We start from the raw sequence: 56098 nt of genomic DNA, 5'->3' as shown, positions 1-56098 counted from the left end.
CCTAGGCGAGGACAAGGCGGGCTTTAAGGCTACGCGGGGGCGGCTTGCCCATGTGGTTGAATTTGTCGCCGAAACCGATCCGAACATCACCGTGCCGCAGGCCGACCAGCGTTTCGTTGATCGATTTCGCAATTGGCTGGCCGAGCGGCCGGTGGTCAGTCCGACCGGGGCCAAGCAACGGCCGCGCTCGTTGGGGCATATCGAGGGATGCGTCCGGCAATTGGCGGCGGCGATCAACGCCACGCGCGGGCAGACCGCGCAGTTTCGTGCCGAGCAGCCGCGCGATGTCAGTCGGTCGCCGTCTTATCGCGCCGATGTGCCGACCATCGCGGCGATGTTCCGCTTTTGTATCGATCCGCCCCCGCCAGAGGGACGCGACTGGAGCGACAAGGAGCGCGCCATGGTCGTCGCCACGCGGGTCGAACTGTTGCGGTTTCTGCGCGCAGCTGTTGCCACTTGGGCGCGGCCCGATGCAATTTTCGACATCAAGCCGAATCAGTGGTTTCCGTCTGCGCGTGTGCTGGATCTCAATCCGGTTGGGCGTCGCCAGACGCGCAAGCATCGCCCGAAGATCCCTGTCGCCAGGCAGTTCATGCCTTGGCTCGACGAGATCGTGCCATCAAAGGTCAATCCGGGGCGCACGACATATCTGGCCAATGCCACGGTGCGCCATGGCTGGGACACGATGCGCGCCTATCTTGGCCTACCCGAGGAAGGCGAGGCCGGGCAAAAGCTGATCCGGCGGAGCATGGCAACGATTGTACGCAAGCGGATCGGTGAGGCCAACTGGGCGCAGGGCAAGATGATGCTCGGGCACGTCAAATTCGACGTCAGCGACATCTATGCGATCCCCGATCCGGCCAACCTTGGCCTTGCCCTGGCGGCGACAGAATCAGTCATCGATGAGATCGAAAAACTGTGTCCCGGTGCATTCTACCGCGAAAATACCGCGAGCGATGCAGCAGAATCCCCATCAAATGGAGGCTTAAGTGTTTGAATTTATTGATGGAGCGGGTGAAGGGAATCGAACCCTCGTCGTAAGCTTGGGAAGCTTCTGCTCTACCATTGAGCTACACCCGCAAAATCAAGCACATAGCTGATCTGCGATCCGCCGTTTTACAGGCCGTTTTACAAACCTGCCCTGCGGAGGCGGTTGCCCATTGCCACGGCGAATGCCTTGCCGTCAACATACCGCTTTCGTATTTCGCTTACCTGCGCCTCGCTCCAGCCCATCAAAGTTGCAATGTCGCGGTCGGAAAGCGGCTGTTCGGTGGGCGTGGTCATCACTTTGGTAGCGAAGGTTCCGCGCAAGTCGTGCAGGCGCTTCGCGATCCGTTGCTCCTTGCCGGTTTGCGGATCGCGCTCGACATACCAGATGCCCTGACCGCAGTTGGCCTTGGCGCGGGCATCGTGGAAGCTGCTTGCAAGGCCGTCGCCAGTCCAGCTTTTGCCATGCGAGTTGACGAGAACCGTTTCGACCCCATCCCTGCGCGGGCGGCTGCGCAGCACCTCCAGCAGTCCATCAAGCTGGGCGAGGGTGGGGATGGTTACGATGAACCGCTTGCCCCGAGAACGCTTCGACGCGACCCGGTGAATGGCGCTCTCACCAACCTCGTCCCATCGCAATGCAACAAGGTCCGCACGGCGCAGCCCCGTCAAGCTGGCCAGAGCCAATGCGTCACGTAGCGGCTGATCTGCGACGGCATTGATCGCGGCAAGGTCTTCATCGGTCCAAATTACGGCAGCGCGGTCGGTGCGCTGATAGGCGTTGGCGATTTTTGTTCCGAGGCCATGCGCGACAAGACCCTCGTCGAACGCCCAATCGAACACCTTCGACAGAACCATCGCTGCGATGTCCGCGCCTCGGGCATTGGTCTCGGCAAGGCCACGGTGCCACTTGACGATCTTGGGCCGGGCAAGCGGATCGGCAAGCACTGGCATCGGCACATCGGCCCATTTTGCCTCGATACGGTCAAGTGCTACGCCCCATGTCTTGCGCGTATTGGGTGCAAGCGAAGCCCAATAGGTTGACCGGCGAAACCCGGCGATGCCAGCCGCGACCGTGTTGCCCGGTGTGTCCGGTGCGGTCTGTTCGGCCCTTGCCTTTGCCACGGCCTCGATGTCGGCGGTCGATAAACGAGGCCGGTTCGGCTGGGTGTAGACGTTTACCAGTGGGCCGCCACGATAGGCATAGACGTACCACCTGATTGGTTTGCCGGGCCGCACCGCTTTGACCGGGTGAATACCCTTGATCACAACTTGTCTTTCCACTGGTCGAACAGACTGGCTGGCTGCTCTGCTCCGGCAGTGAAGATGCGGATCGTGCCATCTCGCGCCACCTCAATGCTGCTGGTCACGAAACCAGCCTTCGCCGCCGCCGAGATGGCTCGCGCAAGGTCCGCCTTCTTGAACGGCGCACGCCTCTGCCTGCGAGGCAAGTGTGGCGTTTGCGCGGGTTCCGAAGCTACTCGCCTAATACGCGCAGGAGGATTGATGCGTTTCGTTGATGTTGCATCCGCCCGATGCTCGGAAGTATTATTATCATCCATGACCGTTTCTCAAACTAGAGGCGATCTTGAACAATAAGCACGAATTTCGTCTTGACAACAACTATCGATTGCAACCCGTTGCAAGCCTATCTGGTTACATTTGTAGGTATCAGTTCCATTCGATCACCGAAAACTGCTGACACTGCGCGTAGCCCACCAGTTATTTACGAGATGCGGATTGGCAGTTGCTTGATCCCGGATTGAATGCGTTTATCTGCAAGCCGGTGTGCGCCGCCACAGGGCGCGCTGGAGTGCGCGGGGCTTTGACAGACGGGGACACCAAGAGCGGGAGCATCTTGCTCTCTCGGTTGAAGATCAGAGAGAACCGAGGTTCTTGGGGTCGTGGTCCACTGGCCATCTACAGATGCTGTGACCGGGCGAAGACTGACAACCAATGCCGCGTTTCGTTGGCAGCAAGCTGACTGATCTTTCGTCAACTCCGTCAGGCTGGTTCGATGCCAGCACCTTATTGATGACGCAATCGAAATTGGCCTCGGCGGCAGTCAAGAGCAAAGTCGTGGACATACCTCTAGCGAAACAGTCGAAACACAGAAAAGACTGTCTCAAAAACCGTCGCGCGCACCGCAGTCCGCGCGGCAAGCTCGCCAAGTCCCATCCGATTGCTGCGGGTCTGGATATGGGGCGGAAGCCCAAGGCGGAGTATCATGCCTCCGGGGTTGGCGTTATACTCCTTGAGCATCGCAGATCGCTTTTTATCCACAGCCAGAATAAAGTCTAACCGCTGTTTTGACGGCATTAGTGATGCCTTGGCGACAACCTCTTTCTGGAACTTTTTCCTCACAGCGGCACCCGCCCGCTTTCCTTGCTGTAAGTGCGCCGTGAGGTATGTTCGCATGAATTGCTCGACCATAAGGGTGATTTGGTCGGTCGGGGGTGTGATTGCCGCCATAGCAATAGCTGCTTTGTCGGCGGCGGCGGCTCGGCGCAGTACTTCCGGGTCCATGAGATCATCCTTTTTGTGCCACGCTTACTAGGCGCGGTAATGCCGACCATTGGCCTGACAGCCCGGCAGTGGTCGAACTTATGCAGCCAGCCTGTATGACGCGACCTGACCCCACCGGATGGCCTGTTCGCCCTCTGCCGTCTGGATCGACACAAATTCGTTCTCAAAGCTGACAAGCCGATTGGTGGCGGCGACCGTGACGCGCCCGCCCTTCACGTCATGCTTGGACAAGCCCTGCTCCCGAAGGAACTTGGCCCGCCGAAAAAAGTCCACTTCGCCCATTTTCACTTCGGCTTGGCCTTCTACCTCACCGATCCACGAGTGAGGTTCCGGCAAGTGAATGTTCGTTATGGCGCAGGTGTCCACGTAGGTCGCCCCGGCGATGACCTCGGCGCGCCTCTTCTCCGCCTGCTTGAGCAGCGCCCGCGCCTTCTTGGTGCGACTGTTGGCCGTCATGGCTCCAAGGATGCCCAACGCAACCGCGCCGCCAAGCGCCCACTCGGCATCGCCGATAAACCCAACACCGACACCGCTGCCGCTATACCCCAGAACTGCGCGGGCATTGGCCGTCAGTGCCTGATACTCGCGAACTGGTGCCTCGGGATACAACAGGATAGCGGTTGCCGCGATCTCCTGTCCGTTGACGCCGATGATGCAACGGGTTGCAGCCCTTCCAAATGTCATGGTCTTGCAGTCCTCGTGATTTGCGAACCGATCAGCCGGTGACGCGACGGTCAGCGCCGTTGCCACGTCAGAACTTCCGGCAATCATCGACACATAGCCTCTGTTTATTGACAAAACGTAGACGATTGACGACGAATTGCAGACGATCTCCTGTTCCAGCCAAGAGGCCATAAGCCGATGCTGTGGTCATGGACGACGAAGACATCCGGCATCGCTTCGCCAAGAATGTTCGCCGCCTCCGGCGTGCCAATGACATCTCGCAAGACGCTTTCGCTGATATGGTCGGCGTGCATCGAACCTATGTATCGGACATCGAACGGGTGAAACGAAACCCGTCGATCACCGTGGTCGATCAGTTCGCCAAGGCGCTGGGTGTTACGCCGGGAAGCCTACTGGATTAGTGGCAGGGCCTTATTGGGAGGGTGCGGCGGCGGGCACCGGGCCAACTCGGTCTCAATCGCCCACGTTGCCTATGCCATTTCAGTCCGCCGATTTGTTGTCAACGGGCTGACGGGTCCAGTGCAAGAACTGTCCATCTTATCAATGAGAACCTGCACTCGGGGATGACCCTACAACGTCAATGCAGCGTGTTGGCAACGCTTTGCAGGTTAGGCCCGTTTCAGGCCCAGCCGTTTAGGAGATCGTAACCAAGCCCCGCCAGTATAGAACGATGGCATCGGCCCCACCAAGACATGTCCCCGGAACGCCGATAGCGTCGGTTGGTGCAGCCGCGTATCACAATTTTGCGCGCCGCTTTCCGGCCTTCGTCGTCCATCTCCGGGAGTTGAAGGCTCAACGCAAGCACGCATTGGACGCATTAGAAAACCTCGGTTTCCGCGCCCAGCGCAGCAAGCTGCGGCAACTGTTGCACGAACGCGAGTTTGCCGTGTTCGATGCCTATCGCGGGGTACTCAAGGCCGGGCGTATCGGCAACGCGACCCCACAGTCCATAGAGGAACTGGCAGCGTCGCTCGACCCATCTTCGCCGACCCATGAAAGGGTTGAGCAGCGCGAAATAACAACCAACGCGCGCCAACGCGAAGTGCAGGCATTCGGACCTCGCAAGCGCGCCCTCCAGTTATTCGTCGCGGACCTGATCCGCGCAATCCATCCTCCCCGTGCGAACCAGTATTTGTTCCACGGTGGGATACCGGCAGCCATCGCGGCTGTCGAAGCGGCCTACCAACGTGGGATGACACATGCCGTGGAACTGGACGTGAAAGCGTTCTACGACAGCATCCCGTTCGCGTTCTTGGCCGATGTCCTGCGCCCGCTACCGAAAGCGGTAGTGCGTCACGTGGTTTTCGACGAGACGATCAGGGTTCGACCCCTGTCGGCATCAACGACTATCATACGGCGTGCAATGGTGCCTGCTCCCCTCAATGAAACCCAAGGCATTCCATTAGGTGCCGCTACGTCTCCCATCGCCGGTGAAGTGATAGTAGGCCAACTGCTGGCCGCCCACGAGATCGATTACGGTCCCGACATCATCACGTATGCCGACAACCTGCTCGTCCTCGGGCGATCAGAATGGGAGGCGTCTGCGCGAGCAGAACACCTTACGGATGTAGCCGCAAGGCCAGCCTATGGATCATTGAGGTTGAGGCTGAAAGAACGGGGTCACCTGCTGCCCAATGGCACGTCATCTGGCGGCGGTTTCTCGTCGGGTGTTATATTCGCCGGTCAGTTCGGTTCCGTAGACGCGCGTGGTGTTTTCTCGTGGGAACCCGCTCCAGATCGGCGCTTGCAACACCAAATCGCTGACGGCGAAGTTTGCCCGACAGCAGAGCAAATCGACAAGGCGCTTCGCCGTGTTTCTGCCTTTCACCGCGCCTATCCGAAATGGCGAGAGCGGGAGCAGCGCGAGGCCCGCGACCGCGCAATGCTGACCAGCGCGCGCTACTTGCGCCTAGCGACACCGGAAAACCTTAGCGTGGCGACGCGCGACATCGCGCTGGCCTGCCTTCTCAATAGACAGTCATCCGACATTCCAGAACTGGTTCCCGATTATGGCCCTATGTACGATGGAAAGCGCCAACGCCTGTTGACCGAGGCAGGCCATCTACTTGACCGCATTTTTGCGCAGGACACCGCTGCCGAGCAAGCGGCCTAGCGCGATTGGAGTTACCGGGATAGCCTTGGGAGCGCCAGCATGTTGTCGGGTAACACGACTGCGATGGCGTCCGGCAGAGACATTATGGGTGATCTCTCGATGTCAGCAACACGCCAGCCCCACCTGTGGCGTAGGTGGCCCGCGATGTCGATGCTGTGCCGGGGCGTGAGCGCGAACCACTCTTCTCCCGTGATCGCTGACGCATCAACGATCTTGCGCCACGCATCCCACTGCCAGAAGCGAAGATGAATGGCGCGATGACAAGCACGACACAGGGCCGGATCGCTGGGCACGTCATAATAATTTTCTCCGTGCTGCGCGATTGGTCCGGGGCTGGCGCATATTTCGCATCGCTCCGGTAACGTCAGGCAACCAGCAGCAATAAGCCAATGCCCGAGTTGCCCGGCCCGCCTGCGCTCCGTGCCAGTGAAACCGTGATAATCCTTGAGCAACGGATAATTCCACACTTGGTAGCGCGTCGGCGCATTGGGTCGGGGTGCTGAAAGAACGCGCCGGGGAAGTGCCTCGATGTATGCGTCGATGTCGAACGGCGCAGCGCGATCAGTCATGCGCGTCGCCGAGCCGTTGATTGATCTCGTCCACTATGCCACCCATCGCCGCGATTGCCATCCGAAGGTGGCAGGCAAGCGCACGTTGCATCTCGGGCGGGTTGTCGCGGCGCTGGCCCTCTGCGGCGATAGATGCAAGGTCTTCGGCGCGTCCCGTGCAGTCGGCGAACAGGTGGCGTAGTGACCTCATGACACCGTGCCCTCGGCAACGATGCGGTGCACTGACGCACGGCTGATCCCCAACCGTTCCGCGATGGCGGTCGCGCCGACGCCGGAAGCGCGCAACTCACGGACCTGCGGCGCAAGACGCCTTGCGGTCGGTGCTCTGCCCCGGTATTTTCCATCGGCCTTTGCTTTGGCGATCCCGATAGCTTGGCGAGTTTTCATCGTCGCCAACTCCCATTCAGCCACAGCCGCGAACATCACGAGTAACATCCGGCCTGTGGGAGATTTAGTGTCAACTTCGGTCCCGCCAAAGTCGAGGATGCGCAGGCCGACGCCCTTCGCCTCCAGCTTTGCAACAATGGCCAGCAGGTCGGCAGTGGACCGGGCAAGGCGGTCGATCTTGCAGACCACAAGCGTGTCGCCCTCGCGCACGTAGTCGAGCGCCGCCTCCAGTTGGTCCCGCTGTGCCACGCTGGAAACCATCTCGCCAAAGACTTTGGCGCAACCCGTTGCAACCAGTTGCACGTGCTGGTTTTCGTATCCGGCGATTTGTTCGCTAGTCGATGACCGCCGATAGCCAACTTGTGTAAGCATCTGATAAACCTCGCTTTTCTCACATAGGCAATGCCAGAAAATGGAGGCTAAGTCACCGAAATAGTGAGATTTTTTGTCAAGCGAAGAGCAAGGAAATGTGCCGCGTGACTATCTTGGACAGCGCCCGTCTCGCCTATCAGGCCGTAATGGACCGGCGGCCTGACGCCGTGAACGGGTGCTGGGGTAACAGCGACACTGCAATCCGGGCGGACTGTCGCACATGGCTCTATGGCCCTGCGCGCCAGTGTCGCACTGCGCGTCGGACCATTTCAGTGAGGCACCGTTTGCGCGGTTTTCGCCCGTCTCAATAGAGACGCGCTAGGGCAAGGCCGTGTGAGAGATTGATTGACCGAACTCCACTGGCGCGGCGAAACGATATGCGACAAGTACGTGGGCGAATACTGCTGGCGGAGGGATCAAGATAGTGGCGAAAATCCGGGACGTATATGGAAACACGCCGGTTTCGGGCTACACCCGCAACTTCTTCTCGGACAATGCAAAGGGCGCAAGGGAAGCATACCTAGCCAGCCCGTTCTTCACGACGTTTGAACCGATCAGTACGCTGACTGACAAGGGCTGCGCGGTGCGGCTTCTGGTCCGGCTCTGTTCGATCACACCACCGAAAATCGTTCGGCAAGCATTGGCTGATCCGAACGTCACATTGCGCTATTACACCAGCCGCGACTTTCACGCGAAGCTCTACATTATCGACGACATCGCGATGGTTGGTTCAGCCAACCTCACAGAAGCGGGCCTGACGACCAATCGCGAAGTGTCGGTGGTCTTGCGCAAAGATCGCGATCCGGGGTTCGATGATCTGCCCGGCATGTTCAACATGTTCTGGGAATATGCCAATACGATGACGTCGGAGATTTGTGGTCAGTACGAGCAAGCATACAAGTTGATCGGCAATCCCAAAGAGGATGCTGCGTTTCAGGCACAACTTGAGCAGTTTGTCCCTGCCGCAACGCCTCCCAGCGCGATGGTGGGAAGCGACCGCGTTTCAAAGCGCCGTTCGTTTATTCAGGGCCTTCGCCGTAAGTATGACGAACAGTTGGTCCCGGCATTTCATGAGGTTGCCGAGGTGTTCGAGGAACTCGGTCAGCGTCGTCCTGAGTTCGGAGATGCTGATCGTGAGATCGAGCTTGGCCGGTTCCTTGGGTGGTTGCGCATCGCCCGCGCGCCGGGCGACGATTGGAAAGCAACTCCGCTCTTGGACAAGGCGCAGCGCAAGCCGCGCATTGTCGGCTATCTCAACGATTGGAACACCACCGACAACACTGCGGCTGGTGACATGTTTCAGGCAGAGCATGAGGTGGCCACCATTCGCCAGTTGCGCACAGCGTTTGCGTCACCTGACACAATTGGCAAGCTCACTTACGATGAGTTGTTCGACAGCCTGATCGGCGTCCATGCGTTCTATGACCGGCTGCGTTTCGTAAGCGGCGGGCTTGAGGGCCTTCGCGTCGATTTTGCTCAACGCAACACGCTCGCCGCGATCAAGGACACGCTGACATACCTGTTGCACGGGCCGGGCACCTCGCTCGAACGCGCATACGACTGTATCTATGACGAAAAGCGGCGGCTGGGCGGATTTGGCGAGGCTTGCGCGATGGAGCTTCTTGGCTGGCTGGATCAAAACCGCCCGCCGATCAACGGTCGAACAATCAAGGCCCTGCGGTTCTTGGGGTTCGACGTAAAGGATTGATCGCTCACAGCGGTGGCGTCGCATTGTCAAACGAACCAACCCATGTGAAACGCTATTCCTGCTTGCTGTCCAACTTCGACATTTCCGCAACCCATTCCTCTGGAAGTTTCGATCCCCAAGCAAGAAGGATCGGCGCGAACGCGAATAGCGATGGGTTGTCAACGGCGACTGTCGGGCCGAGATGCGCCCTCGTCTTGTTTCTTCTGATCTCGGCACTCAAGTGCCTTACAGGTCCATCCCGCTGGACCAGATCAGCGGTCAGAAGTTCTCGCCGGTTGGGTGCATCGACGGCGCGACGGTATGGCTCGCGAGGGTCGTATTTCGCAGTCCACACTTCGTTTAATTGGATGATCGCATCGCCGCCCATTTTTTGGACATCGGCAGCGAGCTTCCTCATCATGAGGTATTTATCCTGCTGATTATCTGGACGAAAACCCCGTATGTCGATCAAGTTCCGGTCGCGGAATATGAACACCATGCTGTCGTGATACTGATCTCGCTTGAAAATGGAACGCGCCGTCTTGAACAGCGATGCCAGTGTAGCCTCGTATGGCTCTCCAGCCTTGCCGAAAATGTCTTGCGCGTTCTTGAACCCGTATTTCTTGGCTGCCGTCTCGGCCTTCTTCCGTGTGACCGTTATCGCCTTTTCCTCAAAGCGCAGAACACGACCATCTTCGATGCTGACATGGATAGAACGCGACGTGCCGTGGTCGATCATACAAGGCGGTCGATTGGTTGGCTGGGGCTGGATTACCTCTCCAGTTCGATGGTCGATGGTTTCGGGAGCGGCCAGACCAAGGTGGCGATGGGCATCGACTACCAGTTCAGTCAATCGGGAATACGCAACGGCGGCAGCCTCCAATAGTTCGAGGTCTGGAAGTGTATTCTCAACCCACCGCCGTTCCACCTTCAAGATGCCATGCGTCGCTAAATGCTTTCCGACCTGCCCTGTCGGAAGACCTTCGATCAGCGACTTAAGCCCATCAAACAGATTGGCTGGAACCTCGACCCGAGGCCCTTCTTCGAGGTAGGACGCAATGACCTCGGCGCGAACGAAGCTGTGAAGCTCAAGGTCACCCTGCTTCTCAATGCGGTTCCGCGCCTCGACCATCCACCGCATCAAAGGGTCCGCCTTTAGGCGTTCTTGCCAACCACCATACCATTGGTCAAAGTCCGGAATATCGCTCTTCATGCTTTGCAACATGAAGGTCACTGTCCGCAGAGTTTGGATCACGCTCTGTATGGAACGTCGAAACTCCTCCGGATCGAAATAGCCTTCGTCAGCCGCGTGCCATTGGCGATGGGCATCCTCAAGCCGCCGATCCACCTTTTCGAGCGGGCACTTAGCATCTTGTTCAGCCATGCCGCCCCTCATCTCCACCTACCAAGCTATCGGCGAATTGCCCTTCATGCAGGTCGTGTGCGACCCGTTCAACGGCGCAGGTCATTCAAGATCGTATCCCTTGCAGCCCTCATAGCGCCCAACACGTGCTCGGCGGCATCGATTGCCGCTTTCGGCGGATCACGGTCAGGTCCGTCTTCAAAGAACTTTTCGGATGCTGCCTCCGAACGGGCGCGTTCAATGCTTTCCCGAACGGTAGCACTGATGGCAACGGAGTGACGCTCAAGGTAGTCTTCGAGCATCGCTTCGACGGTTCCAAGGCGTAGTGCGACATCCTCACGCGCATCGTGCCACTCCATCTCGGGACGAGAATACTGCGGCCACAGCTTCCGCCAAACAGCCATGAAGCTATCTGCTGCCTCCAGTTCACGGGCGAACAGCAACTCCTGTCTTTTCAACGTCAGCTTGTGAGTTTCGGTTTCTCTTGAAAGCGCGGCTTTGTGTGTTTCCAGTGCCTCATCCAGCTTCCCTTTGTTCGCTTGCAGCCAACTCTTCGACGCATGGTCGGAAACGAAATGCGCCACCGCTCCAGCAACTACTGCTACGCCCCCGAGCGCCCCGACTGCCTTCAAGCCAACCGCTACCGTTTCATTCCAATCAATCACAGGCCATCATTCCTTTCGAGGCCGTGAGAAACTCCGCCGACAGCCCCGACTGATGCTTATCTAGCCAAGCCTTCGCTGCCTCCCAACCCGGTGCCAGCGTGGCAACGTAATCCCAAAAATCGCGTCCATGCGACCGATACCGAAGGTGGGCAAGCTCATGCGCCACCACGTAGTCCAGCACCTTCCTCGGCGCGAAGATCAGATGCCAGTTGATAAGCACATTGCCTTCCGGCCCGCATGATCCCCAACCATTTGCAAAAGCGGCAACGCGGATGGACCGGGGCACAAGGCCATGCCGCTTGCCGTAATCGGCGGCGATCTCGTTCACGTCGCGCCGGGCGCGTTGTTTCAGCCAATGCTTCAACTCGCTGGCGACAAGCTGGTCGGGATCGTCGCCGGTCCAATGTGGCAGATCGACGATGAAGCCATTTCGGTAGGTGATGTTCGCCCGCTCGGCATCGGAGCGCCGGACGGTGAGCGGCATGTTTCGGCCCCGGTAGGGTATCTTTGATCCGGTCATGAACCGGGGCACGGCATGGCGACTGGCGGCGATGCGCTCCATGTCGCGCATGGTGTTGAACAGCCACTGCCGCTTGCGGTCCAGAAAGCCCGCGATGTCGCCGTCGCTGTCACTGGTGAGCGCCATCACCTCGACATGGCCGGGCGTGACGGTGATGCGCCGTTCGGCTGCCGTTGCGCTGCGGCGAAGTTCATAGGCGATCTCGGCCCGGCCAATCTGGATCGTGGGCATCAGGCCCCGGCCCCATAGGCATGGATGGCAAACTCTTCGACCTTTTCGCGTATGGCCTTGGTTTCGCCGATGTCGTGTTCCGTCAAGATGCGGCGGACCTGTTGGCGCAAGGACCGCAGGTAGGCTTCCATGTGGGCAAAGGCGGGCTGGGTCGCGGCGGCACCGGAATAGACCGCGCCAATGGCAATGGCGGCGGCCTGCAAGGTCTCGTGGTCGGTGTCCGGGGCGATGGTCTCCATGATCCGCAAGATCGAGAAGGCGTTTTCGTCCATGCCAAGGTCGGCGTGTGCACCCTGTTCGGCCTGAATGTCGCCGGTCAGGCCCTCGAAGTCTGCCAAGCCATCGGCGGCGGCGACCTGCCCTTGCTCGAAGCGGCGGATGATCTCCAGCACTCGTTCGGAGAACCGGCCATACTGCGCCGGGTTCTTGTCAACCAGTTCGCGGGTGACGCGGCGAAGCTCGGCGGACTTGCGAACGAACGCCTCCTGTAGCTCGGCCTCGGATTTGTCGTCAGTGGCAAAATCGTCGGCGAAGTTCGGGTCGGTGATGTTGCGCAGCCGGATGGTCGTGGACAGGCCGGTGACGTGGACGTGCTCTTCCAGCATGTCCCTGATCTTGCCGCTGTAGCTGCGGTGGTCGAGGCTTTCGTCCTTGGCTATCGCCTGTGTGGCGAGGCGCAGGAACGCCGCCGCCCATTTTACTTCGGCGGTAAAAGCCAGAATGGCCGAATCGGGTGACAGATCGGCATAGACCTTGATAAAAATCCGGGTCAGGCGCTGGAGGTCGAACCATTCGTCCTCGCGGCCCTCGGCAGCGATGCCAGCGGCGGCATAGGCAGCGGCCTTCTCGTCCATGCCCTCCAGCCTCATGGCGCGCTTCTGCGCCCGGTAGCGGGCATGGGCTTCCTTGAGGTCGTTGCGCAACACGGCGATGTCGCGCAGCGCGTTCGCGACATCGTCGGCGCGGTAGGACTTGAGCGCCTCGTCCAGATGGTTGGTGACGCCGATGTAATCGACGATCCGGCCATTGGGTTTGGCGATCTCGCCGCCATCGGGCAGCTTGATCGAACAGGTGCGGTTGGTCCGGGCAATGGCTTGGAGCAGGTTGTGCTCCTTCAATGGCTTGTCGAGATACATGACGTGCTCGATTGGCGCGTCGAACCCGGTCAGCAGCTTGTCGCATACGATCAGGAAGCTGGGTTCCTGCCCATACGCCTTGAACCGCTTCTTGGCGTCCTTCTCGCCCTCGGCGTCGAGATACTCGGCTTCCAGCGCGGTGCGCAGCGCCTGCACCTCGGCGTTCTCGCTGGGCTTGTTGTCCTCTTGGCTTTTCGAGAACACGCAGGCGATCATCGCGTCGGCCTGTTCCTGCGCCGCCTCGGCATCCATGCCGCCCTTGACCAGATCGGCGGCGATCACGCCGGACAGGGCGGCGCGGTAGAGCACGATGGCCTCGCGATCCACCACCACGATCTGCGCCTTGAAGCCGTCCGGCTGACACACCGCCTTGAAGTGTTCCCAGATGTCATAGGCGATCAACCGGATGCGCTCGGGATGCTTGGCGATGGTGGCCAGCGTCAGGCCCTTGCGTTTCAGGTCCTCGCGCTTGTCGTCGGGCAGATCGACAAACCAGCGGTCGAACAGGATGTCGATCTCGGCCTCGTTGATCGACCAGTCGGCCTTGCGGCCTTCATAGAGGATCGGCACGGTCGCCCCGTCGCGCACGGCGTCGTCGATCCCATACTTGTCGAGGTAGCCCTCGCCCGCGACGCTGAACCGGGCGTAGGTGTCCTTGTCCGTGGATTTGATCGGGGTGCCGGTGAAGCCATAGAAATGGGCATCGGGCAGCGTCGCTTGCAGGAACGCGCCCAAGTCCTTTTCCTGTGTGCGGTGGCACTCGTCCACCAGCACGATCCAGCCCGCCGAGTTGGGGATCGGCACCTTCGATCCGGCGAACTTGAAGATCGTGGACAGCAGTATCTGGCCATTGCCGCCCCGGTTCACCGCATCGCGCAGCGCCGCCACTGATCCGCATTGCGCCGGGTTGGGCAGGCCGCAGGCGACGAACGTCTTGCTGATTTGATCGTCGAGGTCGATCCGGTCGGTCAGCACAAGGATGTTGGGGTTGGCCAGCGTCGGCGCGTCGAGCGTCAGGTGCGTTTTCAGCTTGAGCGCGAGGAATACCATGGTCAGGCTCTTGCCCGAACCCTGCGTGTGCCAGATCAGGCCCTTGCGGTGCTCGCCCGCTGCAACCCGTTGCACCGCCTTGTTGACGGCGCGAAACTGCTGATAGCGGCAGACCTTCTTGATCTTGCGGCCCGTTTCCGGGTCGATCTCGAACACGATGAAATGCGCCAGCAGGTCCAGCAAGCGCGACGGCTCGCACAGGCACCATAGGTCTTTGGCCAAAGGGTTAGGAAAGTCGGCGCGGTCGCGTGGCCATGCGTCGGGCCACGGAGCGTAGAACTGCGAGGGCGAGCCGGTCGCGCCGTATTCGGTGCGCATCCCATCGGTCAGGATGTTGTAGGCGTTGGGGTAGAACAGGCGCGGAATGTCGCGCTCGTATTGCTTGATCTGCTCAAACGCCTCGTCGCCGGTCGCGGTGCCCTTGAGCGGCGACTTGGCCTCGATCACCACCAGCGGGATGCCGTTCACGAACAGCACGATGTCGGGGATGCGCGGGCGCTGTGCGGCGACGCGCAACTGGCGCACGACGTGGAATGTGTTGTTGCCGGGCGTCTTGAAGTCGATCAGGGCAATGGGCCGGTCGCGGTTTTCGCCGGACAGTCGGCGCGAGTAGCCACCGCGCAACTTGCGCTGCCATTCCTCGTTGTCGGACAGGGTGGCAAGGTCGTTATAGACCGCCTCGGCATCGCCCGCGCCAATGCCGTTGAGCGCCTGCAACGCCGCGATCAACACCGGCTTGAGGATGACGCGGTTTTCTTCCACCCGCATCGCCAGCGCCGCCTCGGGCGCAAGCGGCAGGTAGCCCAGCGCCGCCAGCACTTCCATCGCGGGCTTCTCGGCGAGGCGATACTCGCTCATGCGGGCACCCTGACTTGGCCGGAGAGCAGGTCGGCGGCGACCATGGCCTTGCTCTGGCGAAGTTGCCCCAACGCATCGGATTGCGCTTCTATAGCCAAGTCGAGATCGCGCATGGACTGCGCAAATCCCTCTTGCTCCGATTTTGACGGGACGGGGATCATGATCTGCCCGATTGTCCGTTGGTTCACCGACGGCACAGCGCCGGGCTGGACGTAATCTGCCATGTCGATGGTGCAGAAAGCATAGTAGAGAAACCAAGGGTCAATGCTGGTGGCAACCGCACCCATGACGTTGTTATCGACCAGCATCTCGACAGCAGCAATGCGGCGCTTGTTGGTCAGCAGCGTTGCGCCGACCTTCGGAAAGAAGGTCGTGCCGACAGGAAATGTCTTTGCCTTCAAGGCCCGAAGATCGGCATCATCGACATAGTTCTCGGCATAACGCATCAGCACCTCGTTGCCGGGCCGGTTCATGTCCGAGACCTTAGCAAATGGATAGCGGCCCGATGACTTGCCCTGATGCTTGATCGGGAACCCGTTGCCGCCGCTCAACCGACAGACATCTTCGATCCGCTTGTATTCGCCCGGAAGGGCCATGAAAGCATCGAGCCGATGACTGCGCACCTCGCGCAGTTGAACGATGACGTCCTGCGTTGCCGTAATCGCCTCGTCCACCGACCGCAGCACCTCGGCGATGCGCCACTGCTCTTCGAGCGGTGGCAGCGGTATCTCGGTGGTGCCCACGAGCGACGAGTTGAGGTTCCGCTGTGTTCCCGGCTGGCTTTGGGCCTCGAAGTGAAGGGTCAATCCTTGGAGGACGAAATAGAGGTAGGTCGGATCAAGCCGCGATCTGTCTATTTGCTTGAAGGCGACGAAGCCGTCATGGATGCAGGCATGGATGCCAGAAAACAGCGGGCGTCCGATTGTCGCGCAGATGCTCATAATGAGATCGCCGGGAATGATCTCAACGGATGCGGCACGACCAGCGTCGGAGAGGTATTGGGTGGTCTGGAGAAGCACCCGGTCTGACGCTGTGACATCGCTGATGCGAACCCATCCGTGCCCTTCGTCCGAAAACCACTTGGGGTCTTGGATGGGCCGGGGCGAAGCGCCGCGCTTTACTCTTGCGAGAGAGCCGAGCGCGACGAGTGGCCAATCATGTGGCGCATCACTCGACATAGCCGAGCCTCCGCAGGTGGCCAAACATGACTGCCTCTGCGTCATTGCGCAGGGCGATCAGGTCTTGCAGCTTGGCCACTTCCGCAGCGACATCGACCGCCTCGGCGTCCGCGCCGGTCTGCACATAGCGACTGATGTTGAGATTGTGCCCGTTCGCGGCGATCTCGGCCACCTGCACCACGCGGGCCAGCTTGTCGATGTCGGCAAAGCCATGCACCGCATCGGCCAGCGCGTGGACGTGCTCGTCAGTCAGGAAGTTCTGCGCTTTGCCGGGCTGATAGGTGGCATCGCCATTGACGATCAGCACCATGCCCCGCCGGTCGGCGGGCTTCTTCTTGCGGCAGATCAGCAGGGCGGCAGGGATGCCCGCTCCGTAGAACAGATTGGGCGCAAGGCCGACGACCGCCTCGATCACGTCTGCGGCCAGCATGGCCTCCCTGATGCGCCCCTCGGCCCCGCCACGGAACAACACGCCGTGCGGCACCACCACCGCCAGCATCCCGTCATCCTTGAGGCTGGCGAGCATGTGCTGGACAAAGGCAAGGTCGCCATAGCCCTTGGGCGGGCAACCAAAATCATCGCGCCCGAACGGGTCGCCGTTCTGCCATACCTCGTAGCCCCACACCTTCTCCGAGAACGGCGGATTGGCGAGCACCCGGTCATAGGCCCCGATGCCCTCGACAAACTCGCGCGCCTTGGGATCATACCGCTTTGGTGAAAGGATGGTGTCGCCTTTGGCGATGAAGGCGTCGTCCACGTCGTGCAGGAACAGGTTGATCTCGGCGATGCCCCACGTCGCGAAGTTCTTCTCCTGCCCATAGAGCGACAGGCTGCGGGCATCCTCGCCGCGATCTTTGAGATATTGCACCGCCTCCAGCAACATGCCCGCCGATCCGCATGTTGGATCGTAAACCGACATGCCGGGGCGCGGGTCGATGATCTCGACCATCAGCCGGACGATGGACCGGGGCGTGTAAAACTCCCCGCCCTTCTTGCCCGCGCCTTCCGCGAACATCTTGATCAGGTAGAGGTAGGCGTCGCCCAGCATGTCGGCTGGCGCATCGGCATTGCGCAGCCGGTGCTTCTCGAAATGGGCGAGCAGCTTTTCCAGCAAGGCGTCGGAGAAGCGATCCTGATTGGCAAAGTCCACCGAGTTGAACACGCCGCGCAACCGCAAGTTGGCATCTTCGATAGCCGCCAGCGCGTTGTTCAGCCGCTGACCGATCTGCGTGGACTGCTGGCGCATCGCATCCCAGCGGTGCTCGGTCGGAATGTGGAACCTGTGTTCGTCCGGGTCAGCGGCTTCCTCCCGGTCGCCCGTTTCGGCCAAGAGCTTTTCGTACTCTTCCTCCCACACGTCGCAGAGGCGTTTGTAGAACAGCAGGCCGAAGATGTACTGCTTGTAGTCGCCAGCATCGACCGTGCCGCGCAGGATGTCCGCCGCGCCCCACAGGTGGCGCTCAAGTTCTTGTTGCGTCAGCTTTGCCATTGATACCCCGAATGCACCGCCCGCGCCCGCGCACGAGGCGAGTTGTCCGGGCCGGGCCGATGCCTGTCTATGCCGGACGGCGGCGGGGATCAACTTTTGTTGGCCCGGTGCAACGGGTTGCAGGGCTATCGCGGGACTGTCTTTCCAGCCCGGATTAGAAGCACACCCGTTTTACGGCCCGGTCGCAACCCTTTGTTTTTACAGGAGTGGATTTTGGCCCGTTTTACAGCAAGAATGGCGAAAGACGGCCAAACAACGGGGCTTGGGAAGCTTCTGCTCTACCATTGAGCTACACCCGCCCGGGGAAGGGGCCGCAGAGTCTGGCGGGCCGGCTTCGTAAGGCAGGCGCGCCCGATGCCATGGGCGCGGCGGCGCGTCAAGTGGTGGATTAATGGGCACCTTCGGCTGCGGCCGATGCGGCGCTTTGGCCGGTGGGGCGCGCGCCGGGCTTGACCAGCAGGAGCAGCGGTATCGCCGCGATGCAGCCCAGGCTCATCACCAGGAAATCGTCGAGATAGGCGATCATTGCCGCCTGTTGGTTGACCATGGCATCGACGACCCCGAGCACCGCGCCGCTGATCGGGGCAAAGGCGGAATTCATGTCGCCGGCAAATGGCAACAGCGCGGACGTGACATGGGTGCCGATTTCGGCGTGGTTGAGCTGCACATTGCGCGACAGCAGGACCGAGGCTGCGGCGATCCCCACCGATGATCCCAGATTGCGCAACAGATTGCTCAATCCCGAAGCATCGGTGCGAAACTGCGGGGATAGTGTTGCAAACGAGATCAGGTTTACCGGCATGAACGAAAAGCTGAGGCCGACGCCCTGGATCAGCCCGCTGATCACGATCGGCAGGCGCGGCATGTCGATCGACCAATGCGCCATCAGCCAGAGCGACAGCGACATCAGGCCAAGCCCGAGCGCGAGCAGCGCGCGCGGATCGACCCGCGTCATCCATCGACCAAACAGCGTGATCGAGATCAGCATGCCGACCCCGCGCGGCGCCAGCAGCATGCCCGACTGGAACGGGCTGTAGCCATAGATCTGCTGCAACAGGCCGGGCAACAGCGCCATGACCGACATCATCACCAGCCCGATCAGGCCGATAAACACCAGCCCGATGGAGAAATTGCGATCGGCGAACATCGCTGTCGGAAACAGCGGCGCTTTTGCCGTCGACAGGTGAACCACCGCCATCCACAGGCACGATGCGGCGACGATCGCCTCGATCACGATCTCGCCCGAGGCGAACCAGTCGCGGTCTTCGCCGCGATCGAGCACGAGCTGCATCGCCGATACCGCCGCCGCGACGAGCAACCAGCCGAACAGATCGATCCGTCGTTCGCGGCGCGGCGTATCGGGCAGATAGAGCAGCAGCAGCGCAAGACACCCGATCCCCACCGGCAGGTTGACGTAGAACACCCAGCGCCAATTGAAATTGTCGGTCAGATAGCCCCCGATGATCGGCCCCGAAATCGGCCCCAGCATGACCCCCTGGGTATAGATCGACATCATCCTGGGCCGTTCCGCCATCGTGCTGGTGTCGAGGATCACGGTCTGCGCCAGGGGGGCAAGGAATGCGCCGGCAAGCCCCTGAAGCACGCGAAACGCCACCATCTGGTCAAGACTTTGCGCCGCGCCGCACAGCATCGAGGCGATCGTGAACAGCGTGACCGAGCCGAGCATCAGCCGCCGGATGCCGACGCGATCGACCAGCCATCCGGCCAGCGGCAGCACCACGGCCGACGCCAGCACATAGCTGGTCAGTACCCAGGTGATCGTATCGCGCGTCGCGCTGAGCGAGGCCGACATGTGCGGCAAGGCGACATTGGCGATGGTCGTGTCGAGCGTTTGCATGATCATCGCCGCCATGACCCCGGTCAACAGCAGGGGGCGGTTCCTGACGCGCATCGGCGGGGTATCTGCGGGGCTCATCGAGCCGCTCAGTCCTTGCCGGTATAGACGGTTACCGACGAGCTCAACCCTGCGATCAACGGGCGGTCGGTGTGCGCGTCGATGGCGATCCGCACCGGCACGCGCTGCACCACCTTGACCCAGTTGCCGGTCGCGTTCTGGGCGGGCAGGACAGAAAACTCCGCGCCTGTGCCCGCGCCGATCGAATCGACATGGCCTTTGAGCACGAGGCCCGGATAAGCGTCGATCGTGACCTCCGCGCGCTGGCCGGGGCGGATATGGCCAAGGTCGGTTTCCTTGAAATTGGCCTCGACCCGCGTGCCCGCATCCTTGACCACAGAGGCCATCGGAACGCCGGGAAACACCATCTGCCCGATTTGCAGCCGGGTGACCTGGGTGGCGATACCGTCGGCCGGCGCGCGGACCACGGTGCGCGCGAGATCGAGCGCGGCCCTTGCCCGCGACGCGCGTGCGGCGGCAACGCCGGGGTTCTGGCCGGGCACCTGGCGTCCGGTGGCGAGCTGGGCCTGCGCACGCTCTGCCGCCGCCTGGAGCGAGGCGAGCTTGTCGTGCGCTGCGGCCACGGCATGCTGTGCCTCGTCCATGGCGGCGCGGGTGTTGAAACCGCGCTCCATCAACTGTTTGCCGCGGTTGTAATTGGCCTCGGCCAGCGCAAGATCGTCGCGTGCGCTGGCGATGTCGACGGTGTTGGCGCGCACGTCGGCCTCGAGCGCGGTGATTCGGGCCTGTGCCGTCGCGATCTGCGCATCGGCCTGTTCGACCGAGGCTTCGAAATTGGCCGGGTTGATCGTGAACAGCACGTCGCCTTTGTGGACATGCTGATTTTCGCGGACCTGGACCGAGGTGACCTGCCCGGAGATTTCCGCCGCGACCGAGACGATGTCCTGTTTGACATAGGCATTGTCGGTATCGATCTCGCCGGGCCGTCCGAACCAGTACCACAGCGCGCCGCCGATCAGCACGACCGGCCCGGCGATCATCAGGATCGCCCGCCAGCGTCGTGTCTGCGTGCGTCTGACGTGCTCGCCCGCCGCAGCGGTGGCCTGATCGGCGCGGAAGGGGTCGGCTTCAGCCATTGGGCATGCTCTCTTTGGGCCCGGGCGTCCTGGCAGGCGGCGCTTCTTCGGGCATGTTTTCGGACAAATTGGCGCGCACGCGGTCGAGCAGCGACAGCAGCATGGCATGTTCGGCTTCGCTGAATCCGACCAGCGCTTCGGCAAAGACCTGATCGGCAAAGCCGGACAGGCGATCCATCTGGCGATCGGCCTCGGCGGTCAGGAACAGCCGCCAGGTGCGTCGGTCGTCGGGATCGTCGCGACGCACGACAAGGCCCGCCTTTTCCAGCCGATCGACCATGCGCCCGGCGGTGATCGCCTCCACTTCGAGCCAGGCGGCGATTGCGCACTGGTTGATTCCGGGGGTGCGGCGGATCGCGGCAAGCATGCGCCATTGCGGGCCCGTCACGCCCAACTGGCGCGCGGCGACGTTGAACCGCTTGCGGAACAGGCGACCGACATCTGTCGCCAGAAAGGCCACGTTGCTCGACATGACGTGGCGATAATAGCGATGCTTACTATCGTCAAGCTGTGCATCGGCAACCTGAACCAAAGAACAGGTTCGCAATGGCCTTGACCATGGCGCCCGTGAGCGGGCACACCCATGGCCACCACCCATAACGGAGAGGGTTTCATGTTCAGTCATGTGATGATCGGGGCGAACGACATCGACGCCGCGAAGACGTTCTACGATGCCACTTTTGCCGCGTTTGGCGGAAAAGCGGGCGTGATCGATCCCAAAGGTCGGCTGGTTTATCAGCACAACGGCGGGATTTTCATCGTGACCAAGCCGATCAACGGCGAACCGGCATGCGGGGCCAACGGCGGCACGATCGGCTTTGCGATGACTCCCGAACAGGCCGATGCCTGGTGGGAAGCGGGCAAGACCCATGGCGGCACGGCCTGCGAAGACCCGCCGGGGCCGCGCGAAGGCAGCCCGTACTATCTCGCCTATCTGCGCGATCCGACCGGCAACAAGCTTTGCGCGCTGAACGTGCTGGGCTGATCGGGTACCAGACAACGAGTGACGGGGGGCAGGGTGCGTGGCATACGCATCCTGCCCCGCGATGATGCGCGGGGAGCAGACCTTGAAAACCGTTTCGACTTCAAAGGCCCATGGCGGCACATTGGGCGTCTATACCCACGCTTCGACCGCTACGGGCACGGCCATGACCTTTTCGGTCTATCTGCCCCCGCAGGCGGCGAGCGGGGCAAAGCTGCCCGTGCTGTTCTATCTGTCCGGGCTGACCTGCACCCACGCCAATGTCACAGACAAGGGCGAATATCGCCGCGCCTGCGCCGAATTGGGCATCGTGTTCGTCGCGCCCGATACTTCGCCGCGCGGTGAAGCGGTCGCCGACGATCCGGCGGGGGCCTATGATTTCGGGCTTGGCGCGGGGTTCTATGTCAATGCCACGGTCGCGCCCTTTGCGCGCCATTATCGCATGTGGGACTATGTGGCCGACGAATTGCCGAGGCTGATCGCGGCCAACTTTCCGGTCGATCCGGCGCGCGCGGGGATTACCGGGCATTCGATGGGTGGGCATGGCGCGCTCACGCTCGGGCTGACCTATCCCGACCGGTTCCGCTCGCTGTCGGCCTTTGCGCCGATTGTCGCGCCGGGGCAGGTGCCCTGGGGGCACAAGGCGTTGGCGGGGTATCTGGGGCCGGACGCTGCGGCCTGGCGCGCGCACGATGCGGTTGCGCTGATCGAGGACGGGCGACGTCCGGCGGGCGACATCCTGGTCGATCAGGGCGAGGCCGACGGGTTTCTGGCCGAGCAGCTGCGCCCGGACTTGCTGCGCGCGGCGGCGGACGAGGCGGGAATTGCACTGACGCTGCGGCTGCAGCCGGGCTACGACCACAGCTACAATTTCATCTCGACGTTCATGGAAGATCACATCCGCTGGCACGCGGAACGGTTGTGATTTTTCGCCCTTTTGGGGGTTAACGGACGTCCTTGGCCACGGCGTCGAGCAGGCCGTTGACGAATTTCGCCTCGCGCGCGTCGAAAAAGGCATGGGTGACGTCGAGGTATTCGTTGATCACCGTGCCGACGCCGATGTCGGCGCGTGCCAGCAGTTCCCAGACGCCTGCGCGCAGGATCTGCAGCATGGTCTTGTCGAGTCGGGCGATCGACCAGCCTTCGGCAAGCCGGGCGGTCAGCGTTGCATCGATTTCCTCTTTGCGCGCGGCAACACCGCGCACGATGTCGTCGAAAAAGGCGACATCGGCATCGAGGTATTCGACATCCTCGATCTCGCGACCCAGCCGATGACGATGGAATTCGTCGATCAGCACGGTCAGCTCGGGCGTTTCCATGTCGAGTTGATAGAGCGCCTGGACGGCGGCGAGGCGCGCGGCCGAACGGGCTTTCGCTTCAATACGGCTCATATTCCCAATCTCACTTCGATGGATCGCGCGTGCGCGGTCAGCCCTTCGGCATTGGCGAGTTCGATCGCGGCGGGGCCGACGGCATTGAGGCCCGCCTCGCTGACCGCGATGAACGAGGTACGTTTCATGAAATCCAGCACCGACAGCCCGGAGGAAAACCGCGCGCGGCGTCCGGTCGGCAGGACGTGGTTGGGCCCGGCGACATAATCGCCGATCGCTTCGGGCGTCATCCGGCCCAGAAAGGCCGAGCCCGCGTGGCGGATATGGGCAAACAGGCTTTCGGGCGCGTCGGTGGCGATCTCGATGTGTTCGGCGGCGATGCGGTTGGCGAGCGCGGGTGCTTCGTCGAGCGAGCCGACGACGATCACCGTGCCATGGCGGTCCCAGCTTTCGCGCGCGATCTTTGCCTTGGGCAGCAGCGCGATCTCGGTCTCGACGGCGGCGATCACGGCATCGGCAAAGGCGGCATCGTCGGTGATCAGGATCGATTGCGCGGCGGGATCGTGTTCGGCCTGGCTGAGCAGGTCGACGGCGATCCATTGCGGATCGTTGCGCGCATCGGCGATGACCAGGATTTCCGAAGGCCCTGCGACCATGTCGATCCCGACCACGCCGTAAAGCTGGCGTTTGGCTTCGGCGACCCAGGCATTGCCCGGGCCGGTGATCACGTCGACCGGGCGGATGCGGTCGGTGCCATAGGCCAGCGCGGCGATGGCCTGCGCCCCGCCGATGCGCCAGATTTCATCGACTCCGGCCAGATGCGCGGCGGCAAGCACCAGCGGATTGATGTCTCCGCCCGGCGTCGGCGTGGCGATGACCAGCCGTTCGACGCCCGCCACTTTCGCCGGAATCGCGTTCATCAGCAGCGACGAGGGATAGGCCGCGCGCCCGCCCGGAACATAGAGCCCGGCGCCATCGACCCCGCGCCATACCGCGCCGAGGCGAATGCCCTGTTCGTCGGTATAGTCGCGGTTTTCGGGCAATTGCGCGATGTGATAGGCGCGGATGCGCTGCGCCGCCAATTCGAGCGCGGCGCGCAGATCGGGAGTCAGCGCGTCAAAGGCTTCGCGGCAGGTTTCGGGCGCGATCCGCCAGTCGGCCTCGCTTTGCGGCACGAAGCGGTCAAAGCGTTTGGTATAGTCGGCCAGCGCGGCATCGCCGCGCGCGCGCACATCGGCGATGATCGCGGCGACATCGCGCGCGACATCGGCATCGCTTTCGCGGCGATCGTCGACCATCTGGCCAAAGGCGGCGGCAAAGCCCGGATCGGAAGAGACGAGACGCAGCATCAGGCCGCCTTTCGCCGCGCGACCAATTCGCGGAAGGCATCGACCAGCGCGCCGAGGCGCGCGCTGTCGGTCTTGAGCGCGGCGCGGTTGACGATCAGGCGGGCGGAAACCGGCATGATCCGGCTGGTTTCGACAAGCCCGTTTTCCTTGAGCGTGCGCCCTGACGAGACGAGATCGACGATCCGGCTGGCAAGGCCCAGTGTCGGCGCCAGCTCCATCGCGCCGTTCAGCTTGACCACTTCGGCCTGCACGCCCAGCCGTTCGAAATGGCGGCGCGTCAGATTGGGGTATTTGGTCGCCACGCGGGCATGGCTTTCGTGCGCGCTCGCGCCGCTTGCGACGAGGCCTGCGGGCTCGGCCACGCTCAGCCGGCAATGCCCGATGTCGAGATCGACCGGGGCATAAAGGTCGGCATAGTCGAATTCGTCGATGACATCGGACCCGACGATCCCGGCCTGCGCCGCGCCATGCGCGACAAACGTCGCCACGTCGAACGCGCGCACGCGGATCAGGCGGACATCGGGGCGATTGGTCGCAAAGCTCAAGGCGCGCGAGCTCTTGTCGAAGAACTCGGGCTCGGGCACTACACCTGCCTGTTCGAGCAAGGGCAGAGCCTCGTCGAGAATGCGGCCCTTTGGCAGGGCAAAGACGAGAGGCTGAAGTGAGGTCGGGGACGCGGTCATGGCCCACGCGCCCTATGGCAAAGGGCCGGAAAGGGCAACCCAAGTGGAACCTGTCGCGGTCAATCCCCCCAAAGTCCCCAATCAGAAAGTCATAGAGGCGATCCTCTGGCAGGCCGATTACACCACGCGCAGCCAGGCGCCGATCACCGGGCGGGTGGTTCGCGCGCAACTGGCACTGCTGGAGGGGCCGACTCTGGTCGGGCGGCGACTGGCGAGCTGGCCCGACAGCGCGATGGAAGATGCGCTGCCGCTGCGGTTGACCGGCGGGCTGCACGCGCTGCACCTGACCGGGCGCGATGACCGGCTGGCCCCGATTTATGCGGGTGAGCTGACCGATCAGGGCGCGATCGACGCGGTGGTGGGAGCGGTGGTCGCCGATCATGACGCCGATCTCCTGCGCTGGCTCGACGGCCCGCCGCAGACCAACGAGGCGGGGCGATCGGCCAGCATCATGGCGGCGCTGTTGTGGTTGTCAGTCCGACAGGGGCCGCGCTTTGAATTGAATGAACTGGGCGCCAGCGCGGGGATCAATTCGATGCTCGACCGGTTTTTCTTCGACCTTGGCGGGACATGCGTCGGCCCTGTCGATTCGCCGATGCGGGTCGTGCCCGAATGGAAAGGGCCGCCGCCGCCCGCCGCGCCGGTGATCATCACGGCGATTCGCGGCTGCGACCGTGCGCCGGTCGATCTGACCGATCCGGCGCAGGCCTTGCGGCTCAAGGCTTATGTCTGGCCCGATACGCCTGAGCGCATGGCACGGCTCGATGCCGCCGTGGCGCTGGCGCGGGGCAGGCCGCCCCGGCTCGATCGCGCCGATGCCGGCGACTGGACGGGCGCCCGGCTGGCCGCGCCGCAGGATGCCGATACCACGCGCGTCGTGTTTCATTCGATCGTTTGGCAATACTTGCCCGAAGCCACGCGCGCGGCGATCACGGCGGGGATCGAGGCGGCGGGCGCCCATGCGACCCCGGCGCGTCGGCTTGCCTGGATACGCCTCGAAACCAATCGCACGACATTTCGCCATGAACTGAGCGTGCGCACCTGGCCGGGCGGGGGCGAAGAGGTCGTATTGGGCACGGCCCATGCGCATGGCGCCTGGGTCGAATGGTTCGGCGTTCAATAGATCGGGGGCACTTCGTAGGCGGCGGGCGCCGTCAATCCTGGTTATAGGCCCCGACGTGCCAGGCGCTCGCGCCAGCCGCCATGGAACGAGCCCCATTCCCATACCGCAACGACAAGCAGCGCGCCGTCGCACAGCGCGGTAAAGCCGGTCGCGGACCAGTGCGCGCGGCTGGCCAGGACAATCAGCAAGATCAGCATGATCAGCCCGACCAGATGGCTGAGCGGCAGATTGCCAAGCGGGCTGGAAAACCGTTTGAACAAGCCAAGCCCGGCCAGAAACACGGCCAGTCCGCCGCCGCATGCCGCGATCAGCGCTGGGGTCGCAGTTGCGCCGGGCGCTGCCATCAGCAGGGTGTCGGCCACCGCCGAGGCGATCAGGCTGGCGATGATCGGCATGTGCAGGTACGTATAGGCGTTGCGCGCAATCCGCCCGACTTGCGCGCTTTGCGTGATATGGCGCGCGCCCCGCTCGGCGCCGATGTCGAAATAGATCCACCACATCAGCACCGATCCTGCGAAACAGGCGAGGAAGGCGCAGGCGTGCATGGCGTCAGGTGGTGTGTCGGCAAAGGCCGCGCCCGTCACCACGATCCCTTCGCCCAGCGCGATCAGCACGAACAGGGAGGCGCGCTCGGCCATGTGACTGCCCGAAATGTCCCAGTCCGCCCCGGTCGAGCGGCCAAGGCCGGGCGTGCGGAAAAAGGCAAACGGCCCGCTGTATTCGATAGCCAGCGCCACGCTCCACAGCGCGACTTGGGCCTCGCGCGATGTAACGAGCGCGCCGGTGAGCCATAGCGGGGCGGTAAACGCGAACCATGCCGCGATGCGCAGCATATTGCGGCTGCCCGATGGACTGTCGCCGGCCATCGCCCAAACCATGAACAGGCTGCGTCCGAGTTGCAGCAGGCAATAGGTCAGCGCGAAAATCAGCGCGTGCTTGTCGTCGTCGAACGCGCGGGGCAGCACGGCGGCCATGATCAGGCTGGCCAGCATCGCCACGATCAGCATCAGCCGGACCGGGACGGTGTCGGGATTGGCCCAGTTGGTTGTCCAGGCGGTATAGATCCAGGCCCACCACATGGCGAGGAACAGCAGCCCTGCCTCGCCCAGCCCGGCAAAGCCGGAATGCGCGCGGACGAACTGTGAAATCTGGGTTATCGCAAAGACATAGACGAGATCGAAAAACAGCTCGATATTGCTGACCGTGGCATGGCTGCCACCGTGCGCGCGCAACAGACCGCGTGTCACGGGATCAGTCGCCTTTCGCCATTCGTTCGGCATAGCCGACGGCGAGCGTGGCGATCTGGTCGAACAGCGCGTCGGGCGTGCGGCGCAATTCGGCCATGGCCTGTTCGGCGCCGGTCGCGATCACGATTTCACGCTGACCTGCGGCCACTTGCGCCAGGATTTCCTGGGCCACGGCATCGGGATCGAGCCCGTTGTCGATCGCGCGGTCGCTGGCCCCGCGTCGCGAGCCGTCGGCTGTCAGCGCATTGCGCGAGACATCGGTGCGGACCGAACCGGGGGCGACGACATGGACGGCAAGCCCCGCGCCCGAGACTTCGGCGCGCAAGGCATCGGCATAGCCGACAAGGCCGAATTTCGCCGCGCAATAGGCGGTGCGCATCGGCACGCCGACTTTGCCCGCAACGCTCGAAATCATCATGATGCGCCCCGATCCGCGCGCCACCATGCGCGGCAACAAGGCTTGCGTCAGCGCGATCGGGGCGAGCAGATCGACCGCGACGATGCGTTCATAGACGGCATAGGCGGTATCGACAGCCAGCGAGCGCTGCGAAATCCCGGCGTTGTTGATCAGCATGTCGATCCCGCCGCTGCGCGCCGCCGCCCAGTCCCACGCTTCATCGGCTGCGGCCAGCATCGCCGCCTGATCGGTGACTTCGAACGGCAGGATCAGCGTTTCCCCGCCCAATTCTGCAGCGAGCGCATCGAGCGCCGCGCGATTGCGCCCCGACAGCACCAGATGGGCCCCGGCTTTGCCCAGCGCGCGCGCCAAAGCCGCGCCGATCCCTGACGAAGCGCCGGTGATCCAGGCGACCGTTTGTGCAAATGGCATCCTCATTCCCCCTTGTTCGTCGCTGTTATGGGATCATTCCCCGGGCGCGCGGGCCCTTATGGCGAGCGCGTGAACGCGTTGTCCGGGGATGTCGCCGAGCGCGGCGATGACCATGCGTTGCCGCTGCAGACGCGATTGCCCGGCAAAGGCGGCGCTTTCGATCGCAACGGTGAAATGCGATTCGCCCGTGCCGTCATGGCCTGCATGGCCGCGATGGTGATCGCTGTCGTCAATCACGTCGAGGTGATCGGGGGCAAAAGCGGCGGTGAGCAGCGCGGTGATCTCGCGGGCAATCGATCCTGTCATGGCTTCCATCCTAGCCAATCACGCGGCATGGGGAAGCGAAATGAAACAGGATCGATTCCATGGCCGGACGCAAGGGACCGGCCGCCTGTGCGAAGCGCCCGGCTGCAACGAGCCGGGCGAATTTCGCGCGCCCGGCGAACGCGCGCCGGGGTTTGACGGGCCGGGCGCCTATCGCTGGTTCTGCCTCGACCATGTTCGCGCGTTCAATCAGGGCTATGATTTCTTTCGCGGGATGACGCCCGAAGAGATCGCGCGCGCGCAATCGCCGTTGTCGGGCTGGGCCGGCGAAACCCGCGCCTTTCGCCCGACGGCGGGGATCGACCAGACGCCGCGCTGGGCCGATTTTCCCGATCCGCTCGATGCGATTGCCGCCCGTGCAAAGCTGCGGCGCGAGGATGTCCGCAAGGCGCAGGATGCGATGCGGCGCGGGCTGAGCGTTGCCGACCGGCAGGCCTATGACGCGTTGGGGCTTGATTTCGAGGCCGATCGCCGCAGCTTGCGCGCGCGCTATTCCGAATTGGTCCGCCGCTATCACCCCGATCGCAACGGCGGCGACCGGACCCACGAGGCGCGTTTGCGCGAAGTGGTCGAGGCTTATCAGCATTTGCGGCGCCTTGCGGCATTTGCCTGAACGGGCCCCGGAAAAAGAGGGCCCCTCTCCCCAAATCGGGGGACTGCGAGGAGAGGGGCGGGCGCGGGGGCTGGAGGTTGCGCCCAGTCCGTCACGGCGGATCGAATCCTTTTCCGTCACGTTCGCAAGACACAACGCTGCAGCGTGGCGGACCTTTCCCGCCGCCGACAATTTTTTTACGCGGGAACGGCGTCGGATTCTATCGTGCCTTGCGCGTGATGCGGGGCAAACCGGCCGAGCAGAGCGATGCACAGTCCAAACCAGACGAGACCGAGTACCGTCGCGACAATCACTGCGCGAAAATCCTCGCTCTTCTGGAGGGCCGGGGCGTTGAACACGGTGACATAGAGCATCGTGGCGGCATTGCAGAACAGCGGCAGCCGCCCGGCAATCACCAGAAACAACGCCACGACCATCAGCCCCAGCGCGCCGAGGATCAGCGGGACATTGCCCATCGCCGCGCCCGTTTGCAGCATATAGCTGAGCGCGGCGCCGGTAACGCCGCCGACCACCGCCGGGGCAAGCGCGCGCAGGTCGGAATTGCCGACCGATGTCCAATACCACAACAGCAGAAATCCGGCGTAGACCGGCACGATATGCAGTGCCGCGCCGATCGCGACAAAGCCCGCGATCAGCACGACGGCGATGACCGTGATGACCAGCGCGGTCATCAGCGGCTGAACCGGCGGCGTGCCGGGGGGCGGGGAATCCGGACTGATGGTTTGCATGAACCTCTCCATTGCCGACCGGGCGATACGTGCCGCCTGGCCTGGATCGAAAGCGTCCGATGGAGCGGGCGACTTGTCAATCGGCAACCCGGCCTGTTTCGTCGCCCCATTTCGTCGGCCCATTTCGTCACTGGGTCTGCTCTGCTAGTGGTCCGGCATGATTGCACAGCTGGAACCGTTTCACGCCATGGCCGTTTCGAGCCTGGCGCACCGCCTTGCCGCCGAGGGGCGCTCGATCATTCACATGGAATTCGGCCAGCCGTCTACGGGTGCCCCGGCGGCGGCGATCGCCCATGCGCACGAGGTGCTCGACGGCGATCCCCTGGGCTATTGGGAAAGTCAGGCGCTCAAGGTGCGGATCGCGCGGCATTATCGCGAACGCGATGGCGTCGAAATCGATCCTTCGCGGATCGTGCTGACGTGCGGCGCTTCGCCGGCGCTGGTCATGGCGCTGTCGCTGATCGGTGGGCCGGGCGCGCGGGTGGCCTTTGCCCGGCCCGGCTATGTCGCTTATCGCAACAACGCCCGCGCCTTGTTCATGGAGCCGGTGGAAGTGCCTTGCGGGCCGGACCGGCGGTATCAGCTTGATGCGGCGGCGCTCGCCGCGCTCGATCCGGCGCCCGACGCGGTGATTTTGGCCAGCCCGGCCAACCCGACCGGCACGGTCATTGCCCCCGATGAACTTGCGCGCATCGCCGACGTGTGCCGGGCGCGCGGCATTCGCCTGATCGCCGACGAGATCTATCACGGCATCACGTTTGAGGGCCCCGCGCACAGCGTGCTGCAGGTCATGCCCGATGCGCTGGTGGTCAACAGTTTTTCCAAATATTTCAGCATGCCTGGCTGGCGTCTGGGCTGGCTGGTGGTGCCCGAAGATCTGGCGGCGCAGGCCCGCGCGCGGATGGGCAACCTGTTTCTGACCCCGCCGGTGATCAGCCAGAAGGCCGCTCTGGTCGCGTTTGACTGCACCGACGAACTGGATGGATACGTTGCGACTTATGCGCGCAATCGCGATCTCATGCTCGCCGCGCTGCCCGATCTGGGGCTGAGCCGCATCGCGCCGCCCGACGGGGCGTTCTATATCTATGCCGATGTCGGCCATCTGACCCGCGACAGCCTCGGTTTCGCCATGCGGTTGTTGCGCGATACCGGGGTGACGATTGCGCCGGGCATCGATTTCGACCCCGTCGAAGGCCATCGCTTCATCCGCATCAGCTTTGCCGTGGCGACGCCGCTGGTCGAGGAAGCGATTGCCCGGATGAAACCCTGGTTTGCGGCGCAACCTTTGCTCGAAGCATAACCGCTTGAATTATAACAGGGCGCCCCTGATCGGGGACAAGAAAAGGGTAGGGCACAAAAAAGGGGCGGGCAACGCATGGTTGCCCGCCCCTTTTTTGAAAGCGACTTCGATTACAGCGCGATGCTGATCGAGGCGCGCACGCCATAGGCGACGCCCTTGTCGGCGCCGCGTTCGATGTCGGTGCCGATCTTCCAGGTGTAGTCGAGCCCGCCCTGCATGATGCTGAGCTGACCGATCCAGGCCGAAGGCAGGTGCCCGCCATTGATGCTGAACGTGTCGCCGGTTTCGAACGTCGCGGTGGTCGTGCCGATGTTGCCGGCAAGCCACGAGCGGCGCCCGGCTTCGAGTTCGACCGCAAACGGACGACCTTCGTGCGTGCTCGGGCCCGAGCTCCACTTGGCGGCCAGTGTGGTCGTGGCAGTGGTCTCGGAATTGGTCCGGCCCGCAACGCTCAGCGCGATCGGCGTGTCGCCGCCTTCGATATAGGCGTTTTCCTTCAGGTGATCATATTCGACGACGCCGCGCGGACGCAGGCTGAAATGATCGCCCAGCGGCACGGTATAGGATGCGCCCGCCGTCAACGCGGCGGACCAGCCTGCCCAGTGACCGGCGGCACTGTAAGTGAAGTTGGTGGTCGTTACCGTGCTCGTCGTCGACGTGGTGTATGTGCCGAAGAAGGTCCGGGTCGAATTGAACGATTCGCGACCGAGGTTGCCGCCGGCCCAGAGATAGAGCGGGCCGCTCGATTTGCGCCAGAACAGGCCGAGTTCGAATGCGCTGGTCTTGACGCTCTGGTACGTGCCGGCCTTGGCATCGCCGGTCAGCCAGGCGAGCTGGAAACCGACGTTGCCGACCGGGGTGACCTTTTCATAGCCCGCCGACAGACCGCCGCCGGTGGTCTTGAAGCCCGCCGTATCGCCAAAGGCGCGCGTGCCGCTGAACACGATCGGTTCGAGCCAGGCCGAGCTGTCGCTGATCGAGAACATCGTCGTATCGTCGTCGAAATGCTTGTTGGCGAGCCGCGTGGCGCGGCTGACGATGTCGAACGTGCCGCCCGAATAGTTGGGCAGCATTTCGTTGAACCGACCGCGCAGCGTCGGGGTGTCATAGATCTGCAGCAACGTGTTCTGGATATTGGTGTTGGCCGCCGCGTCGTTGATGATCGCCCCGTAAGCAGCCGTCTGCGCTGCGGTCAGGCCGAGTTGCGCCGCAGTGGCGCGGGCAATGGTGACATAGACGTCGCTGGTGCCTGCGGTGGTGTTGGCCCCCGTGCTGACCGATCCGCTGAACAGGACCGGCAGGTTGAGCGATGAACTGGTCAGCGTGCTGGCCCCGGTCAGCGTGGTTGCGCCGAGCACGTCGAACGTGCCCAAGGGGTTCTTCAACGAATTGACCGTCACGGTAATCTTCGCGCCGCTGGCAAAAGTCGCGGTGTTGGCCACCAGCTTTGATGCTGTCCCGCTCGTCCCGTCGACAAAGACGCTCAAAGACCCACCCGAAGCGACGGTCAGCGACTTGAGTGTGCTCGTCGTGGCTGCATTGGCACCGAATGTTCCGCCGTTGACGACAACGTCGAAATTCGAACCATCGTAGATCGAACCGAGGAAGATCGCCGAATTGTTGATCGTCAGCGACCCTGCGTCGTTGCTCAGTTCGAGGTTGCCGTTGAACTGGGCATAGTTCGACATTGCGATCGTCTGCGTGCCACCGGCGCCGAATGTGATGTTGCCGACCCAGCGGGTGGTATCGGCCATATCAACCGTATTGCTGCCGCCGGCGCCGAAAACGGCATTGCCGTTGACGGTACCGCTTTCGATATTGATCGTGTTGTTGCCCGTGCCCAGCAGGATGTCGCCGGTAATTCCGGCATATTCCGTGGCGGTATAGGCGTTGTATCCGGCTGTCGACTGGTCGGTCGATTCGTTGGTCAGGTTGGTCGACGTATAGCTCTGCGTCAGAGTGACGCCGGTGGTGTTTTTCGACAGGTCGATGGCAGCGGTCGTGCCGCTGGTCGTGCCGCTGGCTGTGATATAGCCCTGGTTGGTCAGCGTGGAGACTGTGCCCGACAGATCCTGAATGGCATAGATATTGCCGGTCGATTCCCCGTTGCTGACCGCCTTGATCGTCCCGGTATTGAGAATCGACGCGACTGTCGCATTGGAATTGATCAGGATCGCGGTGGCCGAAGCGTTCTGCGTCGTCGCGCTGACCGTGCCGTAGACTTCCATCCCGTTGGTCAGCGTGACGGCGCCGCCGCCCGCTTTGCCGATCACCACGGCATAGGCATTCGTGTTGCTCTGAGAGGCGGTCGCCGTCACGGAGCCGTCGATGCCCAGCGCATAAGTGCCGTTGTCGGTCGTGCCCGCGCCGATGGTGATGGCGCTGGCCCCGCCGATCTGCAGCGCGGGATTGTTGCCGTAGGCCGAGATCGAGCCGCGGTTGGTGTCGGACGATGTCGACGAAGTCGGCGCATTGACCAGGATGCCGCCGGTAACACTGCCGTCGATTTCGACGATCGGCGTCCCGGTGTTGATCCGCGCCAGCGCCAGCGTGAGCGATGTCCCGCTGGAGTCGGTATAGCCGGAGGAGTTCGAGATCGCGCCGTCGATCAGGATCTGGCCGGCGACGTTGCCCGCCTGCAGATAGCCTTGCGCGGCCGAGCCGGTCACCGTCACGGTGCCGCCGATCGTCACATTGCCGGTCACGTTCGCCAGCTTTACGCCATAGCTGTTGTCACCGAGCACAGTGATCGTGCCCTGGGTGTTGAGCGAGCCGTTGAGCGTGCTGTCGATCTGGATCCCGGCGGAATTTTCACCATCGACATAGATCGCGCCGGTGTTCGAGATCGCCGCATTGAGCGTGCCGCCCGCAGCGCCATAGATACCGTATCGATTGCTGACCCCCGACAGGGCGCTAAAGACGACGGTGCCATTGATCGTTTGCGGGGTGAAGTTTTCCAGCACAGAGATCGTGCCGGCGTTGGTGAGCGTTGTCGTCACGCCGGGATTGGCCAGAATGCCGATATTGCCGGTGAGTGGGCTGGACGCCGTCCCGGCATAGAGCGTGCCGCCCGAATTGACCGTTGCGGTATTCGACGAATCGACCGTGATCACGGCGCCCGATGCGCCGGTCAGCGTGCCCGTGCCAGAAACTGTGACATTGCCGGCGGTCGACGTGTTGTACGTCGCGGTCGTGCCGGAGTTGACGGTCGTGTCCGCATAGGCGGGCGCAGCGGCCATAAGGCCCGCCGCGACACCAAGGGCAACCGGAGCGGTCGAAGCCAGGAACTGCGAAAATTGGCGCTGCATCAGCATTCTGTCATCCGGCAATGGGTCGAAAGGCATCGAGCCCTTCGGACCGTGGTCTGGATGGCGGTGGGATGGCAAGACCGGCCCTCCGCCCGTTGAAAAAGCGTGACCCTCGGGCACATTCATTCCGGCAAGGCGGAATGCGCGCGCGTGAGGGCTCGAACGGCTAACGTGGATAGTCGGAAAACCCTGCAAGGCAAGCCGGACAAATAAAGAACTTGGTTCGCTTCGCCGTAAATTTCCCGTTCATGCGCAACCGGGCAGCAGTTTGGGCGGGCTGGAATTCAAATTGTCGGGGATTGGTGGAGCAAACCTCGTGCGCGATGGATCAGGCCTGTGACTGTGTTGGGCGGCAATGCCGCGATTGGGCTTGGCGGCAGTGCCGCGATGGAGAGCCCCGGCCATACCACATCCGGCGACGATCCGGCCAGCGCCATCGCGCAGGCCGGGCGGGCACGTATCGCGGGCAGGCGCAGCGCGGCCGCGCGCGATCTGGCCCGGCGCGATGATGCGGCGCTGGTCGCGGTTGTCGGCGAGGGGTCGGTTGCGGCCTTTGCCGTTCTGGTCGATCGGCATGGCGGCGCGCTCTATCGCGTGGCGCTGCGCATGCTGGGCGACGGGCACGAAGCCGAGGACGTGGTTCAGGACGCCTTTGCCCGGCTGTGGCAGAATGCCGCGCGCTGGACACCGAGCGGGGCGGGCCTTGTCGGCTGGCTGCACCGTGTCACGCTCAATCTCTGTTTCGATCGCAAACGCCGGTTTCGGGTGATCACCACGCCCGATTTGCCCGACATCGAAGACGATGCGCCGCTGGCCGACCGCTTGATCGAGGCGGATCAGGCGCGCGCGGAAGTGGTTTCGGCGCTCGACGCGCTGCCCGAACGCTATCGCGCCGCGCTGGTGCTGTGCTATTTCGAGGGCTTCTCCAATGCGGCGGCGGCGGACATGCTCAATTTGAACATCAAGGCCATGGAATCACTGCTGTTCCGCGCCAGGCGCCAATTGCGCGAAGTGCTGTCCACGCGTGAGTTGGCTTGGCGCGATCTGGTCATCGCGGGCGAAATCGAGCGGAGCCACGCGCTATGATTTTTCGCACGCCGTTCGATCCGGACCCCTCGTTGCCTGATGACGCTTCCGCCGATGCCGCGCTGCGCGCCCGGATCGCCGCTGTGCCGCCGCCGACGCTGCCGCCGGGGCTTGCCGAGCGCATCGTGCGCGAAGTGCCGCGCCTCGCCCAGTTGCCCGCCCCGACACAGGCTGTTTCGGGCCGGACTGCTCCGGAGATTGCGCATGTGCCGATTTCGGCTGTGCCGATGGCCCATGCGGTCGGTGGACAGCCCGCGCGTCGGGGCAAGCCGTGGGCCGGTCTGGCCGCGCTGGCGGCGGGCATCGCCGCCGTGGCGCTGATCGGGCAGCAAGCCATGCCTGTCGGCCCTGCGGCCGTGCCGCTGCGCATGGGGAAGACGGCGCCTTTGCGCCCGATTGCGCCGGGCCCCGTCGTGCTGGCGAAAGCGGCTCCCGCGCGCGCGATCCCCGGCCCTGTCGCGCGCGCGCCGACAGCGGTGGACATTGATGACGGCGGGGATGACGGCGGGGACGACGGCGCGCAGGTCGATCCCGCACCTTCGGTTGAGCCTGCATCCGCTGACCCCGCATCGGTTGGCAGGGCAGGCAGGGACCATGGCGATGATGCGGCAGGCGTTGCCGTTGCCGCCGCCGGTCCGGCGGCGGGCCCGGCGGACACGCCCAGCGGCGTGCCGACGGCGCTGGGCGCGCATGGCGTGATGGGGCCGACGCTGCCGCAAGGCTATGGCTTTACAGGCGGCGATTTCGGCATGGCCTATCCCGGGGCGACGGGGGCGGGATCAAGAGGGGCAGGGCCCGGACCACACTGATCGGACTCTATCCGCGCCCGCCCGAAACCAGCTTGATTACCGCGCCGACCGCAAAGAATCCGCGCGGGCCCTGCGGGCAGGCGATATAGCGGCTCTCCCAGGTCGGCGCGAATTTCTGCTTGTAGAACAACAGTCCGGAAAAATTGTAGACCGATCCGCCGAGATGGTAGAACCCGCGCGCCAGGCGGGCCCAGAACGGCGCGAGCCGACCGCCGGTAACCCCCGACAGCGGGGCGAGGCCCATGTTGAACCGTCGGAAGCCGCGCTTGCCAGCCAGGTCGATCAGCTCGGTAAACAGGAGGTCCATCGTGCCGGGCGGGGAATCGCCGCGCTGGCGCATCAGATCGACCGACATTTCGCCGCCGTCGCCCGATTGCCAGATATTGGCAAAGGCCATCGGTTCCTCGCCGCGCATCACCACCGCCATTTCGCCATGGGAGAGATAGTCGGCATCGAATCGGCCGAGGCTGAACCCTTTTTCCGAGCCCCGGTGCAGCGCCAGCCACTGGTCGGACAGCGGTTTCAGGCGCGGCAGCCACTGCGGTATGTCGGTTTTTGCAACCAGCGTGACGGAAAGCCCTTCGCGCAAGGCGCGGGCCCGGCTGTTGCGCAGGCCCTTTATGCGCGGCCCCGCCAAGGTAAAGCGGGCCGGATCGACAATCGCTTCTTCGCCGTATTTCATCACCGACAGGCCCAGATCGACCATCAGCGGCAAAAGCGCCTCGCTCGCCTGGTAAAAGCACAAGGGTGCGTTGGACAGGTGGGCCAGCCGGCGCAGTTCCCAGATCAGTCCCGACCAGCGTTCGCGCGGTCCGACCGGATCGCCCATCACCACCCAGGTCCGTCCCTGTGGCCGGAACATCACGAACGCATCGCCTTCGTCCGCGATCAGGAAGTGCTTGTCGCCGGTATGAGCCAGCATCGCGTCGCTGCGCGGGCAGGCGGCGATCGCGCGGGCCATCACCTCGGCGGGCAGCACGCGGACCCCGCCGCCCCCGCGCGGCTGGGTCATCCATTCGCGCAAGGCAAACGCCGTCATCAGCACGCCCGCGCCAAAACTGGCGCGCAAATAGCGCGGCCCATCGCCATAGAGCGCAAAATGCCACCACACGTCCGACCGGAACGTCGCGGTTTCGTAAAACATCGCCCCGCTGGCGCACGTGATCGCCACCGCGATCATGGCGGCGATCAGCCAGCGCAGATTGTGCGTCGAAAAGGCGCCGGTGCGGCCGCGATAGAATGCCGGCGCGGCCAGTTGCAGAAAGCCCGCCATGACCAGCATGACCGCGGCCTCTTCGTAATCGAGCCCCTTGGCGAGCGAAAACAGCGCGCCGAGCACAAGCAGCGCGCGCGCCGTGCGCATCCCGCTGGCCAGCCGCATCGACAGCGCCGGGGCGACCAGCAAAAGCGCGGTGCCGACCAGGCTGGCGGCGAGGTGCGAGGTTTCGATGAACGGCAGCGGCAAGAGCATGATCAGGCTGCGCATGCGGTCGTGTTCGGCAGGCAGCGCGCCCGACAACAGCAGCACCAGCCCGCCGGCAAAGCTCATCGCGCCAAACAGCATCGGGCTGGCATCGAGCAGGACCGCGCGAGCCGGCGCGGTGACCCGGCGCGCCATCGGGGCAATGCCCACCGCCTCGATCGCGCCGTTGAGCACCAGCGCCAGCGAAAACGGCACAAAGTAATAGATCACGCGATAGGCGATCAGCGCCGCTATTCCGGCGTCGGTCGCGCCTTCGGGCAGAGTCGACAGGATCACCGCTTCGAACACGCCGAGCCCGCCGGGGATGTGGGTGATCAATCCCAGCGTGATGCCCATGGCATAGGCGAGCATGAACCGCGCGAAATGCCACTGATCGTGCGGCAGCAGGAGATAAAGCGCGAGACTGGCGCAGGCGAGATCGACGGTCGAGACGACCGCCAGCGCGATCGCCGTTTGCGCGCCGAGCGTGCCGATGATCGGGCGCAACGGTTTCAATACGTCGGGGCGCAGCGCGGCGATCGCGACGAGCGCGGCGATCGCGCCGAGGATCACCGTGCCCGCGCCATGCGCGGCTGCCGGCTCGATCGTGGTCAGGCCAAGGTCGAGCGGCGTCCGCAGCATGGCCAGCGCGATGCCGCTGGTCACGCCGACGCCGATCCAGAACGATACCCCGGCAATCACGATGATCCGCGCGACTTTTGCAGGCGGCATGCCGATCCGGCCATAGATCCGCAGCCGCGCCGATCCGCCGGTGATCGCTCCAAAGCCGAGCGTGTGCGACAGGGCATAGCTGGTAAAGGCGGCGCGCATGGTCAGCGCGATCGGCGCGCGCACGCCGACGATCCCTTGCGCCAGCATGTCATAGACCGTGAGCAGCGCATAGCTCGTCGCTGTCAGCAGCACTGCGCCCACGATAGCGCGCGGCGGGATCGCGGCAAGCGCGGCGAGCGCGTCGGCAGGGCGAAAATCATGCGCAACGTGCGCCAGCGAACGCCACGCAATCGCCCCCACCAGCGCAACCAGCGCGCTGATCAGGGCAAACCGGATCAGGGTGTGGCGAACCGGGGGCGGCCCTGCCGCAGCGTTCATACGCGTTGCCAGATCTGCGACTGGCACAGGAACCGACCAAGCAGGCATCCGGCAATGCGCGCATGTGCACGGTCGACCAGCACGATGTGCGAGGCAAAGCGATGGCCAAGGTCGGGCACGAAGACTTCCCCGCTCCAGTGGTTGGCGCCATCGCGGCGATAGCTTTCGAACAGTTGCGCGCCGATCAGGCGGTCGGTGCCGCCGTCTTTGGCATCGGCAATCGCATCGGAGCTTGCCGCAGTGACCCAGCCGCACAGGCGGGCGCCGCATTCATCGATGCGGATCGTTACCGACCCATCGGGATTGCGCCATGACCCGCGCAAGGGGTCGGGCTGATGGCTGGCAAGCGAAGCAGCGGCGCCAAGCGCCAGGACGAGATTGGACAGGCAAAACACCACGGCCTCATAACGCAATTTGGCGTCAAGACCATGTCCGACGTAGCGTGAAAATGGATGGCGGGATCAGTCGATGCCGCACCGAAGTCATGGTCGCGGCGGGGGTAGCGGCAGGAGCAGCGGCGGGGGCGGATCGAGCGCGGCGCGCGCGGTTTCTTCGGCCAGGCGGCGATAATGGCTGAGCATGAGATGCCCGTCGGGGATCTCCACGCGCCGGGCGCCGGCCAGTTCGCGCGCGCGGCACAGGCTGTCGGCTTCATCGCGACCATAGATGCATGTCACCGGCAGGCCGCGCAGCGCACGCACGGTCTGGCGCGGGTCGCTGTCGGGAATGCCCGCATAGAACAGCCCGGTGGGATTGGCGTGAAAGAACACCTGGGTTCCCGGCACGATCAGCACGACGGCGGCAATCCGCCGGGAAAGATCGGGCGGCAACGCGCCGATGCCGGTGCCGATCACGTCGGCGCCAAACGATCCGCCCATGATCACGACCTGGCGCGCGCCGCTTTCGGTCAGCGCGCGGCGCAAGGTATCGGCGACCAGCGCATCGACATAGGCGCGGCTTTGCGCCTTGCGGAACGCGAGCGAGCAATTGACCGCCAGCACGGCGATGCCGTCGCGGCGCAGCACGCTCAGCGCGCCTTCGCCCAGTCCGACCGACAGCCCCATGTCGCCGGAAAAATAGACCGCGACCAGCGCCGGTCGATTCGGGCCCGTCCGGTTGGGACCCGTCGCCGGCAGCCAGCGCGTCGCGTGACGGTCGAAATAGCCGCCGATGGCCATGATCGCCAGGATGAGCAGGGGGATCAGCGAGAGCCAGCCAAACAGCTTGCGGCCCGGGAAGCGTGAGGGCATGGTGGTGAAATTCGCGAAGGGTGCCCGGAACAGGGGCCGTTGAAGGGTGCCCGTGGGGCGAATGGCAAGTGTTTGCAACGGAAAGAACGCGAGTGTCAGCCAGAATCCTGCTGATCGAGGACGATACCCAGATCGGTGACTATATTGCTCGCGGGCTCGATGAGGAAGGCTTTGTCGTCGACCGCGCGGACAACGGGCGCGACGGGCTGTTCATGGCCACCGACAGCCAGTTCGATGTGGTCGTGCTCGATCGCATGTTGCCCGCGATGGACGGGTTGTCGGTGTTGAAAGCGATGCGCGCGGCGGATGTCGATACCCCCGTGCTGATGCTGTCGGCGCTGGGCAGCACCGATGATCGCGTTTCGGGACTGACCGCCGGTGCCGACGATTATCTGGGCAAACCGTTTTCGTTTGCCGAGTTGCTCGCCCGCGTTCAGGCGCTGGTGCGCCGTCGCACGGGCGCGACCCGCGCGCAGGACACCACGCTGCGCTGCGGCGAGCTTGAGCTTGACCGGCTGACGCGGGTGGTGCGCCGTGGCGGGCGCAAGATCGCGTTGCAGCCGCGCGAATTTCGCCTGCTCGAATACCTCATGATGCACCAGGGCGAAGTGGTGACCCGCACCATGCTGCTCGAAGCGGTGTGGGATTATCATTTCGATCCCGGCACCAATGTCATCGACGTGCATATCAGCCGCCTGCGTCGCAAGATCGACGATGGCGAGGAACGCGTGCTGTTCCATACCGTGCGCGGCGCCGGATACCGGCTGGCGGCGGATTGAACGCTATGGGCGCCCTGCCGATCCTTCCGGGGCCGGGGAGGATCGCGCGGACAAGCAATCCGCGTCGCCTGTCGCCGACCATGCTGTGGCTGGTCGCTGCGGTGTTCGTGCTGCAATTGCTGTCGAGTGCGGCGGCCATTTTCTTTCTGCGCGGGCAGATGCTCGACGTGGTGCGCGCCGATCGCGTGCGCCAGGTGCTCGACGTGCGCGACGACTTGCTGGCGACGTATCTCCAGGGCGGTCGCCCCGCATTGGCGCAGATGATCGTCCGTCAGCAGGGCAGCGCCGCCGATCCGACCGTGTTCATCGCGTTGACCGGCGGGGCGCCCCCGCTGCTCAGCAATCTGGCGCGCGTCCCGGCGCTTGACATCGCGCCGCGCCCGCGCCCGGTGATGGTGCATCTGGGGTCCGATATTCCCGACATCGAGGGCATGGCGATCGCCGGGCAATTGTCCGATGGCGAACGTCTGATCGTGGGGGTGATGGGCGCGACCGAAAGCCGGTTCAATCTTGCCTTTGCCACGGCGGGGGGGCTGACCATCCTTGTCGCGGTGGCGCTTGCCACGGCCAGCGCACTCTTGCTCGGAGTCGAGATCAGCCGGCGCACCCATGCCATTGCCGAGACTGCCGCGCAGCTCGCTTCGGGCAATTTCGGCGCGCGTCTGCCCGAATCGCACAGCGGCGACGGGTTCGATCATTTGCGCCTGCAGATGAACCGCATGGCCGAACGCATCGATACGCTGGTGTCAGAGCTGAGCTCGGTCTCGGCCTCGCTCGCCCATGATTTGCGCTCGCCCGTGGCGCGGCTGTCTGCGGCGATCGATACCGCGCTCGACCGGGTCGAAGAGCCGGTGGCGCTCGAAGCCTTGCAGGCGGCGCGCGAAAATGCCGACGGATTGCGGCACATGCTCGATACCGCGCTGGAAATCACCCGGCTGGAAGGCGGGGCGGTGGCCGACCGGCGGCTGCCGATCGATCTGGCCCGGGTGGTTGAAGACATGGCCGAATTGTATGAACCGCTGGCCGAACAATCGGGAGTCCTGCTCGAAACCCGGCTCGAGCCCGTGGTGGTGACGTGCGATCGCGAACTGCTGTCGCGGGCGATCGCCAATCTTATCGACAATGCGCTGAAATACGGGGCGAGGCGCGTAGTCTTGAGCACGTCGGCCGGGCCCGGCGCCGGGGCGGGGCCGGGAATGGCCGGGATTGCAGTGCTCGACGATGGCCCGGGCATCCCGCCGCAAGACCGCGACCGCGCGGTCGAACGCTTTATCCGGCTCGACAACGCGCGCACGCTGCCGGGCGGCGGGCTCGGGCTGGCGATGGTCCAGGCGGTTGCCAGGCTCCACGGCGGCGAATTCACGCTGGCGGACGGCGATGGGCCGGGCAGGCGTGGCCTGCTCGCCACGCTGCACCTGCCGCGTTAAAGCGTGCTGCAACAAATCTGCACCACGCTCCAGCCCGATTACCCTTGCGTGTTGACGCGCCCGGTGCGTTCCAGCTTGCCCCAGCCGATGCCGAGCCCGGCAAAGGCCGATCCGACCGCGCGGATCACCACGCCGTACATCAACTGGCGATAGACAAAGCGCTGCGCCAGCAACAACAGCGCGGGATAGTGCTTTTCGCGAACGTCGAGGCGATAGGCGACCCACCCGCAGGCGACATCGATGGCGGTGAAGCCGATCCAGTAGATCCCCATGCGCAAGACGTCGGACTGGGTCTGGGCCCAGCCGTGCTGCGAAATGCGCACGATCGTGCCGATGATCGAGACCGCGAGTGCGAGATCGATCAGCGGCGAAATCATCGCAAAGACGATCTGGAACAGCCAGGCCTGCGGCATGCCGACAAAGGCAAGCCCCGAAGGCGACCGCTCGCGCAGCACCGAGCGGTGCTTCCACAGGCATTGCAACGTGCCATAGGCCCAGCGGAAGCGCTGCTTGCCGAGCGCGCGCAGCGTTTCGGGCGCTTCGGTCCAGGCGACGGCATCTTCGTCATAGGCGATTTTCCAGCCGTGGCGCTGGATCGCGATAGTCAGATCCTGGTCCTCGGCCAGGGTGTCTTCGGGATAGCCGCCGACATCTTCCAGCGCGCTGCGGCGCCAGGCGCCGACCGCGCCGGGCACGACCATGATCGCGTCAAACCGGGTCAGCGCGCGGCGTTCGATGTTTTGCGCGGTGATATATTCGACCGCCTGCCAGCGGGTGACGATATTGACCCGATTGCCGACTTTGGCATTGCCCGCGACCGCGCCGATGTCCTCCTTGCCGAACCAGCGCACCAGTCGGGCGATCGTCTCCGGCTCGAACTGTGTATCGGCATCGAGCGCGACAATGATTTCGCCATTGGCTTGCGCCAGCGCGCGGTTGAGCGCGCGCGCCTTGCCGCCGTTGACCATGGTCATCAGGCGCACACTCGGGTTGTCGCCGAATGCCGCCGCGACGATTTCGCTGGTGCGGTCCTTCGATCCGTCGTCGGCGACGATCACTTCGATCGGGTGATAGCCGCTGGCAAGGATGCGACGCACCGAGCTTTCGATCACGCGCTCTTCGTTGAAAGCGGGGATGATGACCGAAACCAGCGGGCGGCTGGACGCGTCCCCGTTCCCGTTCCCGTTCCCGTCCCCGTTCCCGTCTTCGACCGGCGGCTGCATGTCTTCGTCGCGATCGGCAAACAGCGCCAGCGCGGTCATTCCCAGCGCGCGGATCACGCCGAGCGCAATGGCAAAGAAAAACATCCATTTGAGCCCGGACAGCAGCGTCGCCAGCACGGCGAAGATGCCGACGTCAACCCGCACCGCGACCAGATCCCAGCCTTCGACTTTGGGCATGACCGCATCGCGGTTGAGCCCGGCCAGCGCCGAAGCCGGGACAAAGGTATAGCCGTCGGCGCGCAGCTTTTCGATGATACGGGGCAACGCCAGCACGGTCTGGCTGCGGTCGCCGCCGCCGTCGTGGAGCAGCACGACATTGACCGTGCGGTCGGGCGTGGCCTGTTCGACGGCATTGACCGTGCGTTGATAGATGTCGTCGGCCGTGCGCTTCTGCCAGTCGCCTGGATCGCCGTGCAGGCCGACGATCGTATAGCCTTGTTGCTGTGCGATCAGCGCGGGGCCGAGTTCGTCGGGCGTGCTCGGCTCGGCATCCCCGAAATAGGGCGCGCGGAACAGGCGGGTCGATCGTCCGGTATAGGCCTCGATCAGGCGCTGGGTGGCGTTGAGTTCGAGCCGGATTCCGGTGTCGCTGACATCGGCCATGTTGGGGTGGGTATAGCTGTGGTTGCCGATCTCGTTTCCATCGGCGACCGTGCGTTCGAGAATCCCGCGGTTTTGCACCCCGTTTTCGCCGATCACGAAGAACGTGCCGGGCACGTGATAGCGTTCGAGCACCGACAGGATCTGCGGCGTATATTTGGGATCGGGGCCGTCGTCGAAGGTCAGCGCGATCTGCTTTGGCTTGTCGCCGGTCCGCCGCACGACATAGGGCATCGGCAGCTGATCGTAGGCTTCGTTGAGCACCAGAGCCGAATGCGGATCGTAATTCAGCGTGCGGTTCCCCGCCCGCGGCACGGCATCGACGCGCAGTATCTCGCCATTGCCTTCGATGTCGACGTTGGTCATTTCGCGCAAGGCACCGAGATTGGGCAAAGGCTTGCCGCCGCGCCCGCCGCCCTGGCGCCAGCTTGAAAGCGCGGTCCAGAAGCCCGGATCTTCCGAGCCCAGCCGCCACAGCGCGACCGAATTGATGCCCATCTGGCCGAGCACCTGCATCTGGTTCCAGCTCGTCGCGGCATCGAGGATCCAGACGTCGTGGCGAATGCCGGGGGTGGCGGGATTGGCATCGTTGTCGTCGTTGAAGGCAAAGCCCGCGTTGCCGCTGTTCTTGTCCCAGAACGGGCGGGTGCCCGAATCGAGCGCCGAGAGCCAGGCTTCTTCGACCGTCAGCGGGTCGGCATCGCCGCCGTGCCAGTCATAGGCATAGCTGCCCAGCGCAACGATCACCTTGTTGGCCGGAACGCCCTTGAGCGCATCGCTCATGTGGCTGACAAACCAGGCGTTCGATGCGATCGGCCCGGGCGTGCCGGTCATGTAGTGTTCGTCATAGGCCATCAGCACGACTTTGTCGGCGACCTGGGCGAACGAGCGGACATTCCATGCTTCGTCGTCGATCGGCACGGTGACGCTGACCAGCCGGTGCTTGGGCGCCAGCCGCGCGTGCAATTCGCCAAGGAACTGGCGCAACACCGCGATACCTGCGGGCGGCATCGCCTCGAAATCGATCATCACCCCGGCGTCGTTGTTGGCGTCGAGCGCGGCATCGATGCTGCGGACAAGCGAGGCGCGCTGTACCGGATTGGCCAGCGCGCGCGTCGTGGCTGGGCCATCCCAAATGCCGTTTGCGACGTTCTGCACGACATCGACGACCAGCGGGCGGCGCACTTGCCCCGCCAGCACGCGGCGCATCGGCGCATTGTCGCCGGCGATGAAATTACCCTGGTGATCGATCGACATCAGCGTCGGGGCGATCCAGTCGAGTTGGCCCACCTGGCGCTTGAGGCTTTCGATCGCGCCTCCGCCAAACGGGGAGTAGAACCCGACCGTCAGGTTCTGCGACTGGGTCACGGCGCGAACGCTGCGCCGACCGAACAAGTTGGAAATGCTGCGCGACAGCCGCCCGACCTGGGTGCGCAGCGGCAAAGGCTGCGGTCGTTCGAATCCAAGCTTGAGCGGCTGGGAAGCCGGAACCGTGGCGACCGTGGTGGCAAAGGCCAGCGCCGTGATGATCAGCAAGGCGATTGCGGCAAAGATGGCGCGGCGTGTCCAGCGGCGGCGGCGGCCGGTGGGATCGAAAAAAATCGGACGTTGCACACTGGTCCCCGGTTTGGTCTGGCCGGCCTATAGCATCAACCAGGTGACGATGGACAGCCGGGAACGAATCGTAACAGGGGACCGTCACGTCGCGATCGAAAGCCGACTGCCCATCGCCGACCGGCACGGGTAGGTGTGCAGATGCGAACAGGCGGTGAGCATTTCATTACCGATTGGCCATTTACGGAAAATGCGCTGCAAACCGTCGCCTCGTTTGCGCGCCTTGTTCGAATATCTGGAATGCGCCCGTGCAAGACTTTCCAACTGCCCTTGTCGGCGCAGTCGCGCTAGACACCCGGCATGACCAAACGCCAACCCGTTTTCTTCCTGTCGCACGGCGGCGGCCCCTGGCCGTGGCTCGATGGCGAATTCCGCCGCAGCTTCGACTGGCTCGAAGCCTCGCTCAAGGCGCTTCCGGCGCAATTGCCCGAGCCGCCGCGCGCGGTTCTGGCAGTATCGGGGCATTGGGAAGAGCCGGGCTTTACCGTGTCGAGCGCGGCAAAGCCGGGCATGGTCTATGACTATTACGGCTTTCCCGAACATACCTATCACATTTCCTATCCCGCGCCGGGGTCGCCCGAACTGGCCGCGCGCGTGATCGACCTTGGCCGTGCGGCAGGCATCGCGATCGGCAACGATCCGTCGCGCGGGTTTGATCACGGCACCTTTTCGATGATGCAGCCGATGTATCCTGATGCGCAGATCCCGGTGGTCAGCCTGTCGATGCGCCATGGCTATGATCCCGATGAACACATCGCGCTGGGCGCGGCACTGGCGCCGTTGCGCGACGAAGGCGTGGTGATCATGGGCTCCGGGCTCAGCTATCACAATCTGCGCATGTTCGACCCGCGCGCGGCGGCGCCCTCGGCGGCCTTCGACGCATGGTTGCGCCGCAGTTTGACCGGTCATGACCCGGCGGCGCGGATTGTCGCGCTGGAACATTGGGACGCGGCCCCGGCCGCGCGCATCGCCCATCCGCGCGAAGATCACCTGATTCCGCTGATGGTCGCGGTCGGCGCGGCGGGCGCCGATCCGGCGACGTGCATCTATTCGCAGGCCGACTTGCGCGGCGGGGTCACCGCGTCCGCCTGGCGCTTTGGCGAAGACACCACGCCGACCGGGTTTGACCGGCTGGGGATGGTCGCCGCCTGATTCTAGCCGTCGAGCCGTCGGCCGAACGTGGTTACGGCTTGCGGCTCGTAGCCGAGGCTCTGGTAAAATGCCGCGACGGTCGCATTGTCGCAGCGCACCATCAGCATGGCTTTGGGGCAGCCGACCGCGGTCAACCAGTCTTCGCCCGCACGCACCAGCAGGCGGCCGATACCCTGCCGCTGTGCTGCGGGCGCGACGGCGAGGTAATAGAACCAGCCGCGATGGCCGTCATAGCCGATCATGACGGTGCCCAGCGCTTGCCCCAAACGCTCGGCGAGCAGCACGCGTGCCATGGGATGCGCGACGGCCTTGGCAAAATCGCTGACGGGATCGTTCCACGGACGGGTCAGTCCCGCCGCCTGCCACAGGGCGATCACGGCAGGCGCGTCGTCGGCGGTCGCTGTGCGCAAGGATGCGGGGTCGTCGCTCATGCCATGGCGATGGCAGCGGCCCCGATCCCTGGCAAGATCAGCCGACGTTCGAATCCGCAAAGGCGGCCTTGCGTTCCGCGATGAACGCCTGCAGCCGGGCATCGATGTCGGGGTCGATTGCGGGCGCGACATAGTCGGCCAACATGCGTTTATAGAGCTTTTCGGCGCGCGCTTCGGCATCGAGCGCGCCTTCGTCGTGCCATTGTTCAAAGCTGTTGGCGTCGGAAATCGTCGAGCGATAGAACGCGCTCTTGAAATTGGCCTGGGTATGCGCGCAGCCGAGGAAGTGCTGCCCCGGGCCGACTTCGCGCAGCGCGTCCATCGCCTGGCCGTTTTCGCTCATGTCGACGCCATGGGCATAGATCGCCATCATCGCCGCCTGATCGACATCCATGACGAATTTTTCATAGCCCATGGCCAGCCCGCCTTCGAGCCAGCCCGCCGTGTGCAGCATGAAATTGACCCCGGCGATCAGGCCCTGTTGCAGCGTGTTGGCCGCTTCATAGGCGGCCTGCGCATCGCCGACCTTGGAACTGGTAAAGCCGCCCGCCGAACGGAACGGCACGCCCAGCCGCCGCGCCAGCGCCGCGCCGACATTGATGACCAGCGAAGCTTCGGGCGTGCCGAATGTCGGCGCACCCGACTGCATCGACATCGACGAGACGAAATTGCCATAGATCACCGGCGCGCCGGGCCGCACGAGCTGCGCCAGGGCCATGCCGACCATGCCTTCGGCCAGGCTCTGCGCCGCGACGGCGGCGACAGTGACCGGCGACATCGCGCCGGCGACGATGAACGGGCTGATCATCGTCGCCTGATTGTGCCGGGCATAGACTTTGAGCGAGCCGAGCATCGTCGCATCGAACGTCAGCGGCGAATTGGCATTGATCAGATTGACCAGCACGCAGTTGTTTTCGACAAAATCATCGCCGAACACGATCTTGCACATCGCCACCGAATCCTCGGCGCGGTCGGGATGCGTCACCGAGCCCATGAACGCCTTGTCCGAATAGCGGATATGCGAATAGATCATGTCGAAATGGCGCTTGTTGACCGGCAAGTCGACCGGCTCGCAGATCGTGCCGCCCGAATGGTGCAGCGAATCCGCCATGTAGGTCAGCTTCACGAAATTGCGGAAATCCTCGATCGTCGCATAACGCCGCCCGCCTTCGCGGCTGTAGACGAAGGGCGAGCCGTAGCTGGGCACGAGCACCATGGCATCGCCGCCGATCTGCACATTGTTGGCCGGATTGCGCGCATGCTGGGTAAAGATCGCGGGCGCGCTGGCGCGGATGATTGCGCGGCACATGCCTCGTGGAAAGCGGACCCGGTCGCCCGTTGCGCTGGCGCCCGCCGCGACGAGGATCGCGATCGATTCGGGATCGTCCTTGATGTCGATGCCGATCTCTTCGAGAATCGTGTCGGCGTTGTGTTCGATGATCGCCAGATCCGCTGCGCCCAGCACTTCGTAGGGCGGAATGCGGCGGGTGATATAGGCCGCGCGCGGGGCTGCGGCGGCATCGCTGCGGGCACGGCGGCCGCTGCGGACGGGTCTGGTCATGGCTGGACTCCTCTCTGGGTGCTGCGCTTTGTCCGCCCCGCTGTGGTCCGTCCCGCTGCGGCAGCGGGTGCGGTCGGAAACGGCATGGCGGCAACGAAATGCCGCTGAAACAAGGGTTCGGTCGCGGTTTCTACTTTTTCGATCGCGCGTGTCGCGGCGATGATCCGCGCCTTTGACGGGGCATGGGTCAGGCACGTCGCCGCGCCCATCCCGGCGGCATTGCCGATGATGCGGATCGTTTCGGCCCGCGCGCCGGGCACGATCCCGATCGCGGCGACATAGGCCGGGTCGAGATGCGTGCCGAAGGCGCCCGCGAGGAGGACTTCATCGAGCGCGGCACAGCCGAGATGATCGGCGAGCAATTGCACCCCCGCCGACAGCGCCGCCTTGGCCAACTGCACCGCGCGCACGTCGCGTTGGGTGATGCAGATCGGCTTGTCCGGGCGGTCGATCAGCACGTATTTGCGCAAGCGACCATCTTCGCCATCGGGAATGAAGCGATCGGGCGCGGTTTCGGGGCGCAATTTGCCGCTGCGGTCGATCAGGCCAGCCTGGGCCAGCTCGACCAGCGTTTCGAAAATGCCCGAGCCGCAGATGCCGCCGATCCGGGCAAGGTCGGCATCGCCCTCGTCGATCCAGGCCTCTTCGCCGATCAGCTTGACGCGCGCGCGACCGGTCGCCGGGTCGATCCGCACGCGCTCGATCGCGCCCGGCGCGGCGCGCACGCCTGCGGAAATCTCGGCGCCCTCGAACGCGGGGCCGGTGGGGGACGAACACGCGGCCACGCGCCCGCCATGGCTCAGCACCACTTCGGCATTGGTGCCGATGTCGATCAGGACCACGCTGCGCCCGGCCATGCGGTCGATCTGCGTCAGATACGCGCCTGTCGTGTCGGCGCCGACATGCCCGCCGATCAGCGGCAAGGCCTGCACCCGCGCCGCGCGGGAAAGGCCGAGATCGAGCGCGCTCGCGGGCAATTCGACCCATTCGCGCGTCGCCAATGTAAACGGCGCCTGCCCCAGTTCGACCGGCGAAATCCCCAGAAACAGATGGTGCATCACCGGATTGCCGACAAACACCAGTTCGAGCAGATGATCGGCGTCGATCCCCGCCTGTTTGCAGCCTGCGGCCAGCATCGCGGCGACGCCGCGCCGCACCGCGCCGGTCAGGTGCGCTGCGCCGTCGGGATTGAGCATGGCATAGCTCACCCGGCTCATCAGGTCTTCGCCATAGCGGATCTGCGGGTTCATCGCCGCGGCCTGATGCACCAGATCGCCGCTCGACAGGTCGTAGATATAGAGCGCGAGCGAGGTCGAGCCGATGTCGAGCGCTGCGCCATAGACATGCGCCACGCCCGGCGCCCACAGATCGATGATCAGGCTTTCATCGCGCAACACGACGATCAGCGTGCGCTCGTTTGCGGCGAGGAGGGGCTGCAATCGGGGCAGCACGGTCGCATCGATCTGCGCATCGATGCGCAGCGCGGCGATCAGGCTTTCCGCATCGGCGGGATTGTCGTCCAGCGCCGGGCGCGGCACGGTGACCATGATCAGCCGCACCGAAGGGATCAGCGGCAGATCGATCGCGGTGCCCGCCTTGGCCATGATCGCGCCGTGGACCTGCGAATCGGCGGGCACGTCGATCACCACGTCGCCCAGAATCTGCGCCCGGCATGCCAGGCGGCGCCCCGCGTGGAGCACGCCGCGCCGCGCGGCCCGCGCTTCGGCCTCGCCGGGCGCAGACAAGTGCGCTTCGCAGGCGGTTACTGCAAACTTGGCATGGGCGCCGCTTGCCACTTCGATCTGGCACCGCCCGCACAGCCCGCGCCCGCCGCAGATCGATTGCAAATCGACCCCGGCGCGATGCGCGACATCGAGCACGGTCTCGCCCGGCCCTGCGACGGCGCGCAGACCCGAAGGCGTAAAAATGACGTTGTGCCCGGCTGTCATCGATCAGCCCCGGCGCCGTCCGCCGCGCCGCCCGCCGCGCCCTTCGCCCGAAGGTTCCGCATTCGGATCGCGATTGGCGCGAATCCACGCCATGCAGCTGGGATCGACCCCGTTAAGCACGTCAGCCGCCTTGATCGAGGCGACCAGCCCTTCGTGCAGCGGATTGACGATCGCAGAGGTCATGCCTGCCGCTGCGACCATCGGCAGGAAGGCGTTGTTGATGCCGTGGCGATTGGGCAGGCCAAAGCTGATGTTCGACGCGCCGCAAGTGGTGTTGACTTTCAGCTCTTCGCGCAACCGGCGCAGCAGGTAGAACACGTCGCGCCCGGCCGAATTGATCGCGCCGATCGGCATGACCAGCGGATCGACGATCACATCGCAGGCCTTGATCCCGTGATCGGCGGCGCGCTGGACGATCTTTTTGGCGATTTCGAAGCGGTCGTCGGGGTTTTCGGAAATGCCGCTGTCGTCGTTGGAAATCGCCACGACCGCCGCGTCGTATTTCTTGACCAGCGGCAGCACGCGCTCGAGCACCTCGTCTTCGCCGGTCGTCGAATTGACCAGCGCGCGGCCCTGATAGACCGCAAGCCCGGCTTCGAGCCCGGCCACCATCGAGCTGTCGATCGCCAGCGGGACATCGGTGATCGATTGCACCAGCCGGATCACTTCAGCCAGGATCGCCGGTTCGTCGGCGAGCGGAATGCCGGCATTGATGTCGAGCATCTGGGCGCCGGCGGCCACTTGCGCCAGCGCGTCGGCGATGACGCGCTCGTAATTGCCTTCCTTCATTTCGGCGGCGAGCAGCTTGCGCCCGGTTGGGTTGATGCGCTCGCCGATCATCACGAAAGGCTGGTCAAAGCCGATCACGACCTCTTTCGAGGCCGAGCTGATCACCGTTCTGGTCATGCGGATGTCCTTTGTTCGAAGGGAGGGGAAGCGGGGGACCACGGGCGGCGGTCGCCGAGGACGCCTGCGGCGGCGATGATTTCGCCGACCCATTCTTCCTGGCGATAGGCCATGACATGGACTCCGCTGACGCCCGGCGTTTGCGCCAGTTGCTGGATCATCTCGACCGCGATCCTGCGCCCTTCGGCGCGCGGCTTTTCCGCCTGTTCGAGGCGGCGGATCGTCTCGTCGGGGATATGGACGCCGGGAATCGCCGATTTCAGCCATTTCGCGGTCTTGGCGCTGGCCAGAACGCCCACGCCCATCAGCACGAAGCAGCGTTCGAGCAGGCCCCTGTCGCGCGCGCGGTTCAGGAAATCGCGCGCCATGGCGATGTCGAAGCAATATTGGCTCTGCACGAATTGCGCGCCGCCCGCGATTTTCTTGGCCAGCTGATGCACGCGCGCGTCGGCGGGCGGGGCAAACGGATTGATCGAGGCGCCGAGGAACAGGCGCGGCGGGCTGTCGAGCCGCCGTCCCGACAGGAACCTGTGCTCATCGCGCATGACGCGCGCGGTATCGAGCAAGGATACGCTGTCGAGATCGAACACCGGCTTTGCCTCGGGATGATCGCCGACGCTGACATCATCGCCCGAAAGGCACAGCATCGAACACACGCCCAGCGCGGCGGCGCCCAGAATGTCGCCCTGAATGGCGATGCGGTTACGGTCGCGGCAGCTGACCTGAAGGATCGGCGAATAGCCCGCGCGCGTCAGGATCGCGCAGACGCCGAGGCTCGACATGTGGCAATTGGCGCCCGAACCGTCGGTCGCGTTGATCGCATCGACGACGCCGTCGAACTCGCGCGCGCGGGTCAAAACGTCGGCGGGGTCGGCGCTGTCGGGCGGGGCCAGCTCGGTGGTCACGGCAAACAGCCCGGCGCGCAGCACGCGCTCGAAACGTCCGGGCGAGACATGGCCCGGCAGGATCGGCAAAGGCAGGCCGGGGTCGGCGGGATCGCCGGGGTGCCACAGCGGGCTTGGATCAGTCATCGCGCGCCATCCGCAGCCAGCTCGACGTGCCAAAGCGGCGATGATCGACCGCCACGGCAATGTCGCGAATCGCGTCGCCGTGCCGCATCTGCGCCGCGCCGCGCCAGGCCTGCGCCCAGACGCAGGCCATTTCGGGGCGCACTTCGCACATGCCGTTTTCGCGCACGCCGCCGCACGGGCCGTTGCGCAAGGTCTTGGGGCAATTCATCGGGCAGCTCATGCCCGTGCGCGAAAGCTGGCAATCGCCGCACATCCGGCAATCGAACATCAGCCCTTTGGCCGCGCGCTCCAGCGCGGTGACAGGCCGGTCGATGCGCCGCCCGAATACCCGATGGGCGCGGCGCAGCGCCGCCACGATCAGCGGGTTGCCCATGCGATAGACGCTTTCGAGCAGGCGGGCATGGCGCACCGACCACAAGCGCAAGCTATACACGATCGTCCTCCGTCACTGTGGCGAGCGCAGCCGTCAGGTCGCCATGGCCGACCGGCAGATGCACGAATGCCAGCCCGAGCTTTTGCGCGGCGGCCTCGGCGCGGGCGCGCAAATCGACATCGTTGCTCTGCGCGAGATGCACGAGGCGGCGATAGTGCCCGAAATAGACCGGCAAGAGGTGCGGATGGCGGTCGAGCCCGAGCCCTTGCCAGACCAGCCGGTCGAAATGGCGGGCCAGGAAATCGGTCACGAAAAAGCTGCCGATGTCTTCTGCGATGATCGCTTCGAACCGGTCCGCCCCGGCAAACAGCGCATAGCAATGGGCATGCGGCAGGCGCGTCGCGTCGTATTGCGCCAACACCGCATCGAGCGCGCCGCCGGTGCCGCATTCGCCATAGGCAACCAGCACGCGATCGAATTCCCCCCGCCTTGCCACCAGCACGTCGCCCACGCGCGGGGCAATCGCGGCGGGCCGATTGTGCAGCTCGGCAGGAAGGCACTGCACCGTCATCTCCGCATCGGACAGGCCCAGCGCGGCCTTTACCGCCAGCACCTCTTGCGCCAGCGCGCCGCAGGCCAGAACAAGGCATCGGCCCATCGTCGCGGCCCCGCGCCCGCCCGCGATCAGTGGTTCTGACCGACCAGTGCGCGGGCCAGCTCCGCGCTGACGGCGGCATCGCGGCCATATTTCGTGGCGCCGATGGCGTCGGCAAATTCCTGATTGAGCGGCGCGCCGCCGACCATCACCGGCAGGCTCTTGAGAATCCCGCGCTTGTCGAGTTCCTCGATCACCACGCCCATATAGGGCATTGTCGTGGTCAGCAGCGCCGACATGCCGAGTACGGCGGGCTGATGCTGATCGATCGCGGCGAGATAGTTGTCGACCGGGTTGTTGATGCCCAGATCGATCACTTCAAAGCCCGCGCCTTCGAGCATCATGCCGACAAGGTTCTTGCCGATGTCGTGAATGTCGCCCTTGACCGTGCCGATGACGAATTTGCCAAGGCTCGCGCGGCTGCCGGTGCTGGCCAGGATCGGGCGCAGCAGTTCCATGCCGCTTTTCATCGCGCCCGCGCATTGCAGCACTTCGGGCACGAACAGCGTGCCGTCGCGAAAATCGATGCCGACGATGCGCATCCCTTCGACCAGCGCCTGCGACAGGATATCGCCCGCCTCCCAGCCGCGCCGCAGCAGGATCTGCGTGCCTTCGCGCACTTCGGCGGCCATGCCGTCGTAAAGATCGTCCTTCATCTGATCGACGAGGTCTTCGTCGGAAAGATCATCGAGGATCACGTCGTTTTCGTCGCTCATGGATTGCCGTCCCGCCTGATCAGCCCCCACCGGCTGCGCTTTCCCGCGCAGAATGGGGCCCGGCGGCGGCCCTTGTCTGTCGCAAAGCCGACGGTTATTGTCCCAAAAACGACGAAGCTCTTCCTCTTTGGACCAGCGCCATGGCCAAGCCCCTGCCTGAGTGTTCCCCGCGTCGTTTCCTGTTCGTGGTCGTGCCCGAATTCTCGATGATGCCTTATACGGCGGCGATCGAGGCGCTGCGTGCGGCCAATCGCGAAAGCGGCGCCGATCTTTATCACTGGCAGACGGCAACCATCGACGGCGATGTGGTCGCCGCAAGCAATCGCACCCGGATCGCGCCCGATTGCGCGCTGGCCGAAGCACAAGCCGCCGACGTGATCGTGGTCTGTTCGGGGCTCAATGCCGAACGCCATGGCAGCCCCGCGCTGTTTGCCGCGCTGCGCCGGGCCGCGCGGATGGGGGCGATGCTCGGCTCGGTGTGTACCGGCACAGTGCTGCTGGCGCGGGCGGGGCTGCTGGAAGGCTATCGCTGCACGATCCATTGGGAGGATGTCGCCAGCTTTGCGGAAAATTTCCCCGCGCTCCATGTCACCACGCGGCTGTTCGAAATCGATCGCGACCGCTTTACCTGCTCGGGCGGCACCGCGCCGCTCGATCTCATGCTCCATTTCATCGAACGCGATTATGGCCACGACCTCGCGCTGGAAGTCGCCGAATTGATGCTGCACCATGGCATGCGCGTCAGCGAGGAACCGCAACGGCTGTCCTTGCGCGAACGCACCGGGTTGGCCCATGCCAAGCTGCTCGATGCCTTGGCGCGCATGGAAACCGCGATCGAAACCCCCGAACCGATCGAGGCGATCGCCGCCGCCGCCGGGCTGTCACCGCGCCAGTTCGAACGCCTGTTTCATGATCACCTGGCCACAACGCCCTCGCGCCATTACCTGCATTTGCGCCTCAAACGCGCGCGCCACTTGCTGCAACACACCAGCGCCCCGATCATGCAAGTCGCGCTGTCGACCGGCTTTGCCTCCGCCGCCCATTTCGCCAAATGCTACCGCGAAGCCTTTGGCCACCCCCCGCGCGTGGAACGGCGCAGCGACAAAGTGGAGGGGGTAAAAGCCTGATGCCTGGTGCTGTCGCCGCAATGGCGCATTCCGCCCCAAAAGCGGCTCGTCGCGCTCTTAAATCGGATCGCGGAAAGCGGTCGTTCGTTCACAACATCGTCTTGCGCAACGTTCCGTCCACCCGTCTTCCCGGCCTTGAACCGGAAACCCGCTTCTTCCTTGCTGCAATTAGATATACTGTCCCCGGAACTCC

At 64.0% G+C, this 56098-nt stretch carries 50 protein-coding genes and 1 tRNA gene; 16 read left to right on the top strand and 35 right to left on the bottom strand.

Annotated elements, in window-relative coordinates; all coding sequences use genetic code 11:
• A partial coding sequence (locus AQZ50_RS12225) for a hypothetical protein (protein WP_369801418.1) occupies window positions 1–997 on the top strand: 997 nt, incomplete at its 5' end.
• 9 nt (window positions 998–1006) lie between these two features.
• Here the strand turns inward: AQZ50_RS12225 and AQZ50_RS12220 are convergent.
• The 4 genes from AQZ50_RS12220 to AQZ50_RS12200 form a co-directional block, all read right to left on the bottom strand.
• A tRNA-Gly gene (locus AQZ50_RS12220) sits at window positions 1007–1080 on the bottom strand.
• Window positions 1081–1128: 48 nt separating this feature from the next.
• Complete coding sequence (locus AQZ50_RS12215) at window positions 1129–2256, bottom strand: site-specific integrase (RefSeq protein ID WP_156427351.1); 1128 nt, start codon at window positions 2254–2256, stop codon at window positions 1129–1131.
• An 822-nt stretch (window positions 2257–3078) separates the two neighbouring features.
• Window positions 3079–3513, bottom strand: coding sequence for a hypothetical protein (locus AQZ50_RS12205; protein ID WP_156427349.1), 435 nt, complete (start codon window positions 3511–3513; stop codon window positions 3079–3081).
• 78 nt (window positions 3514–3591) lie between these two features.
• Window positions 3592–4368 carry a hypothetical protein gene (locus AQZ50_RS12200; protein WP_067746732.1) on the bottom strand — a complete coding sequence of 259 codons (777 nt, stop codon included), beginning with the start codon at window positions 4366–4368 and terminating at the stop codon, window positions 3592–3594.
• 17 nt (window positions 4369–4385) lie between these two features.
• Between AQZ50_RS12200 and AQZ50_RS12195 the strand changes: the two genes are divergently transcribed.
• A complete protein-coding gene (locus tag AQZ50_RS12195; protein ID WP_067746757.1) occupies window positions 4386–4598 on the top strand; it encodes a helix-turn-helix domain-containing protein in 213 nt (70 codons plus the stop codon).
• Window positions 4599–4867: 269 nt separating this feature from the next.
• Window positions 4868–6310, top strand: a complete 1443-nt coding sequence (locus AQZ50_RS12190) for a reverse transcriptase domain-containing protein (protein WP_156427348.1) — start codon at window positions 4868–4870, stop codon at window positions 6308–6310.
• An 11-nt stretch (window positions 6311–6321) separates the two neighbouring features.
• Here AQZ50_RS12190 and AQZ50_RS12185 read toward each other — a convergent pair whose 3' ends face one another.
• On the bottom strand, window positions 6322–6879 hold the full coding sequence (locus tag AQZ50_RS12185) for a hypothetical protein (RefSeq protein WP_156427347.1): 558 nt from the start codon (window positions 6877–6879) through the stop codon (window positions 6322–6324).
• Between AQZ50_RS12185 and AQZ50_RS12180 the strand changes: the two genes are divergently transcribed.
• The gene (locus tag AQZ50_RS12180; protein WP_156427346.1) at window positions 6878–7060 is read left to right on the top strand and encodes a hypothetical protein; all 183 of its coding nucleotides are present in this window, start codon (window positions 6878–6880) and stop codon (window positions 7058–7060) included. The two genes, AQZ50_RS12185 and AQZ50_RS12180, sit on opposite strands and share 2 nt — an antisense overlap.
• A gap of 5 nt (window positions 7061–7065) precedes the next feature.
• Here AQZ50_RS12180 and AQZ50_RS12175 read toward each other — a convergent pair whose 3' ends face one another.
• Window positions 7066–7638 carry a recombinase family protein gene (locus AQZ50_RS12175; protein ID WP_067746728.1) on the bottom strand — a complete coding sequence of 191 codons (573 nt, stop codon included), beginning with the start codon at window positions 7636–7638 and terminating at the stop codon, window positions 7066–7068.
• Window positions 7639–8062: 424 nt separating this feature from the next.
• Here AQZ50_RS12175 and AQZ50_RS12170 point away from each other — a divergent pair, with 424 nt between their 5' ends.
• Window positions 8063–9346, top strand: coding sequence for a phospholipase D family protein (locus tag AQZ50_RS12170; protein ID WP_197412472.1), 1284 nt, complete (start codon window positions 8063–8065; stop codon window positions 9344–9346).
• 52 nt (window positions 9347–9398) lie between these two features.
• Here the strand turns inward: AQZ50_RS12170 and AQZ50_RS12165 are convergent, their stop codons facing one another.
• The 9 genes from AQZ50_RS12165 to AQZ50_RS12125 all read right to left on the bottom strand — a co-directional run bounded on the left by AQZ50_RS12165 (window position 9399) and on the right by AQZ50_RS12125 (window position 21359).
• Window positions 9399–10709 (bottom strand): hypothetical protein, encoded by a 1311-nt coding sequence (locus tag AQZ50_RS12165; protein ID WP_156427345.1) that lies wholly within the window; start codon window positions 10707–10709, stop codon window positions 9399–9401.
• 68 nt (window positions 10710–10777) lie between these two features.
• Window positions 10778–11353, bottom strand: coding sequence for a hypothetical protein (locus AQZ50_RS12160; RefSeq protein WP_156427344.1), 576 nt, complete (start codon window positions 11351–11353; stop codon window positions 10778–10780).
• A complete protein-coding gene (locus tag AQZ50_RS12155; protein ID WP_067746724.1) occupies window positions 11346–12104 on the bottom strand; it encodes a M48 family metallopeptidase in 759 nt (252 codons plus the stop codon). Before AQZ50_RS12155 ends, AQZ50_RS12160 begins: the two co-directional genes overlap by 8 nt.
• Window positions 12104–15148 (bottom strand): type I restriction endonuclease subunit R, encoded by a 3045-nt coding sequence (locus AQZ50_RS12150; RefSeq protein ID WP_067746723.1) that lies wholly within the window; start codon window positions 15146–15148, stop codon window positions 12104–12106. The genes AQZ50_RS12155 and AQZ50_RS12150 overlap by 1 nt, the downstream gene beginning before the upstream one ends.
• Window positions 15145–16326 carry a restriction endonuclease subunit S gene (locus AQZ50_RS12145; RefSeq protein WP_197412471.1) on the bottom strand — a complete coding sequence of 394 codons (1182 nt, stop codon included), beginning with the start codon at window positions 16324–16326 and terminating at the stop codon, window positions 15145–15147. Before AQZ50_RS12145 ends, AQZ50_RS12150 begins: the two co-directional genes overlap by 4 nt.
• Window positions 16316–17815, bottom strand: a complete 1500-nt coding sequence (locus tag AQZ50_RS12140; RefSeq protein WP_067746721.1) for a type I restriction-modification system subunit M — start codon at window positions 17813–17815, stop codon at window positions 16316–16318. The genes AQZ50_RS12145 and AQZ50_RS12140 overlap by 11 nt, the downstream gene beginning before the upstream one ends.
• A 388-nt stretch (window positions 17816–18203) precedes the next feature.
• Window positions 18204–19751, bottom strand: coding sequence for a DHA2 family efflux MFS transporter permease subunit (locus AQZ50_RS12135; protein WP_067746720.1), 1548 nt, complete (start codon window positions 19749–19751; stop codon window positions 18204–18206).
• 8 nt (window positions 19752–19759) lie between these two features.
• Window positions 19760–20827, bottom strand: coding sequence for an HlyD family secretion protein (locus AQZ50_RS12130; protein WP_067746719.1), 1068 nt, complete (start codon window positions 20825–20827; stop codon window positions 19760–19762).
• A complete protein-coding gene (locus AQZ50_RS12125) occupies window positions 20820–21359 on the bottom strand; it encodes a MarR family winged helix-turn-helix transcriptional regulator (RefSeq protein ID WP_231730256.1) in 540 nt (179 codons plus the stop codon). The genes AQZ50_RS12130 and AQZ50_RS12125 overlap by 8 nt, the downstream gene beginning before the upstream one ends.
• A gap of 81 nt (window positions 21360–21440) precedes the next feature.
• Here AQZ50_RS12125 and AQZ50_RS12120 point away from each other — a divergent pair, with 81 nt between their 5' ends.
• Both AQZ50_RS12120 and fghA read left to right on the top strand, forming a co-directional pair.
• Window positions 21441–21812 (top strand): VOC family protein, encoded by a 372-nt coding sequence (locus tag AQZ50_RS12120; RefSeq protein WP_067746718.1) that lies wholly within the window; start codon window positions 21441–21443, stop codon window positions 21810–21812.
• An 82-nt stretch (window positions 21813–21894) separates the two neighbouring features.
• On the top strand, window positions 21895–22734 hold the full coding sequence (gene fghA / locus AQZ50_RS12115) for an S-formylglutathione hydrolase (RefSeq protein WP_067746755.1): 840 nt from the start codon (window positions 21895–21897) through the stop codon (window positions 22732–22734).
• A gap of 19 nt (window positions 22735–22753) precedes the next feature.
• On the opposite strand, the gene nusB is transcribed toward fghA, so the two are convergent.
• Genes nusB through hisG form a run of 3 tightly spaced genes read right to left on the bottom strand, consistent with a single transcriptional unit; the run spans window position 22754 to window position 25172 of the window.
• Window positions 22754–23200 (bottom strand): transcription antitermination factor NusB, encoded by a 447-nt coding sequence (nusB, locus tag AQZ50_RS12110; RefSeq protein WP_067746717.1) that lies wholly within the window; start codon window positions 23198–23200, stop codon window positions 22754–22756.
• On the bottom strand, window positions 23197–24489 hold the full coding sequence (gene hisD / locus AQZ50_RS12105) for a histidinol dehydrogenase (RefSeq protein WP_067746716.1): 1293 nt from the start codon (window positions 24487–24489) through the stop codon (window positions 23197–23199). The genes nusB and hisD overlap by 4 nt, the downstream gene beginning before the upstream one ends.
• The gene (gene hisG, locus AQZ50_RS12100; RefSeq protein WP_067746715.1) at window positions 24489–25172 is read right to left on the bottom strand and encodes an ATP phosphoribosyltransferase; all 684 of its coding nucleotides are present in this window, start codon (window positions 25170–25172) and stop codon (window positions 24489–24491) included. Before hisG ends, hisD begins: the two co-directional genes overlap by 1 nt.
• On the opposite strand from hisG, the gene AQZ50_RS12095 reads away from it, so the two are divergent.
• Window positions 25171–26295 (top strand): DUF2332 domain-containing protein, encoded by a 1125-nt coding sequence (locus tag AQZ50_RS12095; RefSeq protein ID WP_082703608.1) that lies wholly within the window; start codon window positions 25171–25173, stop codon window positions 26293–26295. The genes hisG and AQZ50_RS12095 overlap by 2 nt on opposite strands.
• A 41-nt stretch (window positions 26296–26336) precedes the next feature.
• Here the strand turns inward: AQZ50_RS12095 and AQZ50_RS12090 are convergent, their stop codons facing one another.
• The 3 genes from AQZ50_RS12090 to AQZ50_RS12080 are packed head-to-tail and all read right to left on the bottom strand — an operon-like array spanning window position 26337 to window position 28686.
• Window positions 26337–27542 (bottom strand): low temperature requirement protein A, encoded by a 1206-nt coding sequence (locus AQZ50_RS12090; protein ID WP_231730255.1) that lies wholly within the window; start codon window positions 27540–27542, stop codon window positions 26337–26339.
• A gap of 4 nt (window positions 27543–27546) precedes the next feature.
• On the bottom strand, window positions 27547–28371 hold the full coding sequence (locus AQZ50_RS12085; RefSeq protein ID WP_067746712.1) for an SDR family NAD(P)-dependent oxidoreductase: 825 nt from the start codon (window positions 28369–28371) through the stop codon (window positions 27547–27549).
• Window positions 28372–28404: 33 nt separating this feature from the next.
• Window positions 28405–28686, bottom strand: coding sequence for a BolA family protein (locus AQZ50_RS12080; RefSeq protein WP_067746711.1), 282 nt, complete (start codon window positions 28684–28686; stop codon window positions 28405–28407).
• 31 nt (window positions 28687–28717) lie between these two features.
• On the opposite strand from AQZ50_RS12080, the gene AQZ50_RS12075 reads away from it, so the two are divergent.
• A complete protein-coding gene (locus tag AQZ50_RS12075; protein WP_067746710.1) occupies window positions 28718–29308 on the top strand; it encodes a J domain-containing protein in 591 nt (196 codons plus the stop codon).
• Between the two features lie 176 nt (window positions 29309–29484).
• Here AQZ50_RS12075 and AQZ50_RS12070 read toward each other — a convergent pair whose 3' ends face one another.
• Window positions 29485–30036, bottom strand: coding sequence for a hypothetical protein (locus tag AQZ50_RS12070; protein WP_231730254.1), 552 nt, complete (start codon window positions 30034–30036; stop codon window positions 29485–29487).
• A gap of 157 nt (window positions 30037–30193) precedes the next feature.
• Between AQZ50_RS12070 and AQZ50_RS12065 the strand changes: the two genes are divergently transcribed.
• Complete coding sequence (locus AQZ50_RS12065; protein WP_067746709.1) at window positions 30194–31336, top strand: pyridoxal phosphate-dependent aminotransferase; 1143 nt, start codon at window positions 30194–30196, stop codon at window positions 31334–31336.
• A 110-nt stretch (window positions 31337–31446) separates the two neighbouring features.
• On the opposite strand, the gene AQZ50_RS12060 is transcribed toward AQZ50_RS12065, so the two are convergent.
• On the bottom strand, window positions 31447–34644 hold the full coding sequence (locus tag AQZ50_RS12060; protein WP_231730253.1) for an autotransporter domain-containing protein: 3198 nt from the start codon (window positions 34642–34644) through the stop codon (window positions 31447–31449).
• 336 nt (window positions 34645–34980) lie between these two features.
• Between AQZ50_RS12060 and AQZ50_RS12055 the strand changes: the two genes are divergently transcribed.
• Together AQZ50_RS12055 and AQZ50_RS12050 are read left to right on the top strand one after the other, a co-directional pair.
• Entirely contained in the window at window positions 34981–35730 is a 750-nt protein-coding gene (locus tag AQZ50_RS12055) for an RNA polymerase sigma factor (RefSeq protein ID WP_231730252.1), read from the top strand.
• The gene (locus AQZ50_RS12050; protein ID WP_067746707.1) at window positions 35727–36539 is read left to right on the top strand and encodes a hypothetical protein; all 813 of its coding nucleotides are present in this window, start codon (window positions 35727–35729) and stop codon (window positions 36537–36539) included. The genes AQZ50_RS12055 and AQZ50_RS12050 overlap by 4 nt, the downstream gene beginning before the upstream one ends.
• A 7-nt stretch (window positions 36540–36546) precedes the next feature.
• Here AQZ50_RS12050 and mprF read toward each other — a convergent pair whose 3' ends face one another.
• The 3 genes from mprF to AQZ50_RS12035 form a co-directional block, all read right to left on the bottom strand.
• Window positions 36547–39111, bottom strand: coding sequence for a bifunctional lysylphosphatidylglycerol flippase/synthetase MprF (gene mprF / locus AQZ50_RS12045; protein WP_067746706.1), 2565 nt, complete (start codon window positions 39109–39111; stop codon window positions 36547–36549).
• Window positions 39108–39524 carry a DUF2147 domain-containing protein gene (locus AQZ50_RS12040; RefSeq protein WP_082703607.1) on the bottom strand — a complete coding sequence of 139 codons (417 nt, stop codon included), beginning with the start codon at window positions 39522–39524 and terminating at the stop codon, window positions 39108–39110. The genes mprF and AQZ50_RS12040 overlap by 4 nt, the downstream gene beginning before the upstream one ends.
• Before the next feature lie 69 nt (window positions 39525–39593).
• Entirely contained in the window at window positions 39594–40361 is a 768-nt protein-coding gene (locus tag AQZ50_RS12035; protein WP_067746705.1) for an AcvB/VirJ family lysyl-phosphatidylglycerol hydrolase, read from the bottom strand.
• Window positions 40362–40453: 92 nt separating this feature from the next.
• On the opposite strand from AQZ50_RS12035, the gene AQZ50_RS12030 reads away from it, so the two are divergent.
• On the top strand, window positions 40454–41140 hold the full coding sequence (locus tag AQZ50_RS12030; protein WP_067746704.1) for a response regulator transcription factor: 687 nt from the start codon (window positions 40454–40456) through the stop codon (window positions 41138–41140).
• 5 nt (window positions 41141–41145) lie between these two features.
• Complete coding sequence (locus tag AQZ50_RS12025) at window positions 41146–42567, top strand: sensor histidine kinase (protein ID WP_231730251.1); 1422 nt, start codon at window positions 41146–41148, stop codon at window positions 42565–42567.
• A gap of 38 nt (window positions 42568–42605) precedes the next feature.
• Here AQZ50_RS12025 and AQZ50_RS12020 read toward each other — a convergent pair whose 3' ends face one another.
• Window positions 42606–46004, bottom strand: coding sequence for a trifunctional glycoside hydrolase family 18/polysaccharide deacetylase/glycosyltransferase family 2 protein (locus AQZ50_RS12020; RefSeq protein ID WP_067746703.1), 3399 nt, complete (start codon window positions 46002–46004; stop codon window positions 42606–42608).
• A 300-nt stretch (window positions 46005–46304) separates the two neighbouring features.
• Between AQZ50_RS12020 and AQZ50_RS12015 the strand changes: the two genes are divergently transcribed.
• Window positions 46305–47156 carry a DODA-type extradiol aromatic ring-opening family dioxygenase gene (locus tag AQZ50_RS12015; protein WP_067746702.1) on the top strand — a complete coding sequence of 284 codons (852 nt, stop codon included), beginning with the start codon at window positions 46305–46307 and terminating at the stop codon, window positions 47154–47156.
• A 2-nt stretch (window positions 47157–47158) separates the two neighbouring features.
• Here AQZ50_RS12015 and AQZ50_RS12010 read toward each other — a convergent pair whose 3' ends face one another.
• Genes AQZ50_RS12010 through AQZ50_RS11975 form a run of 8 tightly spaced genes read right to left on the bottom strand, consistent with a single transcriptional unit; the run spans window position 47159 to window position 54778 of the window.
• A complete protein-coding gene (locus AQZ50_RS12010) occupies window positions 47159–47587 on the bottom strand; it encodes a GNAT family acetyltransferase (protein WP_067746701.1) in 429 nt (142 codons plus the stop codon).
• Between the two features lie 37 nt (window positions 47588–47624).
• Window positions 47625–49148 carry a trimethylamine methyltransferase family protein gene (locus tag AQZ50_RS12005; RefSeq protein WP_067746700.1) on the bottom strand — a complete coding sequence of 508 codons (1524 nt, stop codon included), beginning with the start codon at window positions 49146–49148 and terminating at the stop codon, window positions 47625–47627.
• Window positions 49145–51097, bottom strand: coding sequence for an ASKHA domain-containing protein (locus AQZ50_RS12000; protein WP_082703606.1), 1953 nt, complete (start codon window positions 51095–51097; stop codon window positions 49145–49147). Before AQZ50_RS12000 ends, AQZ50_RS12005 begins: the two co-directional genes overlap by 4 nt.
• Window positions 51098–51100: 3 nt before the next feature.
• Window positions 51101–52003: a dihydropteroate synthase gene (locus AQZ50_RS11995; protein ID WP_067746699.1), complete on the bottom strand. Its 903-nt coding sequence runs from the start codon at window positions 52001–52003 to the stop codon at window positions 51101–51103.
• Window positions 52000–53034, bottom strand: a complete 1035-nt coding sequence (locus tag AQZ50_RS11990; RefSeq protein WP_067746698.1) for a methylenetetrahydrofolate reductase — start codon at window positions 53032–53034, stop codon at window positions 52000–52002. The genes AQZ50_RS11995 and AQZ50_RS11990 overlap by 4 nt, the downstream gene beginning before the upstream one ends.
• Entirely contained in the window at window positions 53027–53467 is a 441-nt protein-coding gene (locus AQZ50_RS11985; RefSeq protein WP_067746697.1) for a methylenetetrahydrofolate reductase C-terminal domain-containing protein, read from the bottom strand. The genes AQZ50_RS11990 and AQZ50_RS11985 overlap by 8 nt, the downstream gene beginning before the upstream one ends.
• Window positions 53460–54065 (bottom strand): DUF1638 domain-containing protein, encoded by a 606-nt coding sequence (locus tag AQZ50_RS11980; protein ID WP_067746696.1) that lies wholly within the window; start codon window positions 54063–54065, stop codon window positions 53460–53462. Before AQZ50_RS11980 ends, AQZ50_RS11985 begins: the two co-directional genes overlap by 8 nt.
• A gap of 26 nt (window positions 54066–54091) precedes the next feature.
• Window positions 54092–54778 carry a corrinoid protein gene (locus AQZ50_RS11975; RefSeq protein ID WP_067746695.1) on the bottom strand — a complete coding sequence of 229 codons (687 nt, stop codon included), beginning with the start codon at window positions 54776–54778 and terminating at the stop codon, window positions 54092–54094.
• A gap of 140 nt (window positions 54779–54918) precedes the next feature.
• On the opposite strand from AQZ50_RS11975, the gene AQZ50_RS11970 reads away from it, so the two are divergent.
• Entirely contained in the window at window positions 54919–55905 is a 987-nt protein-coding gene (locus AQZ50_RS11970; protein WP_067746694.1) for a GlxA family transcriptional regulator, read from the top strand.
• The last annotated feature ends 193 nt before the right edge of the window (window positions 55906–56098 follow it).

The sequence above is a fragment of the Novosphingobium sp. Fuku2-ISO-50 genome, from assembly GCF_001519055.1.
Lineage (GTDB): Bacteria > Pseudomonadota > Alphaproteobacteria > Sphingomonadales > Sphingomonadaceae > Novosphingobium.
Note: the sequence above shows the minus strand (reverse complement) of the source record. Positions and strands in the feature narration are given on the sequence as shown.

Coding starts and splice junctions, on each gene's coding strand:
- AQZ50_RS12205 (WP_156427349.1), bottom strand. CDS start 3,513: ATGGACCCGGAAGTACTGCGCCGAGCCGCCGCCGCCGACAAAGCAGCT.
- AQZ50_RS12200 (WP_067746732.1), bottom strand. CDS start 4,368: ATGGCCTCTTGGCTGGAACAGGAGATCGTCTGCAATTCGTCGTCAATC.
- AQZ50_RS12195 (WP_067746757.1), top strand. CDS start 4,386: ATGGACGACGAAGACATCCGGCATCGCTTCGCCAAGAATGTTCGCCGC.
- AQZ50_RS12190 (WP_156427348.1), top strand. CDS start 4,868: ATGGCATCGGCCCCACCAAGACATGTCCCCGGAACGCCGATAGCGTCG.
- AQZ50_RS12180 (WP_156427346.1), top strand. CDS start 6,878: ATGCGCGTCGCCGAGCCGTTGATTGATCTCGTCCACTATGCCACCCAT.
- AQZ50_RS12185 (WP_156427347.1), bottom strand. CDS start 6,879: ATGACTGATCGCGCTGCGCCGTTCGACATCGACGCATACATCGAGGCA.
- AQZ50_RS12175 (WP_067746728.1), bottom strand. CDS start 7,638: ATGCTTACACAAGTTGGCTATCGGCGGTCATCGACTAGCGAACAAATC.
- AQZ50_RS12165 (WP_156427345.1), bottom strand. CDS start 10,709: ATGGCTGAACAAGATGCTAAGTGCCCGCTCGAAAAGGTGGATCGGCGG.
- AQZ50_RS12155 (WP_067746724.1), bottom strand. CDS start 12,104: ATGCCCACGATCCAGATTGGCCGGGCCGAGATCGCCTATGAACTTCGC.
- AQZ50_RS12150 (WP_067746723.1), bottom strand. CDS start 15,148: ATGAGCGAGTATCGCCTCGCCGAGAAGCCCGCGATGGAAGTGCTGGCG.
- AQZ50_RS12145 (WP_197412471.1), bottom strand. CDS start 16,326: ATGTCGAGTGATGCGCCACATGATTGGCCACTCGTCGCGCTCGGCTCT.
- AQZ50_RS12140 (WP_067746721.1), bottom strand. CDS start 17,815: ATGGCAAAGCTGACGCAACAAGAACTTGAGCGCCACCTGTGGGGCGCG.
- AQZ50_RS12135 (WP_067746720.1), bottom strand. CDS start 19,751: ATGAGCCCCGCAGATACCCCGCCGATGCGCGTCAGGAACCGCCCCCTG.
- AQZ50_RS12130 (WP_067746719.1), bottom strand. CDS start 20,827: ATGGCTGAAGCCGACCCCTTCCGCGCCGATCAGGCCACCGCTGCGGCG.
- AQZ50_RS12120 (WP_067746718.1), top strand. CDS start 21,441: ATGTTCAGTCATGTGATGATCGGGGCGAACGACATCGACGCCGCGAAG.
- nusB (WP_067746717.1), bottom strand. CDS start 23,200: ATGAGCCGTATTGAAGCGAAAGCCCGTTCGGCCGCGCGCCTCGCCGCC.
- hisD (WP_067746716.1), bottom strand. CDS start 24,489: ATGCTGCGTCTCGTCTCTTCCGATCCGGGCTTTGCCGCCGCCTTTGGC.
- AQZ50_RS12095 (WP_082703608.1), top strand. CDS start 25,171: ATGGCCCACGCGCCCTATGGCAAAGGGCCGGAAAGGGCAACCCAAGTG.
- hisG (WP_067746715.1), bottom strand. CDS start 25,172: ATGACCGCGTCCCCGACCTCACTTCAGCCTCTCGTCTTTGCCCTGCCA.
- AQZ50_RS12085 (WP_067746712.1), bottom strand. CDS start 28,371: ATGCCATTTGCACAAACGGTCGCCTGGATCACCGGCGCTTCGTCAGGG.
- AQZ50_RS12080 (WP_067746711.1), bottom strand. CDS start 28,686: ATGGAAGCCATGACAGGATCGATTGCCCGCGAGATCACCGCGCTGCTC.
- AQZ50_RS12075 (WP_067746710.1), top strand. CDS start 28,718: ATGAAACAGGATCGATTCCATGGCCGGACGCAAGGGACCGGCCGCCTG.
- AQZ50_RS12070 (WP_231730254.1), bottom strand. CDS start 30,036: ATGCAAACCATCAGTCCGGATTCCCCGCCCCCCGGCACGCCGCCGGTT.
- AQZ50_RS12065 (WP_067746709.1), top strand. CDS start 30,194: ATGATTGCACAGCTGGAACCGTTTCACGCCATGGCCGTTTCGAGCCTG.
- AQZ50_RS12060 (WP_231730253.1), bottom strand. CDS start 34,644: ATGCAGCGCCAATTTTCGCAGTTCCTGGCTTCGACCGCTCCGGTTGCC.
- AQZ50_RS12050 (WP_067746707.1), top strand. CDS start 35,727: ATGATTTTTCGCACGCCGTTCGATCCGGACCCCTCGTTGCCTGATGAC.
- mprF (WP_067746706.1), bottom strand. CDS start 39,111: ATGAACGCTGCGGCAGGGCCGCCCCCGGTTCGCCACACCCTGATCCGG.
- AQZ50_RS12035 (WP_067746705.1), bottom strand. CDS start 40,361: ATGCCCTCACGCTTCCCGGGCCGCAAGCTGTTTGGCTGGCTCTCGCTG.
- AQZ50_RS12025 (WP_231730251.1), top strand. CDS start 41,146: ATGGGCGCCCTGCCGATCCTTCCGGGGCCGGGGAGGATCGCGCGGACA.
- AQZ50_RS12015 (WP_067746702.1), top strand. CDS start 46,305: ATGACCAAACGCCAACCCGTTTTCTTCCTGTCGCACGGCGGCGGCCCC.
- AQZ50_RS12010 (WP_067746701.1), bottom strand. CDS start 47,587: ATGAGCGACGACCCCGCATCCTTGCGCACAGCGACCGCCGACGACGCG.
- AQZ50_RS12005 (WP_067746700.1), bottom strand. CDS start 49,148: ATGACCAGACCCGTCCGCAGCGGCCGCCGTGCCCGCAGCGATGCCGCC.
- AQZ50_RS12000 (WP_082703606.1), bottom strand. CDS start 51,097: ATGACAGCCGGGCACAACGTCATTTTTACGCCTTCGGGTCTGCGCGCC.
- AQZ50_RS11995 (WP_067746699.1), bottom strand. CDS start 52,003: ATGACCAGAACGGTGATCAGCTCGGCCTCGAAAGAGGTCGTGATCGGC.
- AQZ50_RS11990 (WP_067746698.1), bottom strand. CDS start 53,034: ATGACTGATCCAAGCCCGCTGTGGCACCCCGGCGATCCCGCCGACCCC.
- AQZ50_RS11980 (WP_067746696.1), bottom strand. CDS start 54,065: ATGGGCCGATGCCTTGTTCTGGCCTGCGGCGCGCTGGCGCAAGAGGTG.
- AQZ50_RS11975 (WP_067746695.1), bottom strand. CDS start 54,778: ATGAGCGACGAAAACGACGTGATCCTCGATGATCTTTCCGACGAAGAC.
- AQZ50_RS11970 (WP_067746694.1), top strand. CDS start 54,919: ATGGCCAAGCCCCTGCCTGAGTGTTCCCCGCGTCGTTTCCTGTTCGTG.